At 68.1% G+C, this 57524-nt stretch carries 46 protein-coding genes, 1 tRNA gene and 6 pseudogenes (2 of these 53 cut by a window edge); 14 read left to right on the top strand and 39 right to left on the bottom strand.

Features of this window, described 5'->3' with window-relative positions; all coding sequences use genetic code 11:
• The 10 genes from prfA to ACZ4VF_RS35445 form a co-directional block, all read right to left on the bottom strand.
• Positions 1-696: the 5' portion of a peptide chain release factor 1 gene (prfA, locus tag ACZ4VF_RS35490; protein ID WP_392816816.1), read on the bottom strand. 372 nt of this gene lie to the left of the window's left edge; the window shows 696 of its 1068 coding nt (coding positions 1-696); the start codon lies at positions 694-696; its stop codon lies beyond the left edge, outside the window.
• Positions 697-801: 105 nt separating this feature from the next.
• The gene (rpmE, locus tag ACZ4VF_RS35485) at positions 802-1023 is read right to left on the bottom strand and encodes a 50S ribosomal protein L31 (protein ID WP_015657814.1); all 222 of its coding nucleotides are present in this window, start codon (positions 1021-1023) and stop codon (positions 802-804) included.
• Positions 1024-1245: 222 nt separating this feature from the next.
• On the bottom strand, positions 1246-2373 hold the full coding sequence (locus ACZ4VF_RS35480) for an LCP family protein (RefSeq protein WP_467931189.1): 1128 nt from the start codon (positions 2371-2373) through the stop codon (positions 1246-1248).
• A gap of 425 nt (positions 2374-2798) precedes the next feature.
• On the bottom strand, positions 2799-4799 hold the full coding sequence (gene rho, locus ACZ4VF_RS35475) for a transcription termination factor Rho (RefSeq protein ID WP_467931187.1): 2001 nt from the start codon (positions 4797-4799) through the stop codon (positions 2799-2801).
• Positions 4800-5202: 403 nt separating this feature from the next.
• Positions 5203-6132: a homoserine kinase gene (gene thrB / locus ACZ4VF_RS35470; protein WP_467931186.1), complete on the bottom strand. Its 930-nt coding sequence runs from the start codon at positions 6130-6132 to the stop codon at positions 5203-5205.
• 237 nt (positions 6133-6369) lie between these two features.
• Positions 6370-7428 (bottom strand): threonine synthase, encoded by a 1059-nt coding sequence (gene thrC / locus ACZ4VF_RS35465; protein ID WP_467931185.1) that lies wholly within the window; start codon positions 7426-7428, stop codon positions 6370-6372.
• 6 nt (positions 7429-7434) lie between these two features.
• A complete protein-coding gene (locus tag ACZ4VF_RS35460; RefSeq protein WP_467931207.1) occupies positions 7435-8724 on the bottom strand; it encodes a homoserine dehydrogenase in 1290 nt (429 codons plus the stop codon).
• A gap of 171 nt (positions 8725-8895) precedes the next feature.
• Positions 8896-10287: a diaminopimelate decarboxylase gene (gene lysA / locus ACZ4VF_RS35455; protein WP_467931183.1), complete on the bottom strand. Its 1392-nt coding sequence runs from the start codon at positions 10285-10287 to the stop codon at positions 8896-8898.
• 53 nt (positions 10288-10340) lie between these two features.
• Positions 10341-11318, bottom strand: a complete 978-nt coding sequence (nrtL, locus tag ACZ4VF_RS35450; RefSeq protein ID WP_467931182.1) for an ArgS-related anticodon-binding protein NrtL — start codon at positions 11316-11318, stop codon at positions 10341-10343.
• A gap of 578 nt (positions 11319-11896) precedes the next feature.
• Entirely contained in the window at positions 11897-12451 is a 555-nt protein-coding gene (locus tag ACZ4VF_RS35445) for a response regulator (protein ID WP_467931206.1), read from the bottom strand.
• A gap of 187 nt (positions 12452-12638) precedes the next feature.
• On the opposite strand from ACZ4VF_RS35445, the gene ACZ4VF_RS35440 reads away from it, so the two are divergent.
• Positions 12639-12710: transfer RNA gene (locus ACZ4VF_RS35440), tRNA-Arg, on the top strand.
• Positions 12711-12970: 260 nt separating this feature from the next.
• On the opposite strand, the pseudogene ACZ4VF_RS35435 reads toward ACZ4VF_RS35440, so the two are convergent.
• The 3 pseudogenes from ACZ4VF_RS35435 to ACZ4VF_RS35425 form a co-directional block, all read right to left on the bottom strand.
• A pseudogene (locus ACZ4VF_RS35435) lies at positions 12971-14356 on the bottom strand (tyrosine-type recombinase/integrase).
• Positions 14351-14894: pseudogene (locus ACZ4VF_RS35430) on the bottom strand (DUF2637 domain-containing protein); the annotation flags it as partial. The pseudogenes ACZ4VF_RS35435 and ACZ4VF_RS35430, both read right to left, overlap by 6 nt.
• Before the next feature lie 87 nt (positions 14895-14981).
• Positions 14982-15757, bottom strand: a pseudogene (locus ACZ4VF_RS35425) (FtsK/SpoIIIE domain-containing protein); the annotation flags it as partial.
• Between the two features lies 1 nt (position 15758).
• Between ACZ4VF_RS35425 and ACZ4VF_RS35420 the strand changes: the two are divergent.
• Positions 15759-15983 (top strand): annotated as a pseudogene (locus ACZ4VF_RS35420) (hypothetical protein); the annotation flags it as partial.
• 243 nt (positions 15984-16226) lie between these two features.
• On the opposite strand, the pseudogene ACZ4VF_RS35415 reads toward ACZ4VF_RS35420, so the two are convergent.
• From ACZ4VF_RS35415 to dndB, 11 genes and pseudogenes are all read right to left on the bottom strand, one after another.
• Positions 16227-16365: pseudogene (locus ACZ4VF_RS35415) on the bottom strand (IS5/IS1182 family transposase); the annotation flags it as partial.
• A gap of 167 nt (positions 16366-16532) precedes the next feature.
• The gene (locus ACZ4VF_RS35410; RefSeq protein WP_467931180.1) at positions 16533-18383 is read right to left on the bottom strand and encodes a DUF262 domain-containing protein; all 1851 of its coding nucleotides are present in this window, start codon (positions 18381-18383) and stop codon (positions 16533-16535) included.
• A 256-nt stretch (positions 18384-18639) separates the two neighbouring features.
• Entirely contained in the window at positions 18640-19107 is a 468-nt protein-coding gene (locus tag ACZ4VF_RS35405) for a DNA phosphorothioation-associated protein 4 (RefSeq protein WP_467931179.1), read from the bottom strand.
• A complete protein-coding gene (locus ACZ4VF_RS35400; protein ID WP_467931178.1) occupies positions 19107-21161 on the bottom strand; it encodes an AAA family ATPase in 2055 nt (684 codons plus the stop codon). Before ACZ4VF_RS35400 ends, ACZ4VF_RS35405 begins: the two co-directional genes overlap by 1 nt.
• Positions 21158-21322, bottom strand: coding sequence for a hypothetical protein (locus ACZ4VF_RS35395; protein WP_010984359.1), 165 nt, complete (start codon positions 21320-21322; stop codon positions 21158-21160). Before ACZ4VF_RS35395 ends, ACZ4VF_RS35400 begins: the two co-directional genes overlap by 4 nt.
• 27 nt (positions 21323-21349) lie before the next feature.
• A complete protein-coding gene (locus tag ACZ4VF_RS35390; protein ID WP_467931204.1) occupies positions 21350-23296 on the bottom strand; it encodes a DNA phosphorothioation system restriction enzyme in 1947 nt (648 codons plus the stop codon).
• Positions 23297-23493: 197 nt separating this feature from the next.
• Positions 23494-25371: an Lsr2 family DNA-binding protein gene (locus ACZ4VF_RS35385; RefSeq protein ID WP_467931177.1), complete on the bottom strand. Its 1878-nt coding sequence runs from the start codon at positions 25369-25371 to the stop codon at positions 23494-23496.
• 1448 nt (positions 25372-26819) lie between these two features.
• Complete coding sequence (gene dndE, locus ACZ4VF_RS35380; RefSeq protein ID WP_467931175.1) at positions 26820-27200, bottom strand: DNA sulfur modification protein DndE; 381 nt, start codon at positions 27198-27200, stop codon at positions 26820-26822.
• On the bottom strand, positions 27190-29217 hold the full coding sequence (gene dndD, locus ACZ4VF_RS35375; protein ID WP_467931174.1) for a DNA sulfur modification protein DndD: 2028 nt from the start codon (positions 29215-29217) through the stop codon (positions 27190-27192). The genes dndE and dndD overlap by 11 nt, the downstream gene beginning before the upstream one ends.
• Positions 29204-30784, bottom strand: a complete 1581-nt coding sequence (gene dndC, locus ACZ4VF_RS35370; RefSeq protein WP_467931173.1) for a DNA phosphorothioation system sulfurtransferase DndC — start codon at positions 30782-30784, stop codon at positions 29204-29206. The genes dndD and dndC overlap by 14 nt, the downstream gene beginning before the upstream one ends.
• Complete coding sequence (dndB, locus tag ACZ4VF_RS35365) at positions 30781-31920, bottom strand: DNA sulfur modification protein DndB (protein WP_467931171.1); 1140 nt, start codon at positions 31918-31920, stop codon at positions 30781-30783. The genes dndC and dndB overlap by 4 nt, the downstream gene beginning before the upstream one ends.
• 245 nt (positions 31921-32165) lie before the next feature.
• On the opposite strand from dndB, the gene dndA reads away from it, so the two are divergent.
• The gene (gene dndA, locus ACZ4VF_RS35360) at positions 32166-33320 is read left to right on the top strand and encodes a cysteine desulfurase DndA (RefSeq protein ID WP_467931170.1); all 1155 of its coding nucleotides are present in this window, start codon (positions 32166-32168) and stop codon (positions 33318-33320) included.
• 34 nt (positions 33321-33354) lie between these two features.
• On the opposite strand, the pseudogene ACZ4VF_RS35355 reads toward dndA, so the two are convergent.
• The 4 genes and pseudogenes from ACZ4VF_RS35355 to ACZ4VF_RS35340 form a co-directional block, all read right to left on the bottom strand.
• A pseudogene (locus tag ACZ4VF_RS35355) lies at positions 33355-34613 on the bottom strand (IS701 family transposase).
• A gap of 159 nt (positions 34614-34772) precedes the next feature.
• Positions 34773-35162 carry a hypothetical protein gene (locus ACZ4VF_RS35350; RefSeq protein ID WP_467931169.1) on the bottom strand — a complete coding sequence of 130 codons (390 nt, stop codon included), beginning with the start codon at positions 35160-35162 and terminating at the stop codon, positions 34773-34775.
• Positions 35163-35588: 426 nt separating this feature from the next.
• On the bottom strand, positions 35589-37025 hold the full coding sequence (locus tag ACZ4VF_RS35345) for a DNA phosphorothioation-associated putative methyltransferase (RefSeq protein WP_467931168.1): 1437 nt from the start codon (positions 37023-37025) through the stop codon (positions 35589-35591).
• The gene (locus ACZ4VF_RS35340; protein WP_467931166.1) at positions 36974-37531 is read right to left on the bottom strand and encodes a DUF6308 family protein; all 558 of its coding nucleotides are present in this window, start codon (positions 37529-37531) and stop codon (positions 36974-36976) included. Before ACZ4VF_RS35340 ends, ACZ4VF_RS35345 begins: the two co-directional genes overlap by 52 nt.
• A gap of 740 nt (positions 37532-38271) precedes the next feature.
• On the opposite strand from ACZ4VF_RS35340, the gene ACZ4VF_RS35335 reads away from it, so the two are divergent.
• On the top strand, positions 38272-38742 hold the full coding sequence (locus ACZ4VF_RS35335; RefSeq protein WP_467931165.1) for a GNAT family N-acetyltransferase: 471 nt from the start codon (positions 38272-38274) through the stop codon (positions 38740-38742).
• 108 nt (positions 38743-38850) lie between these two features.
• Here ACZ4VF_RS35335 and ACZ4VF_RS35330 read toward each other — a convergent pair whose 3' ends face one another.
• The 3 genes from ACZ4VF_RS35330 to ku form a co-directional block, all read right to left on the bottom strand.
• Positions 38851-39552, bottom strand: a complete 702-nt coding sequence (locus ACZ4VF_RS35330) for a type 1 glutamine amidotransferase domain-containing protein (RefSeq protein WP_467931164.1) — start codon at positions 39550-39552, stop codon at positions 38851-38853.
• 481 nt (positions 39553-40033) lie between these two features.
• Positions 40034-40501 carry an SPW repeat protein gene (locus tag ACZ4VF_RS35325; RefSeq protein ID WP_467931203.1) on the bottom strand — a complete coding sequence of 156 codons (468 nt, stop codon included), beginning with the start codon at positions 40499-40501 and terminating at the stop codon, positions 40034-40036.
• Between the two features lie 163 nt (positions 40502-40664).
• Positions 40665-41660 carry a non-homologous end joining protein Ku gene (gene ku / locus ACZ4VF_RS35320; protein ID WP_467931162.1) on the bottom strand — a complete coding sequence of 332 codons (996 nt, stop codon included), beginning with the start codon at positions 41658-41660 and terminating at the stop codon, positions 40665-40667.
• 53 nt (positions 41661-41713) lie between these two features.
• Between ku and ligD the strand changes: the two genes are divergently transcribed.
• Positions 41714-42601, top strand: a complete 888-nt coding sequence (gene ligD, locus ACZ4VF_RS35315) for a non-homologous end-joining DNA ligase (protein WP_467931161.1) — start codon at positions 41714-41716, stop codon at positions 42599-42601.
• A 1-nt stretch (position 42602) separates the two neighbouring features.
• On the opposite strand, the gene ACZ4VF_RS35310 is transcribed toward ligD, so the two are convergent.
• Positions 42603-43406 (bottom strand): nuclease-related domain-containing protein, encoded by an 804-nt coding sequence (locus tag ACZ4VF_RS35310; RefSeq protein WP_467931160.1) that lies wholly within the window; start codon positions 43404-43406, stop codon positions 42603-42605.
• A gap of 100 nt (positions 43407-43506) precedes the next feature.
• Between ACZ4VF_RS35310 and ACZ4VF_RS35305 the strand changes: the two genes are divergently transcribed.
• The 5 genes from ACZ4VF_RS35305 (at position 43507) to ACZ4VF_RS35285 (ending at position 49015) form a co-directional block, all read left to right on the top strand.
• Complete coding sequence (locus ACZ4VF_RS35305; protein ID WP_467931159.1) at positions 43507-44022, top strand: protein-tyrosine phosphatase family protein; 516 nt, start codon at positions 43507-43509, stop codon at positions 44020-44022.
• Positions 44023-44103: 81 nt separating this feature from the next.
• A complete protein-coding gene (locus tag ACZ4VF_RS35300; RefSeq protein ID WP_467931157.1) occupies positions 44104-44871 on the top strand; it encodes a hypothetical protein in 768 nt (255 codons plus the stop codon).
• Positions 44868-46124: an ATP-binding protein gene (locus tag ACZ4VF_RS35295; RefSeq protein WP_467931156.1), complete on the top strand. Its 1257-nt coding sequence runs from the start codon at positions 44868-44870 to the stop codon at positions 46122-46124. Before ACZ4VF_RS35300 ends, ACZ4VF_RS35295 begins: the two co-directional genes overlap by 4 nt.
• Before the next feature lie 39 nt (positions 46125-46163).
• Entirely contained in the window at positions 46164-47522 is a 1359-nt protein-coding gene (locus ACZ4VF_RS35290) for an FtsW/RodA/SpoVE family cell cycle protein (protein WP_467931155.1), read from the top strand.
• A gap of 35 nt (positions 47523-47557) precedes the next feature.
• Entirely contained in the window at positions 47558-49015 is a 1458-nt protein-coding gene (locus ACZ4VF_RS35285; RefSeq protein WP_467931202.1) for a penicillin-binding transpeptidase domain-containing protein, read from the top strand.
• Positions 49016-49029: 14 nt separating this feature from the next.
• On the opposite strand, the gene ACZ4VF_RS35280 is transcribed toward ACZ4VF_RS35285, so the two are convergent.
• Entirely contained in the window at positions 49030-49857 is an 828-nt protein-coding gene (locus tag ACZ4VF_RS35280) for a hypothetical protein (RefSeq protein WP_467931201.1), read from the bottom strand.
• A gap of 59 nt (positions 49858-49916) precedes the next feature.
• The gene (locus ACZ4VF_RS35275) at positions 49917-51026 is read right to left on the bottom strand and encodes a ferritin-like domain-containing protein (protein WP_467931153.1); all 1110 of its coding nucleotides are present in this window, start codon (positions 51024-51026) and stop codon (positions 49917-49919) included.
• 123 nt (positions 51027-51149) lie between these two features.
• Between ACZ4VF_RS35275 and ACZ4VF_RS35270 the strand changes: the two genes are divergently transcribed.
• The 4 genes from ACZ4VF_RS35270 (at position 51150) to ACZ4VF_RS35255 (ending at position 54259) form a co-directional block, all read left to right on the top strand.
• Entirely contained in the window at positions 51150-52088 is a 939-nt protein-coding gene (locus tag ACZ4VF_RS35270; RefSeq protein WP_467931151.1) for an AurF N-oxygenase family protein, read from the top strand.
• 104 nt (positions 52089-52192) lie between these two features.
• The gene (locus tag ACZ4VF_RS35265) at positions 52193-52849 is read left to right on the top strand and encodes a TetR/AcrR family transcriptional regulator (RefSeq protein ID WP_467931150.1); all 657 of its coding nucleotides are present in this window, start codon (positions 52193-52195) and stop codon (positions 52847-52849) included.
• Positions 52836-53123, top strand: a complete 288-nt coding sequence (locus ACZ4VF_RS35260; protein WP_467931149.1) for a hypothetical protein — start codon at positions 52836-52838, stop codon at positions 53121-53123. Before ACZ4VF_RS35265 ends, ACZ4VF_RS35260 begins: the two co-directional genes overlap by 14 nt.
• A gap of 95 nt (positions 53124-53218) precedes the next feature.
• Positions 53219-54259: a C40 family peptidase gene (locus tag ACZ4VF_RS35255; protein WP_467931147.1), complete on the top strand. Its 1041-nt coding sequence runs from the start codon at positions 53219-53221 to the stop codon at positions 54257-54259.
• On the opposite strand, the gene ACZ4VF_RS35250 is transcribed toward ACZ4VF_RS35255, so the two are convergent.
• The 5 genes from ACZ4VF_RS35250 to ACZ4VF_RS35230 all read right to left on the bottom strand — a co-directional run.
• Entirely contained in the window at positions 54256-54774 is a 519-nt protein-coding gene (locus ACZ4VF_RS35250) for a hypothetical protein (RefSeq protein ID WP_467931146.1), read from the bottom strand. The two genes, ACZ4VF_RS35255 and ACZ4VF_RS35250, sit on opposite strands and share 4 nt — an antisense overlap.
• Before the next feature lie 87 nt (positions 54775-54861).
• Positions 54862-56115, bottom strand: a complete 1254-nt coding sequence (locus ACZ4VF_RS35245) for a styrene monooxygenase/indole monooxygenase family protein (protein WP_467931145.1) — start codon at positions 56113-56115, stop codon at positions 54862-54864.
• Between the two features lie 41 nt (positions 56116-56156).
• Positions 56157-56813, bottom strand: coding sequence for a GTP-binding protein (locus ACZ4VF_RS35240; protein ID WP_467931143.1), 657 nt, complete (start codon positions 56811-56813; stop codon positions 56157-56159).
• The gene (locus ACZ4VF_RS35235; protein ID WP_467931142.1) at positions 56794-57219 is read right to left on the bottom strand and encodes a DUF742 domain-containing protein; all 426 of its coding nucleotides are present in this window, start codon (positions 57217-57219) and stop codon (positions 56794-56796) included. The genes ACZ4VF_RS35240 and ACZ4VF_RS35235 overlap by 20 nt, the downstream gene beginning before the upstream one ends.
• On the bottom strand, positions 57216-57524 hold the 3' portion of the coding sequence (locus ACZ4VF_RS35230; RefSeq protein WP_467931141.1) for a roadblock/LC7 domain-containing protein. Its footprint extends 189 nt past the window's final position; only the last 309 of its 498 coding nucleotides appear in the window; its start codon lies off the right edge, out of view; it ends in the stop codon at positions 57216-57218. Before ACZ4VF_RS35230 ends, ACZ4VF_RS35235 begins: the two co-directional genes overlap by 4 nt.

Genomic DNA, 57524 nt, shown 5'->3' with positions numbered 1-57524 from the left:
GCCCGGGCCGGAGGACCGGTAGACGTCGATGCGGAGGTCGTTGGGGTTGATCTCCACGTCCACCTCCTCGGCCTCGGGGGTGACGAGGACACCGGCCGCGGAGGTGTGGATACGGCCCTGCGACTCGGTGGCCGGGACGCGCTGCACCCGGTGCACCCCGCCCTCGTACTTCAGCCGGGCCCAGACGCCCTGGCCGGGCTCGGTCTGCCCGCGGGTCTTCACCGCGACCTGGACGTCCTTGTAGCCGCCCAGCTCGGACTCGGTGGCGTCGATGATCTCGGTCTTCCAGCCGACGCGCTCGGCGTAGCGCAGGTACATGCGCAGCAGGTCGCCGGCGAACAGCGCCGACTCGTCGCCGCCCGCGCCCGCCTTGATCTCCAGGATGACGTCCTTGTCGTCACTCGGGTCGCGCGGGACCAGCAGGAGGCGGAGCTTCTCCGTCAGCTCCTCGCGCTGCTTCTCCAGGTCCTTGACCTCGGCGGCGAAGTCCGGGTCGTCGGCGGCGAACTCGCGCGCGGTCTCGATGTCGTCGCCGGTCTGCTTCCAGGAGCGGTACGTGGCGACGATCGGGGTCAGCTCGGCGTAGCGCTTGTTGAGCTTGCGCGCGTTCGCCTGGTCGGCGTGGACCGACGGGTCGGCGAGCTTCTTCTCCAGGTCGGCGTGCTCGGCGACGAGTTCCTCGACGGCCTCGAACATCTTTCGGCTCCTGTACTGCGGTGTGGGGAAGGACGGGCGACCAAAAACGCCGGTCCCGGGCACACCCGTGGCGGGCGCGACCGTGGACCGGCGCATTGGGGCTCGCTACTTCTTGGAGCCGGCAGCCTTGCCGAAGCGGGCCTCGAAGCGGGCCACACGGCCACCGGTGTCGAGGATCTTCTGCTTGCCCGTGTAGAACGGGTGGCACTCGGAGCAGACCTCGGCCCGGATGGTGCCGGACTCGATGGTGCTACGGGTGGTGAACGACGCGCCACAGGTGCAGCTGACCTGCGTCTCGACGTACTCGGGGTGGATGTCGCGCTTCAAGGTGTCTCCTAGGTTCCGGGAGGGCGCCGGGTCGCCGCCGCGGGGTGCGGGAGCGTGAACCGGAGCCGACGTACCAGTCTGCCAGGACTGGCGCCATCCTCCCAAACCGGGGGTGCGATTGTTCTATTCCCGGGGTGCGGGGGCACGCGGCCCGGTGTGCGGGGGCGTGCGGCCCGGTCAGGGTGCGGCGGCGGCCCCCAGGCAGGTCGGCCGGTTAGCCGGTCAGCCGGTCACGACGCCCTTGGCCTCGCCCGTGGCCGTGCCCTTCGTGGCCGACTCCGGGATCGGCCTGTCGTTCTTCAGAGCGTCCCAGACCTGCTGGGCCTTGGTCTTCTCCAGCAGGACGCGGTTGGGGTTGGCCGGGTCGTACTGGACGGGCATCGTGACCATCTTCATGTGGGACGAGCTGATGCCCTTGAGGCCGCCGGCGAAGTCGATCAGGGAGTTGACCGAGCCGAGGTCGGAGTCGGTGGTGACGGCCTTGGTGGCGGTGTCGGCGAGGTCGTACAGCTTCTTCGGGTTCGTGAAGACGCCGACGTGCTTGACCTGGTCGATCAGTGCCTTGACGAAGGCCTGCTGGAGCTGGATGCGGCCGAGGTCGGAGCCGTCGCCCACGCCGTGCCGGGTGCGGACCAGGCCGAGGGCCTGCTCGCCGTCGAGCGTGTGGGTGCCGGCCTTCAGGTCCAGGTGGCTCTGCGGGTCCTTGATGCTCCTGGTCGTCGTGACCTCGACGCCGCCGAGGTCGACGATGAGCCGCTGGAAGCCCTCGAAGTCGACCTCCAGGTAGTGGTCCATGCGGATGCCGGTGATCGACTCGACGGTCTTCACCGCGCAGGCCGCGCCGCCGGTGGAGTACGCCTCGTTGAACATCACGCCGGACGCCGGGGGATGCACGGTGCCCTTGGTGTCGGTGCACCCGGGGCGGTCCACCAGGGTGTCCCGGGGGACGGAGACCACGCTGGCCCGCTTGTGGCCCTTGTACACGTGCACGATCATCGCGGTGTCGGAGCGGGCGCTGCCGTCGTCCGCGCCGCCGCCGAGCTTCTTGTTCTTGCCGGAGCGGGTGTCCGAGCCGAGGACCAGGATGTTCTGGGAGCCGTTGTCGATCTTCGTCGGCCGGTCGCTGCCGAGGGCCTGGTTGATGTCGACGCTGTGCAGGTTGCCGTTGAGCTTGAAGTACAGGTACCCGGCGCCGGCTCCGCCGAGGACGACCACGCCCACGGCCGTCCAGGCCGTCGCACGCAGCGCCTTGCGGCCGGTGCTGGGGGCCTTGCGTCGGCGGCCCTTGCCCCGGCGGCGCGGGGCCGTGCCCGGCTCGGGTATGGCGGGCTGAGTGCTCTCGGCGGCCACATCGCTCCTAGGTCTCGGCGGTCGGGTACCCCCTGTGGTCAGGGTCGGGCGGTCGTCACCCTCCATCGTCGCTCCGCCTGGTCAGACGGAGGAACTCGGAAAAGGGTTGCACGACGCTCTGTGCCCACCGCGTACGGCGACGGGCACGGTGCGTGGCCGGCCGGTTCGCGCGAACCGCTCTCACCTGCGGTTTCGCGCCCCCGGCCGGTACGTCCGGAAAGCGGTGCCCACGCGGACGCCTGTGGCAAAGATCTCGCTTGCGGCCTTTGTGACCCGCTCGTACCTGTGACCTTTTCGGCACGTCCGTGCCTCCGGCCGCGCGCCGCGCGGGCCGCAGGCACCGGCGCGCCGTGGAAGCCGGAAGGCCGCCCCCCGTCCGCGGGGGACGGGGGGCGGCCTTCCGGTGCCTGGGGCCGGGACGGACGTCAGTCGCCGTTGCCGGGCGTCGGCGTCGTCTTCTGGATCTGCATCAGGAACTCGACGTTCGACTTGGTCTGCTTCATCTTGTCGAGAAGCAGCTCGATCGCCTGCTGCTGGTCCAGCGCGTGCAGGACGCGGCGGAGCTTCCAGACGACGGCCAGCTCCTCGTTGCCGAGCAGGATCTCTTCCTTACGGGTGCCGGACGCGTCCACGTCCACCGCCGGGAAGATGCGCTTGTCGGCGAGCTTGCGGTCGAGCTTGAGCTCCATGTTGCCGGTGCCCTTGAACTCCTCGAAGATCACCTCGTCCATGCGGGACCCGGTGTCCACCAGGGCGGTGGCGAGGATGGTCAGCGAGCCGCCGTCCTCGATGTTCCGCGCCGCACCGAAGAACCGCTTCGGCGGGTAGAGGGCCGTGGAGTCGACACCACCGGACAGGATGCGGCCGGAGGCGGGGGCGGCCAGGTTGTAGGCGCGGCCCAGACGCGTGATCGAGTCGAGCAGCACGACCACGTCGTGGCCCAGCTCGACCAGTCGCTTGGCCCGCTCGATGGCCAGCTCGGCGACGGTCGTGTGGTCCTCGGCCGGACGGTCGAAGGTCGAGGAGATGACCTCGCCCTTGACCGACCGCTGCATGTCGGTGACCTCTTCCGGACGCTCGTCGACGAGGACGACCATCAGGTGGCACTCGGGGTTGTTGTGCGTGATCGCGTTGGCGATCGCCTGCATGATCATGGTCTTGCCGGTCTTCGGCGGGGCCACGATCAGACCACGCTGCCCCTTACCGATCGGCGACACCAGGTCGATGATGCGGGTGGTGAGCACGCCCGGGTCCGTCTCCAGGCGGAGGCGGTCCTGCGGGTAGAGCGGGGTGAGCTTGTTGAACTCCGGGCGGCCACGGCCGTGTTCGGGCGCCATGCCGTTGACGGAGTCGAGGCGGACCAGCGCGTTGAACTTCTCGCGGCGCTCGCCCTCCTTCGGCTGGCGGACCGCACCGGTGACGTGGTCACCCTTGCGCAGGCCGTTCTTGCGGACCTGGGCGAGGGAGACGTACACGTCGTTCGGGCCGGGCAGGTAGCCGGAGGTCCGGATGAAGGCGTAGTTGTCGAGGATGTCCAGGATGCCCGCGACCGGGATCAGGACGTCGTCCTCGGCGACCTGCGGCTCGGCGATCTCGTCACGGCCACGGCGGCCACGGCGGTCGCGGTAGCGCCCGCGACGGCCGCGACGGCCGCCCTCGAAGTCGTCGTCGTCCTGCGGGCCGGTGTTGCGGTCCTGACGGCCGCCGCCCTGCTGCTGGCCCTGCTGCTGCCGGTCCTGCCGGTCCTGGCGGCCGCCGCCCTGGCCCTGCTGGTCGTCGCCCTTGTTGCGGCGGTCGCGGTCCCGGCCGCGCTCGCGGCGGTCCCGGCGGCCACGGCCCTCGCCGTCACCGGCGTCGCCCTTGGCCTCGCCCTGCTGCTGCGGCTGCTGCTGTGCGGACGTCTCGGCCTTGGGCTCGGCCTTGGCCTCGGCGGCGACGGTCTCGGCGCTGCCCGCGGCCGGGCTGCCCGCCTCGGCGGTGGCGCGGCGACGACGGCGCTCGGTCGGGGCGTCGTCGGAGGCGGGCTGGCCGGGAATCTCGATCTGCTGCTGGGCCACGGCCTTCTCGGCGGGGGCCTCGGCCGCCTTCGGCGCCTTCTTCTCGGCGTCGTCGCCGGTGCGGGCCTTGGAGGTGGCCCGGCGCTTCGGCTTGGTCTCGGTGGCGGTGTCGGCCTTGGCGGCGGGGGCTCCCCCGGCGGCCTGCGCCTCCTTGATGACCTCGATCAGCTGGCTCTTGCGCATGCGCGCGGTGCCCCTGATCCCGAGGCCCGAGGCGACCTGCTGCAGCTCGGCCAGCACCATGCCCTCGAGGCCGGTACCGCGGCGCCGCCGGGAGCCGGCACCGGTGGCAGGCGCGGAGGCGTCCGTGGAGGGCGCGGCAGCGGTCTCCTCGACACGTGCGCCCATCAGATCGGTGGTGTCGCTCACGAAGGGTCCTTCCCTGGAGCGGACGTCGGCCTGTCTGGCTCGGCGACCGGTTGTGCTGTCCGACTACGGTCCTGTCTTCTGTGAACCGTGCCGGGGCGGTGGTCCGCCAAAGCGGCGGAAGAAATGTGCGGTGATGGCGCTTCCGCGAGTCGTGGCACCCAGTGTCACGTGGTGTGGTAGCACCGATTCCGAAGCGTGCCCGGCGGCCTCAGTACTCGCATACGACGTACTGCCCAGGTACGACGCACGGAACACGGAGTGGCGCGGGAGGCTCCCGGAAGAATGTCTGTCCCGGACGGGGACACGAGGCACCTCGCCATGGTGGGGTCGGGTGCAGACTTGAGATTAACACTACCGGATCCAACAAACATTCCCCCTCTCCAAATCCGGCAACCGTGTGGAGTCAATCAACGGTGGGGGTCGCGAGCGGCAGCACGCTCGCTCCCAGGAGGTCCAGGTCCAGCCGGTTGGCGGCCCAGCCCTCACCCGCGAGGTGGGAGACCTTGTCGGCGCTCTCGGCGTCGGCGAGGGCCATGACGGTCGGCCCGGCGCCCGAGATCACGGCCGGGATGCCGTCGGCCCGCAGCCGCTCCACCAGCGCGGCGCTGTCCGGCATGGCCGGGGCGCGGTACTCCTGGTGCAGACGGTCCTCGGTGGCGGGCAGCAGCAGCTCGGGACGCCTGGTCAGGGCCTCGACGAGCAGGGCGGCGCGGCCGGCGTTGGCGGCGGCGTCGACGTGCGGCACGGTGCGCGGGAGCAGGCCGCGCGCGGTCTCGGTCAGGACCGGCTTTCCGGGTACGAAAACCACCGGAACGATGGAATCGTGCGGCTCCATCCTGATGGCCCGGGCGGTGCCGGCCTCCATCCAGGACAGGGTGAAACCACCGAGCAGACACGCGGCCACGTTGTCCGGGTGGCCCTCGATCTCGGTGGCCAGCTCCAGCAGGGCGGCGTCGTCCAGGCGGGCCTCGCCGCCTATGGTCACCGCGCGGGCGGCGACGATGCCGGCGCAGATGGCGGCCGAGGAGGAGCCGAGGCCCCGGCCGTGCGGGATGCGGTTGGCGCAGACGATCTCCAGGCCGCGGGGCTGACCGCCCAGCAGGTCGAAGGCCGTGCGCAGGGAGCGGACGAGGAGGTGGCTCTCGTCCCGCGGCAGGGTCTCGCCGCCCTCGCCCGCGATGTCGATGTGCAGCCCGGAGTCGGCCACCCGGACGACCACGTCGTCGTAGAGCCCCAGCGCGAGGCCCAGGGCGTCGAAGCCCGGACCGAGGTTGGCGCTGGTGGCGGGAACGCGCACCCGGACGGCGGCGGCTCGGAACGCTGGACCGGCCATCGCTCGTTGACTCTCCTTGAGCTGCGTGACTGTCGAAGACACTCGATACGTACGAAAGACCCTCAGGCCGCGCAGAGGGCGCGGTGCCGCCCGTGTGCGAGGGCATATGCAGCGGGCGGGTTTCGATACAGCCTATCGAAGGAAGGTTCTGTGGCGACATAGGGCGCACAGGAGGCGCACGATGCGTGTCGCAAGCCCCCTGTGCTCCCTGTCAGGGAGAACCCCGGTGCCGGACGCTCAGGCGAGGCCCAGCCGCTCGGCCGCGGTGGCCGCGTCGACCGGGACGGTGACCGGCTGCGGGGCGCCGGCGACGGCCCAGTCCGGGTCCTTCAGGCCGTTGCCGGTGACGGTGCACACGATGCGCTGGCCCCGGTCGACCTTGCCCTGCTCGACGGCCTTGAGCAGACCGGCCACGGAGGCGGCGGAGGCGGGCTCCACGAAGACGCCCTCCTGCGCGGCCAACAGGCGGTAGGCGCGCAGGATCTCACGGTCCGTCACCTCGTCGATGGCACCGCCGGACTCGTCGCGGGCCTGGAGGGCGTACTGCCAGGAGGCCGGGTTGCCGATGCGGATGGCGGTGGCGATGGTGGAGGGGTCCTTGACGACCTCGCCGCGCACGATCGGAGCACTGCCGGACGCCTGGAAGCCCCACATGCGAGGGGTCCTGCCGGCGACGCCGTCGGCGGCGTACTCCTTGTAGCCCTTCCAGTAGGCCGTGATGTTGCCCGCGTTGCCGACCGGGAGGACGTGGATGTCGGGCGCGTCGCCGAGCATGTCCACGATCTCGAAGGCGGCCGTCTTCTGCCCCTCGATCCGCACCGGGTTGACCGAATTCACCAGTGCGACGGGGTAGTTCTCGCTCAGGCCCCGCGCCAGGGTGAGGCAGTCGTCGAAGTTGCCGTCGACCTGGAGGATCTTCGCGCCGTGCACGAGGGCCTGGCCCATCTTGCCGAGGGCGATCTTGCCCTGCGGCACGAGGACGGCCGACACCATGCCCGCGCGCACCGCGTACGCGGCGGCGGAGGCGGAGGTGTTGCCGGTGGAGGCGCAGATGACGGCCTTCGCGCCCTCCTCCTTGGCCTTGCTGATGGCCATGGTCATACCGCGGTCCTTGAAGGACCCGGTCGGGTTGGCGCCCTCCACCTTCAGGTGGACCTCGCAGCCCGTGCGCTCGGAGAGCACCTGCGCGGGCACGAGGGGCGTGCCGCCCTCGCGGAGCGTCACGACCGGCGTGGTGTCGGATACCGGCAGCCTGTCCCGGTACTCCTCGATGATTCCGCGCCACTGGTGGGTCATTGCTGGTTACTCTCCTTCAACCCGCATGATGCTGGCGACACCCCGCACGGTGTCGAGCTTGCGCAGTGCCTCGACGGTCCCGGAGAGGGAGGCGTCGGAGGCCCGGTGGGTGACGACGACGAGGGAGGCCTCGCCGTCCTTGCCCTGCTGCCGAACGGTGTCGATCGACACGCCGTGTTCGGCGAAGACGGTGGCGACCTGGGCGAGCACGCCCGGTTTGTCGGCAACGTCGAGGCTGATGTGGTACCGGGTGACGACCTCGCCCATCGGGGAGACGGTCAGGTCGGCGTACGCCGACTCGCCGGGCCCGGTGGCACCGCCCCGCCGGTTGCGGCAGACGGCGACGAGGTCACCGAGGACGGCGGAGGCGGTGGGCGAACCGCCGGCGCCGGGGCCGTAGAACATCAACTGCCCGGCGGCGTCGCTCTCCACGAAGACGGCGTTGTACGCGCCGCGCACGGAGGCGAGCGGGTGGGTGAGCGGGATCATCGCGGGGTGCACGCGCGCGGTGACCGACGTGCCGTCCTTCGACCGCTCGCAGATGGCGAGCAGCTTGATGGTGCAGCCCATCTCCTTGGCGGAGGCGAAGTCGGCGGCGGTGACCTCGGTCATGCCCTCGCGGTAGACGTCGTCGAGGCGCACGCGCGTGTGGAAGGCGATCCCGGCGAGGATGGCGGCCTTGGCGGCGGCGTCGAAGCCCTCGACGTCGGCGGTCGGGTCGGCCTCGGCGTACCCCAGGGCGGTGGCTTCGTCCAGGGCCTCCTGGTACCCGGCGCCGGTGGAGTCCATCTTGTCGAGGATGAAGTTGGTGGTGCCGTTGACGATGCCGAGCACCCGGTTGACCTTGTCGCCGGCGAGCGACTCGCGCAGCGGCCGGATCAGCGGGATGGCACCGGCGACGGCGGCCTCGTAGTAGAGGTCCTTGCCGTTGCGCTCCGCCGCGGCGTGCAGGGCGGCCCCGTCCTCGGCGAGCAGGGCCTTGTTGGCGGAGACGACGGAGGCGCCGTGCTCGAAGGCGGTGGTGATGAGCGTCCGGGCCGGCTCGATCCCCCCGATGACCTCGACCACGACGTCGATGTCCCCCCGTTTGACGAGGGCGGTGGCGTCGGTGGTGACCAGGCTCGGGTCGATGCCCTCGCGCACCTTGCCGGGGCGCCGCACGGCGACCCCGGCCAGCTCGACCGGGGCGCCGATCCGGGCCGCGAGGTCGTCGGCGTGCGTCGTCATGATGCGCGCCACCTCTGAGCCGACAACCCCACAGCCCAGCAGCGCCACCTTCAGCGGACGCGTACGCATCATCCGACCTCGTTTCCTCATACCGTCTACGGTTGGACCAGTCTCACTCACCGGACGGGAGTTTCTACCCTACGTCCGGATTGTGAGACATCAATTTCATTTCCACGGGGGCGGACGCCGCAGATCTTCCACTGCGCTCATCCCGCCACCCGGAGTTCCGGCAGGTGGGGATCACCCCACGTCGAGACGCAGAAGATCCTCCTCCGTCTCACGCCGGACGATCACCCGGGCCTCGCCGTCGCGTACGGCGACGACGGGCGGCCGGAGCACATGGTTGTAGTTGCTGGCCATCGACCGGCAGTAGGCACCCGTGGCCGGTACGGCGACGAGGTCGCCCGGTGCCAGGTCCGCGGGCAGGAAGGCGTCCTTGACCACGATGTCCCCGCTCTCGCAGTGCTTGCCGACGACCCGCGCGAGCATGGGCGCGGCGTCGGAGGTCCGGGACACCAGGGCGACGCTGTACTCGGCGTCGTACAGCGCGGTGCGGATGTTGTCCGACATGCCGCCGTCGACGGAGACGTAGGTGCGCAGTCCGTCGAGCGGCTTGACGGTGCCGACCTCGTACAGCGTGAAGGCCGTCGGCCCGACGACGGCGCGTCCGGGCTCGACGGAGATCCGGGGCGTCCGCAGCCGGGCGGCCTCGCACTCGCGGGTGACGATCTCGGTGAGCGCCTTGGCGATCTCGTGCGGCTCACGGGGGTCGTCGTCGCTGGTGTAGGCGATACCGAGCCCGCCTCCGAGGTCGATCTCGGGCAGCTCGACCCCGTGCTCGTCACGGATGTCCTTCAGCAGCCCCACGACCCGGTGGGCGGCCACCTCGAAACCGGACATGTCGAAGATCTGCGACCCGATGTGGGAGTGGATCCCGATCAGTTCCAGCCCGTCGAGCTGCAGGGCCCGCCGCACGGCCTCGGCGGCCTGCCCGCCGGCGAGCGGGATCCCGAACTTCTGGTCCTCGTGGGCGGTGGCGATGAACTCGTGGGTGTGCGCCTCCACGCCCACGGTCACCCGGATCTGGACCCGCTGCCGCTTCCCGAGCGACTGCGCCGCATGGGCCACACGCACGATCTCCTGGAAGGAGTCGAGGACGATGCGCCCGACACCGGCCTCGACGGCCCGGGTGATCTCCTCGGCGGACTTGTTGTTGCCGTGGAAGGCGATGCGGTCGGCGGGCATCCCGGCGGACAGCGCGGTGGCCAGTTCACCACCGGAGCAGACGTCCAGGTTCAGCCCCTCCTCGTGCAGCCATCGCACGACGGCCCGGGAGAGGAAGGCCTTGCCGGCGTAGAAGACATCGGCGTCCGGACCGAACGCGGTGCGCCAGGCCCGCGCTCGGGCCCGGAAGTCGGTCTCGTCGAGGATGTAGGCGGGGGTGCCGTACTCCTCGGCGAGCCGGCCGACGGGGATCCCGCCGACCGTGACCGCACCGTCCTCGCCGCGCGTGACGGTCTGCGCCCACACCTTCGGGTCCAGGGCGTTGAGGTCGGCGGGCGGGGCGGAGTAGTGCCCCTCGGGCAGGACGTCGGCGTGGCGGGGTCCGGCGGGATGGGCGGAACGGCTCATGACGTGGCTCTCAGACTCTCTGTCTCTCTCCGGGGGCGCGTCTGCACGGGCGCTCAGAGATGTTCGGGTGCGTCGATGCCGAGCAGGGACAGGCCACCGGCCAGCACCGTCCCGGCGGCTTCGGCAAGCGCCAGCCGGGCCCGGTGGGCGGCCGAGGGTTTCTCCTCACCGACGGGAAGCACGGAGGGCAGCAGGGGCAGCACGGCATCGGCGACGGTGACGAGATGCCGGGCGAGCCGGTCCGGGGCACGGTGGATGGCGGCCCCGGCGAGGATACGGGGGTGCTCGGCGAGCGGGGTGTACAGGGAGGTCTTCGTGTCCCCCAGCGGCCCCGGCTCGGCGGCGAACCCCAGCCGGCCGGCGTTACGGCCGAGGGAACGGACGCGGGCGTGCGCGTACCGCACCCGGAACAGCGGATTGCCCTCCCGCTGGACCAGGTGATCGGCGGTGATCCTGGGCCGGTCGTGCGGGGCGGGGTGGAGCAGGGCCCACCGGGCGGCATCGGCCCCGAGCGGCGCGGGATCCTCGGGCGCGGGCACGGGCCGCAGGGTGGCGGGCTCACCATGCTCGACGGTGGCGCGCCCGCCCTGGGCCGCCACGAGGCGTACGACGGCGTCGGCGACCACCTCGGCCCGCACCTCGTACGGCACCCGGAGCACGACGACCTGCCCGGCGAGCGCGTCCCCGTGCCCGTACCGGGCGCCCTTCTCCCCTATCTCCCGCACGAGCCCCGCGACGGGATCGACCCGGCCCTCGAGACTGATGTTGAGGAACCCCGCCCCCGTGACGACGACGTCACGGATCCCCTCGGCACCGACGAGACGGCCCCGCAGGATCTCGGCGACCCGCAGCGCAGGCTGCCCGGCCGGCCGGGCCAGCTGCAGGGCGACGGTGGTGGCGAAGTCCCCGCACCCCCCGGGCCCCGGCTCCCTCACCACGACCCGCTCGGGCACGGCCACACTCAGCTCCCCGTCGTCGACAGCACGACGCACCGCGCGCAGCACGGTGCGGGACAACTCGACGGGGGTCACGGGACAAGCGTAGGGGAGGTGGGGGGTGGGGGTGCCAGTCGGTTGGGGGGTGGGGGTGGGTGGGGGGTGGGGGTGGGGTGTCTGTGGGGGCGTGGGGGGTGGTGTGTCCGTGTCCGTGGGGGGCGGTGGGGGTTGGTGGGTCCCGGGTGGGGGGTGGGGTGGTGTCCGGGGGGCGGCCTGGGTGCGGTTGGGGTGGGGACCGGGGTGCGGCTGGGTGGCGATCGCGGTGCGGCCTGGGTGCGGCTGGGGTGGCGACCGGCGTGCGGCCTGGTGCGGTTGCGATGGCGACCGGGGTGCGGCCGGGGGTCGGTGACCCACCAGGGGCCCCGGGGGGTGGTGCTCGGGGGCTGCAGCTGGGGGGTGGCGACCGGGGCCCGGTACCCACGGCGGGCTCGGCCCAGAGTTGGTGACCCACCAGGAGGCCGGCGGGGGTGGGGTGCCCGGGGCGCGACTGGGGGGATGGCGACCGGGGGTCGGTGACCCATCAGCGGGCTCGGCCGGGGGCGGGATGCAGCGGGCCGACGTGGGACTGGTGGCCACCGGGGCGTCGGCCCGGGATGGCCGAGGTGGAGGCCGGCTCACCCGCCGAAATGCATGCCGCCGGGAACGCCGTCGTCGTAGGGGCTGCCGGAGCCGGCGGACTCAACGTCCCCGTCCCCGTCGCCGTCTCCGCTCCGGTCTCCCCTGCTCCGGTCTTCTCCGCCCGGGTCGCCCTCTCCTCGATCCCCGCCACCGAGATCTCCTCCGGGCGCGGCTCCCCCATGACCCTCGGGCCCGGTCCGCCGCTCGACGAGGTGCTTCACCAGGCGTACCAGCTCGGCGGGTTCGAAGGGCTTGGCGAGGAAGGCGTCCACCCCGACATCGAGGCCGGTCTCGACCTCGTACTGCGTGCACGCGCTGATGATCGCGAGGGGCAGGTGGCGCGTACGGGGATCGGCCCGGAGCCGGGCGGCGGTGCGGAGCCCGTCCAGCCGAGGCATGACGACGTCGAGCGTGACGACGTCGGGCCGCACCTGGTGCACCACGTCCAGACACTCGGCACCATCGGCCGCGGTCACGACCTCTAGCCCTTCCAGTTCGAGGTTGACCCTGATCAGCTGCCGGATGACCTTGTTGTCGTCCACAACAAGCACCCGGCCGGGAGCGCCTGGCACACGTCGAGAGTAGGTCCGGACCGGCCACCGCGTCCGGGTTTTCCCCACTTCCACCCCCTACAGGGGACCCGCCCGCCCACGCCCGGGGAAACGGGTTCCTGATCACCCCCGCGGACCTGCTAGTGTTCTACACGTCGCCGCGAGCGAGAAGCTCCGCAGCCGACACGCCCCCGTAGCTCAGGGGATAGAGCAACGGCCTCCGGAGCCGTGTGCGCAGGTTCGAATCCTGCCGGGGGCACACTGTGTAAGTGTGTCAAAGACCCCGCCATCAGCGAGTTAGCTGAGTGCGGGGTCTTCGCGTATGTGCAGGCGGATGCCGCCGGAAGCAGGCGTTTACCAATGATCACGTTGTAATAGCGTGTTGATCTTGAGAGTCGGAGCGGCAGGTCAGAGGCCGTTTCGCGGTCCTTGAGAGTAGCCCTGTGGACCAACCGTGGACAGGCCGAAGCCCCGGACGTTTGCAGCCCGGGGCTTCCGTCAGTCGGTCATGTTCGGCTGTCAGTCCGTAGGGTCATTCCCTTCCCGCAGCCCTTGCATGATCCGGTCGTTCATCTCCTCCTCTTGGCCTTCGATGCACTTGGCGTAGATCTTCAGCAGGACGTCGACCGAGTGGCCCGCGCGAGCGGCGACCTCCGGCGCCGGCACTCCGGAATTCAGCCACTGGGAGACGCCGGCGTGCCGGAGGTCGTACGGGCGGAAGGCCAGGACAGAGTCCACCTGATCGGGCACGAGCGCGAGTTCCCGAGCCTGCTTCCACGCCCGGGAGTACGACGAGGCAGCGATCACATGCCCCGCTCGCTGGAGAACAGCCGACCGTCCTCCGCAGTGCCGAACTCTTCCAAGTGCTCGCGGAGCAGCCGCACCAGTGGAGGCGGAATCGGCACGACCCTCACCTCACCGTGGGCCCGCTGCTTCAGTCCGCGCCGGTCGTGCGCTTCCCCGGAGTCCGTCCACGCCTTGCCGGCCGTGGGTCGGGTCTCCGCCAGCTCGATACGGCCCCAGCCCGACGCCGGAAGTGTGCAGTCTGACCGGCGACGACCGAGGACCTCCCCAGGTCGCATGGCCGCGTAGTACAGACACCCGAAGAACGCCCGCAGCCGCCGGCCGCTCGCCCGGTCGTAGCCGCCCACATACGTGAGCGCAGTCAGCAGGTCCCGCGCCTGCCGAGGGTTGACCACCACCCGGCGGTTAACCTCCTGTAGCGCCCGCTTGCCCCGCTTACGCCGAACCCGACTCAACGGATTGGACGGCAGGTACTCCAGTTCCACGGCGTACTCAAGCGCGTTGAAGACCACGGCACGCCGCCGCCGGTACGTCTGCGTCACCGCAGGCTTGCCATCCAGCCGCCGGCCCAGCGCATCGATCAGGTCATGCGCCCGGGTGATCTCTTGCAGTTCCGCCACCGGCAGCGACGCCTTCTCGATCCACTTCACCGCCATAACGATCTCCTCCGGACGCTCGCGCTCCCTGCGAGGTACAGGCAGAACGTAGGGCCGCAGCGCCCGCCGCAGCACCTCGGGAGCGGGCCGCCCCCGCCCCGGCTTCACCAGGACGGGAACGACCGTAGCCAGCGCATCGGTCATGCTGTCCCGTTGCTTGGCCGACGCCTCCGTCCACCGCGCATCGACGTACTTCACCGCCAGGTCCACAAAGGACGGCGCCGCCTTGCCACCGCGCAGCGAGTCGGGCAGACCGGTCACGGTGTCGAACGGCTCGCCCCTCGTCGAACGCCCGCACCAGCTTGGCCCGGAAGCGGTCGGCCAGCGTCTTGGTCTTGTACGACTCGCTAAACGGCTCCCCGTCGACCGTCCAGCGCACGAGGTGAGTCGGCTTCTTGGTGATCTTGTTGACCGACAGCTTCCAGACGGAAGCCTTGTAGTCGATGGGGGTTCCGGTACGGGCCCGGTGCTCATCGGCGACCTTGCGGGCGTGTTCGACGAGAGCGGCCGGGACGCTCGGGCGGTGGCGCGACGGTGAGCGGTTGCGCGGGCGGCTCGGGTGCGGGTTCGGGCACGTCCTCCCGGTCCTCGATCTCCTCGACGTCGGCGGTGGTAGTCGTCGGCGCGGAGTGAGCGAGGACGGTTCCACCGAGGAAGGCGACCGCGGGCCAGCCCGCAACGAGGATGCGCAGCCAGGCCGGCACCTGTTGCATGTCGAGCAGTCCGGCCGTGGCGACGTTCGCGCCTAGGGAGGCGGCGAGCGCGATGACGAACCAGCACCACCCGGCCGCTTTCGCGTCACTCGTCCGCAGCCAACGCCAGGCGGCGACCAGGAGCAGGTCAACCGAAATGGGATAGGCCCACGCTTTCCAACCGTCCTGCCCGGCAGCCGAGGCGATGTCTTGCAGGTGGGCGAAGGACAGCGCTGCGGCGATGACCGCCTGGGCGAGCACCGCGTCCACGCGGGCCCGTTGGGCGCGCACGATGCGGTTCCTTCTGGGCTCAGGCATGGGAGGGGTAGGGACGTGGCGTGGGGCGGTCACGCCGAGCGAAGGGGGCAGGTGGAAGGGTCAGTCGCTCACCGGGAGCGGCCGCACGACCGGAGCCGCTTTCTCGACCGGTCGCACGGGCACGTCGGGCCGGAACGGCTTCAGGGACGGCACGTCGGGCATCAGGCGGGCAGAGTCCCGGCAGATCTCGGCGGCATCGCCGAGGGAGAGGTATGGCGTGCGGATGCGGGACCAGCCGCCCGAAGTGTCGCCCGCCACGGCCAGGCCGGGGCGCTCGGGGGCGATGGCGCAGGCAGCCATGAACGCCTCAGCGACGATGTCGCCGAGCGGCCCTCTTGGCCGACGCCTCATCGTTTACGCAGTGGCAGACACGGCCGGTCAGCTGGGCCCGGAGCATCGTTGCGCCCTTGCCCAGTTCGGCGCCGAAGCGCTGCCCGCACACTTCCAGGTAGATGCCGGCCGCGCGGCCGAGCTGGGCGAGTCGGATGAGCTGGGTGACCATCTCGTCTCGCCGTGCCTCCTCCTTCTTCCTGGCGACGAGGAACAGTTCCGCTACCTCGTCGACGAACAGCACGATTGGCACGGGTGGCCAGGGCGGAGAGCCGTGGAGCAAAGGGCGCGAGTTCGACACCTCGTTTACAGTCGATGCCGACCAGGGCGACCGGTTGCCGGGCGAGCCCGGCGATCAGGTGACGCAGATACATGGACTTGCCCGACAGCGTGGCCCCAAGGGTCAGTTGGTGCGGGATGGTCCGGTAGTCGCGCACGAAGGGCGTGGCATCTTCCCGCAGCGCCACCGGCACCTTCAGAAACCCACCCTCTGACTTGCGCGGCATGCTCGACGCAGAGGCCTCCGACGAGGCATGGACCTGGCTGTACGAGGGCCGCATCAAGACCAGACGAGCCCTCTTGCGCGCCGAACCCTGCACGGTGACCATCACCCAGGCCAGCACCCGCGTGACATGGACCACCCGACCGGTGCTCTTCCTGCGGCTCGCGCACCGTCAAGGCACCGAACTACCAGGCTGCGCATACGACTTCAAAGCCCGCGCCACAGACTGAGTTCCAAATTTCTCTACGGGTTCAAGGCGGCTCGCTCCGCTCACCGCGCGTGGCCCGGCCCCCGGCTGGGGCGGTCGGCTCCACGGCTTTAGGCAGCCACTTCGGCGCGAGCCTCGAAGATCATGGCCCCAACGTCGTGCTTTACCGAGCAGGTCCACAGACTGCCCGACGCGCCGGAAGCTTAGGGGGCCATCATCACTCGCGCCAAAGCAGCTCCAGCCCAAAGCCGCTCCACCGACCTTGAGCGGTACCGACGGATATCCCGAAGCCGACTGCGCGTGCAAGGGTGTCGTGTCGGCGCAGGTGCACCAGCGCGACCAGCGCATGCTGGTCCGGCGGAAATCTTGCCTAGGCAGCCACCGCCACGGGCGACGATAAGCATCGTGACCCACTCGACCAAGGCGTGCGGGCGGCCCCTCGCTCACAGTATCAAGGTCACCCGCTCAGCGGCGCACTGAAAATACTCACTGCTCCGCCACCGTATCCCCTATCTGTGCCTCCACAGCACTACTGCCGGCTAGGCACAGATAGAAGAGAATGGAGTCCCGGTCAGAGAAGTCGGAAGACTTTGCACGCGTCCGCCTGTAGGTCATGCAGGCGCTCTTTGTATTCAGTTTCTGTCCACTGTGAAAACTTGATCAGACTGCGAGTCAAGCCCACCTGACTCTGCGCGTAGTGCTGCTTGCACTTCACTGAGAATGATTTGTTTCCCGCATCGGAGTTTTCACGGGGCCCAAAGAATGTCAGGTTCCCCAGTCGGTTCAGGAGCTCGCGCATCTCGGGCTGTTCATCGCCCGGGAGCGGGTTTTGAGGGTAGATGTGCTCGATCGTCACCTGTTGAAGATCGAAGACGGACATCATGTTCGGCTTAGGCTGACCTAGGGCGCCCTTTTCTAGCCATTCACGGTGATCTTCAAGGGTGGTGAGGAATTCACGCAGGTTAGCTTTTTGTGCGCTTCCTCGATCGTATCGCAGATGATTGTCCAGGCTGACTTTAAAATGCTCGTCGGACGCCGACTTGTCGAGAAGCCCTTGCAACTTGATACGAAGGTCGTTCCATCGCACCTCTTTGCCAGCCGCAGCCGCTTCTCGAACCCGCTTCGCTTCGGCGTAATAGATTGCTTGAGCGGGACTCGCGTGCCCACTGCACACATTCTTGTAGCGGAAGGCGAAAATTTCAAGCATGAAAACAAGCTCTGCGAATCTCTTCTCTGTCGCACACTGCGATGCGGCTAGCAACAGGGGAAGGGCCAATTCATGCTTCAATGTCCGCACCAGGCGGGCAAGTCGATCTTTCTGCCATGCAGAGGCTTCCGGCGTAAAACCGGGGACAACGGCAGTTTCAAAAGGCCACTCGCCCTCGGCGATCTTGAGATAAGTATCCTTCTCTCTGAGGAAGGATGAGATCTGCTGAGATACGCGGGAGGGGACGGTAGGGGGTTTTTGGGGAAAGTAAGCGTCACAGAGCTTCTGAAAGAGTGGAGTACCAGCGCGCGTACCCGTCGTCGACGGATAATAAGCCTTCAGGAAGGAACTGACCTTTGCGGCGGGAGTCTTCAGCAATTCATCCCACGTCGCTGCCGCCACTCGCTGCTCATGCGGATGCTGCTCAAGCTGCTCAAGCGTGTAACTGCGCAGTAGATCGGCGTCCTCCAAAGAGCGCCCCCGATCGTTGAGGACGCTAAAAAGCTGATACGCTCTTTCTCGGTCCAGGCAGACGATCTGAATGACATGCGACTGAACAGTCAGGGCATGACGGAGACGGTCCAGTGCTTCTACCTTTTCCATCCAAGAAGGAGCAGCCTCAACGATGGGCTTAATCAGCTTGCCCTGGAGAGCTTTTTGCGCAGCAATCAGAAGCTCATGGCTCTCCCGAGAGGCGGTGACATCCCGGCCCTTAAGCAGATCTTGGAAAATTTTGTTGTCAGCCGTGGAAAGCTTCAGCCGAGGACGTTCCTCAACTCGCCCTTCAGTGACGTTGAAGTGCTTCCAGTAGATGAAGCGACTGCGCATGTCCTCAGAGAGAATGCTTGCAGAGTTGGCAGCTCGGTCATCACCTGCGCGCCGAGCCTTCTCTGAAACGTCCTCTGCTGCAGCAGCAATTTCTGACAATGTCAAAACAAAGGTAGTTAGGCGCTGCTGGCCATCGACGATCTGGTAGGTGTGGGGCCTAGATTGGGAGTGATCCGTGTGCTCGATACACACAAAACCGCCGAAGAAGTGGCCGCGCTGGCTGCTGGTGTCTGCCAGGAGCTCTTTAACGTCCGTGATGAAAGCTGACGTCTGCTCATCCCAGGCGTATGCCCGCTGATACACGGGGACCCAGAAAGGGTGATGCTCCTCCAGGAGCGCTCCCATGCCCACGCTGCGGGGGGAGACAGATGCAGCACCGAACGTCATGGAGCCTCTTTCAGGTGATGAGGGACTCGACACCTCTCATGTGACCCCGGTGTCCGGGAAGTTGGGTCGCGCCCCCTACGCGTCTATGACTGGAAGTCAGATTAGTAGAGAGACAGGGCAGGTGGCCAGAGAGATGCTCAAGCATCTGCGCGGACGCGCGGGGACATCACTGACACCGTGAGACAGAGGGCGGCTCCGCTAGCAGTACGCGCCTGGCACAGCAGCGTCCTCGCTGTGTCAGGCGCCGATGTGGTTGCTACCAGTCCAGATCTGCGGCTTGCATTAGTGCGGAGACGTCGTTCTGCCGCTCGTCGGGTTCGGTGAGAGCATCCATGACTAGAGTGCTGATGATGGAAACGTAGTCGTGCCCACCGGTGGCGTTGATCTCGCCTTGTATATAGTTCAGTCCGCCGTTGGCGTACTCCTCAAAGATTTTGACCCGGTCGGGCTGGCGCTCGTCGGCGAGGATCTTCGGATCGTCGGGCTCCTCGGCCACTGCGATCATGTCGATGAGTACATCACCGTACTGGCGGCCTTCGATCAGCGCCAGGCGAATGGGCTCGCCAGCTTTATCGAAGGGCTCTCGCTTGCCCTTGTTGCGGCCCAGCACGGCCGCGAACATGAGCACGTCCACCATCGCGTTGAAAGGGCCCTCTTTGCCGGCCAGTGCCGAGATAAGGTCCTCGTGGGCGGCTGGCCTGCGGAAACGATCTTCGTATGCCATCAGAAGGCCACCTCTTCCAAAATGGTGTGCTCGAAATCGCCGTGCGTGACGTAAGCGACGGCCCGGTTGTTGATCTCGATCGTCTCTTGCGCGGCGCCCGTGTTGGGGGTGACCGTGCGCAGCACGTACATGCGAGTGGCCGCTCCTTGAAGGTTGTCCATCACCTTGCCACTCGCCTGAGAGTTGGAAAGCAGGGTAACGATCTGCGAGGTGAGCTTCGGCAGTGCTTGGGAGATTTCTTCTTGATAGGTGAAGTCCAGGCTACCGAAGGGGGCATCCATGACGACGGGGTAGATGCCTCCTTCGCCGATGATGTCTTCGCTGTCTTTGGCCTTGCGCTGGTGGATCTGCTTGGCGATCTCCGAGACTGCGCCGACGAAGGACAAGCCCAGGACCTGGTTTTCGCCCGTGCTGCGGATAGCGATGCCGGCGGGTGACTTCAGCAACAGTTCAAAGGAGTCTGTCAGTTCGGGCTCGTAGGACTTGATGAAGATCCTTGAGAAGACCTCCTTGAGCTTCGCATCGAGCTGTTCGCGGACCTCTTCGGTCTTCAGTTCCAGTGCCTCGCGGAAGGTGTCCAGCACCTCGTTGACGAGATTGACCTGTCGCTGTACCTTTCGGGATGCTTCGTCCGCTGCCTGCGCGGACCTGAAGAGTCTCTTCATCTTGTCGATCTCGGCTTCGAACTCGACCCGGCGCTCTTCCAGCCGGCGGTGCTCGGCCAGTCCGTCGATGCGTTTTTCGTCGTACTCCTTGCGTCGCTGCTCGAGGCGCTGTACGTCTTCGATGTTGACGCCCTGCAGCTGGCGGTCGATCTCGCTCTTCTCTTCCTCCAGGCTCTTGATCTCGTCCTGGCAGTTCTGGATCTCGAATGTGGCCTGTCGCAGGTCGTCTAGGAGCTTTTGGCGTGCCTCGCCGAGGTGTTTCATCTGCCCACTGACATACATCCAGCGGGCTTCCACATCGGCAAGACCGGCGTTGTAGCGGCGCTTGTCCAGCTCTTGATATGCCGCGCTCCCCTGGGGAACGGGCGTTCCGCACATGCACTTACCTTCGTCGAGGAGACCCTCGATGAAGTCCCGTTGGATGCCGGCGGGAAGTTGGCGGCGCTCGCGCATGGCTTCTGCCAACCCGATCACCGTTTCGTCGATGTGCGACGTGAAGGCGAGAAAGCCCCCCTTGGAGAGGATCTCACGCTTCCGTGCGTGCCGGTCCTGTAGCTGCCCCCCCATCTCGTTGATTTTCCATTCGAGCTTCTTGCGAGCGTTTTGCAGAGGCTTGGACTCCGAGTGGCTACGCAGTGCTCGTTCCATCTCCCGGACTTCCCTCTCGTAGCTGCTAATGTCGCGGGAGACTTTCTGCGCACGCCGGGTGGCGTCGTCACGCTGCTGTTCGAGGCTTTCCTGTTGATCGCGCAGCTGCTGGAGGCGACTGTCGCCGCCCTTGTCGATCTCTTTTGCGAGGCGTCGTGCGGCTGCGGGAAGGTGCTCGGTGATCGCCCGCTCCATTGGTTCAAGATCCATCAAGGTCTTGATGGCGCGTTTGACCTCGTCGTTGTTCTCCTCGCCGGTGAACATTTTTTCCATGCGCTCACCGTTGAAGAAGAAGAAGCGACGGAGGCCTTCGGGAAGGATCTTTTCGATGCGATCCTGGCCGTTGGCTACGGGCTTGCTCTCGCCGTTTTTGATCTCGTTGAGGGTGAGCTTGGCTGCGACGGCTATCTGCTCGTCAGTGTTCTTGACGGTGGCTACCTCACGCAGCGCAGTGAAGATCACCCCTGCGTGTTCGAATTTCAGCTCCACCGACGCGCTGACGGGCGTGCCGTGCGGGGTCTCCGCCCATTTGTGGTCATGGATGACGCGGTGCTGCTGCTCGACGTCGGCGGAGAACTTGCCGTACAACGCCCAGGCGAAGGCATTGAGGAGGGTCGTCTTGCCTGCACCGTTGTTGCCGAAGATCAGTACTGCCGGCTTGGAGTCGTCGACGGCGAGATCCAGCGTCTGGCGGCCATAAAACGCACGAAAGTTGTCCAGTGTCAGCCTCAGCAGCTTCACTTGATCAGTCCCTTCACGGCCGCCACGATCTCGTTGACCACGGTGGTTGAACTTCTGATGTGCAAGTTCTCACGCTCCAACTCGATGACGCGCCTGGCAAGTTTGACGCCCTCGGGCGACAGCTGACTCAGCACGTCCTGCGCAGTCTTCTTCTCGCTCACTTCTACTCCGTTTGGTGATGCCGTGAATCAGGTGTCGAGCAGGCCATATCGCAGGCGTAGTGGACGAAGGAGGTCGAGGGTCTCGGCTTCGTTGTCCGCCAGTTGTGCGAACTCCGTCACGCGGGCCAGCTCGCGGGCCACCATGCTGCGTTCGGTGCGGTCCTGCAGATCGGGCATATTAGGCGGGGGGACCACGATGAAGTCGACGATGTCCGCCGTGGTCTTGCCCGGTGCCTGTCGCAGCACTCGGCCGCGGCGTTGAATGAACTGCCGGGGGTTGGAGGAGCTGGCCAGCAGGTATGCGGTACGGGCGGCGGGCACGTCGACGCCTTCGTCCAGGCAGCGCATAGAGGCGATCACTTGCAGCTTGCGGTCGGCGAAGCGCTGCAGGACCTGCTGACGTTCGGGGCGTTTGGTCTCGGCGGTGTAGCGAGCGGCGGGCATATGCAGTTGGTTGCCGACGAGGTCGAGTACTTGATCAATCTGCGCTGGTTCCGGCGCGGCGCCGTCTTCGTACGACAGGGGATGCTGTCCTTCTGCGCAGTACAGCAGCTGATACCACTCCTCGCTGCGTTGGCTGATCTCCCTTCGCAGCTCTGGGAGTTTCGCGCGGGCGTGGCCGAGGAGGTTGGCTCGTTTGCGCAGCAGGTGGCCCAGGGGGCTGTTCTCGTCGGCTTGCTCGGAGAACTGTTGCATCGCGAACAGCCTGCCGATCTTTTCGGTGATCTCTATGTAGAGGTCAGTCTCGTCGGCATCCAGTTCCACGATCACGGGCTTATAGGTGTAGCGGCACAGTGCTCCTGCTTTGATGGCGTCACCGAGGCCGAGCTCGAAGACCACCGGGCCGAAGTAGTCGGTGAGTGCGGTGGTGCCTTCGTCATCGAACCAGCGTTCCGGGGTGGCCGACAGTCCGAGGCGAAACTGTGCGTTGTCGGGCAGCTTGGAGCGGATGTGCCGGGCCCCGAGGTTATGTGCCTCGTCGGCGATGAGGAGGAGCTGGCCGCGGTAGCGCTGGAGGATGCTTTGGAAGGCGGTCTCGCCGAAGGTCTTGTTCGTGGTGATGATGACGCCGCCGCGGGTGGTGTGCAGCGCCAGCGCATCCAACATTTGGGAGGCATGGGGGAACCATGAGGCGGTCGACTCGTAGGCGCGTAGGGGGTGCACGCCGAACCACTCGATGTCTTTCCCCCACTGGTCGACCAGGTGCTGGTAGGGAGCGATCACGACGGTGAGCAGTGGTTCGTCGGCCTTGTGGAGCATCTTGGTCACTTGCGCGGCGGCGGACAGGGCGGTGAGGGTCTTGCCGGTGCCGGTTGCCATGCGCAGGATGCCGCGGCCCTGCTGGGCAAACCACTGGGTGACGGCCCTCTTCTGGTAGTCGCGCACTTGCAGCTGCGGAGGGAAGGTCAGCATGCCGGTGCGGTCTTCGCGGATGACAGTGATCGGTGCGCCGGACGGGGGGATCGCTGTGTCGTCGTTGGGGTCAGGTGCAGCGCAGCTGCTGCGCTCGATGATCTGCTTGGCGGCGTCGGTGAAGGGCATCACACGAAGCAGGGGGGTCTTGTCATGCCACAGGTCATCGAAGTCTTTGCTGATACGCAAAGCCCGTTCGCGGTCTCGCTCATCCCAGCTACGGAACACCTCGATGGATTCGAAGTTCCCCACCAGGCCCGACAGCGTCTCATTCGCGCTGCCCTTGAACGCGACGAGGTCGTGGTTATCGCGGAAGACGCCGATCTTTTCGTGATACATGCCGACCCGGCTGCCGGCCGTGACGTAGGCGAGCTTCATGTCCAGTCGCCCCGCGGCGATGAGCGCGCCGAGCTTGCCTAGTCCGCGCACCGCCCTGACGTCTTCCGTCGCACGCTCCAGGTCGCGTAGGGCAGCCTTCTCCATGACGGCGCGGAGCTCGTAGCCCGCTTCGATCTCGGCGATGTCTTCGGCGAGGAGATAGGGCGAGGCCACGATGCGCATCGTCCCGGCGCGCCGAGTGAATTCTTCTATGCCCTCGCCGATGACGGCCAGGACAGAGGCCGTGAAATACCCGACAGCACGATCGTAGGCGGTTGATGCCCGCAGAGCCGGTACGTAGAACTCATCGACAACGTTGCCGCGGTCGCTACGGTACTCTCCCCCAAGACCGGCACCCCGGAGAGCTTCAAGAGCCTGCACTAGAAGTCCAATCCGAGATCCCGGGCGAGCTGAACACCCGCAGTGTTATCGGCGGGCTCGTCGGCCTGATGCGTGTCGCCTTGGCCCCTCCCGCCCTCAAGGTCGATGAGGCGTTGCACTCGTCCCCCGCGAGCAGTGAAAGGTGCAGAGGAGATCACCTGTCGCAGCGTGGATTCTTTGATGGAAAAAGCTTGCGTCAACACCTTCACGAGCTCGGCACTTTCTATACTGCCGCCCGCCTTATCGACTTCCTCTTCCACCAGTTCACGCACGCTGGTGTAAGGGCGCAATTGCCATTCCGTCAGCGCCCAGGCGTCAATATCGCTGCGCATGAAACGCAGGTCAGCGGCAAGTTGCACTTTCAAGGACCGCTCATTTACGGTGTCGCCCATGCGTGAGGCGAGTTCGCCGATTGAAAGCGGATGATCCGCTTCCTGGAGTACCTCCCGAGCGCGCTGCTTAAGTGTTTTTCGGACAGGGGCACCCGCGCTAGCCTGTGTAACTTCCTCCCTGTCTACAATCCAGCCACTTTCCCCCAGGGTGGCGTTCAGGATGCGGTGGACGATGTTCTGTGCCTGCGGCGGTAGTTCTTCCCCGAGCCGCAAGAGAGAACCGAATGTTATGCCCTGCTCATCGGGGTTCATTAGAGCAGCAAGCGTCGCGAACTCCTCGGCAAGCGCGCTGTACGGCGAGCGGGAGGGATCATCACGGGTGAGAGACAGTGGTGGCGCTTCTCGCGGGGCGGCAGCATGCGACGTATCATCGAGTGCCGCAGCATAGGCTTCTTGAACAACTCGCGAAATACGTCCGCGCTCTCCTATGGCAAATCCGTTGCTGCGTGCCCATGCGCGAATAGCGATGGCATTTGCCTGGTCTAGTGTGCCACCAGCTGAAGAAGGCGACTCCGAATCCATGTCGTGATCGTGCATGCCCGACTGTGGCGCACCGTCGAGATTCTTCGCAGGCGGGCGATTGATTGGCGTGGGCTGGGCATCCTGTCGCGAAAGATCACCGAGCTTGGGGGCGGACATGCCACTGAAGTGCAGCTGACCCGATCGGGAAGGAATTCCGCAAAAATCGAGCCAGGAATCAATGTATGCTGCAACCCATCCCTGTTGACTCAATAGCCGCCGAGCAACGGGAAGCGCCATAACCTCATCCTCTTCAAAACTAAGGATGCTCAGAGTTTTTTGCACTTGCTCGCGCACAGAGGGACGGCATATCCATTGTTCCTGCACTTCGGCGTGAAGCAGGGAGGACAGCAGCGACACAAAATTCACATCACTACCCGGCAAAAAGCCGCCTAGCCACGGACGACGGTGTTGGAGCTGCGCCAAAGGTGTCGGCGCGTGGGTGACACGGTCGAAATCCGCCACGGCTGCCCGCAAAGCAGGGGATGTGGCCATGGCAGCGTTGAGGCGATGGGGTAGCTCGTCGCAGAGTTCCTGCAAACGTTCCAAAGGCATGCGGTGCTGCATCGCCAGCGTGGACAATTCCTTGCGTTTTGGCGCACATCGATGCAAAAGCAGGATGCTTTGCTCTTCACTGTCCAGCTCACTGAACCACTGTGTTACCGCTCCAGCGTGCAAGGTCTTGTCCGGCAGGGCGACCGCACGCATTACAGCACTCAGGAAGGTGGCCACCTCATCCCGTGTCAGGGGAAGGTGCAAACTGAGATGATGCGGTGTCATGCCCCGCAAATCATCTAGCTCAAGAATTCCGAACTCCGCAAATGCTGCAATAGCACCGTTTTTTATATCGAGGTCTTCGATGACAGTGGTGGCGTGCAAAGCCGGAAAGAGTATTGCGCAATCTTCGTCCACTAGGCTTCCGCTCGACAGCAGAATGCCGCTGAGCAGGTCAAAGACTTCTTCCATGGAAGCCCGTCTCATGGCCGTCCGCGCCGGACTTTCCTTACCCCACCACTGAGCAGGTCCCCCGAGTCGTTGGAGGTCGATAAGGTCTGGGGCGTTGAGATATTCGACCCACGGGAATACATCAATCCACGTGTCAACATGCTCATACGACTCCATTGAGGATGCTGACACTTTATGCTCCCACCATGGTTACTTCACTACCATATCGGGTGTGTATTTCATCCGTACGGAAGGTCAGCGGACCGAGAAGCCGGCCTTCATTGATGTCCCAGCGGTATGCCTCGCAGCTTCGCATCCGGCAAACCCCCCACCCCCGATAGTTCGTTACATCGCCGAGTCCCTCAACGGGGCGAGGGCCGGCCCCCGTCGACCCGAGTATGCGGGGTGGGTTGTCGCCTGCTTCGGGGCAACACCTCCCCATAATGTGCCGGCCGCGTTCGAAGCTGGGGGTGGGTAGCGGGGTTGCTGCAGCACAGGCGGAGGTCAGACCACACCCGCGAGGCAGCCCACAATTCGAGGGCGCAGTACTGGCCGGCCAGTGCCGCCCCTATAGGGCCGCCGTCATCACCAGCCACAGAGTGTGCGGTAGTCGGCGCGCACGTTCCCTCGGCGGCCTGAACCGATCGTGTGCGGTGCGGAAGGTCCTGCAGCATGGAGAATTGAGTCCTGCCCTTTCGCGCGTGCCAATCACCGAAGGCGACGCATCGTCACGGTGCGACGAGCCAGTGCGGGCGATGCCACGCTCTGCCTCGTACTTTGCGTCTCGGCAAGCGGAACGTGGCGGTGGGGGCGTCCACTTTCCGTCCGGCATCGTAGCGGAACGTGCAGGTAGGCGTCTTCTCTTCGATGCATCACGATTCAACCACTATCCCCCTCGAAGGCTGAATCAGGACCTGCTGCACACCGGGCGCTTGGTGGTGTGCACGGTGCCGCGGCTGGATCGCCCTCAATGACATACATTTCCAAAACACGACATACCGTCATGTTCTGCGTGAAGGTTGCCGCCGTCTTGTCGCACGGATGGCTTCTGCGGGCCAACTGATGGCACGGAACGGAACGTCCTGTGCGCACACCCCCTCGTTGCCTGCAGGGAGCCGACGTCGCGCTCGGGGGCCGGAAAGGAGCTAAGCGCCCGGTATTGACGTGGAAGCTTGGCCGCCTGCGTGAGCTGCCGGCTGGAGCATGCTGACGGTGAAGCAGAGCGGTCTCGGTGGCGTCGCAGCCGTGTCCATGACTCGTGCAAGGCTTCCCCCGCGGTGACTGGGCAGGGCGAGGGATGGCGCGGAGGCTGCGGGGAACGTGCGGTGCTTCGTACATGAAATTGTCCGGGCACACGCGGGCTCGCATGCCCGACAGGGGGGAAGGGTGTGTCTTGTCTTAGCGGACGGGTGGGGGCGTGCCAGGGCAGGCGAATGTGTGCCCTCGGCAGTCGCTCGGAGAAAGGAACGTCAGGAGGGCACGACGGAGCCGATCATTCCTTCGATAGTGGCCATCGCCTTGTCCGCGCCCAGATATCCGATGCCGCGGTGCAGGTGCACGGTCAGCATGCGAGCGACGTTCTCATCGGAGACTTCCTGCCCAATCGCCGCACAGCGCTGCTTGAGCAGGGCCAGATAGACATCACCGTGCTGGCCGGCGAAGGTCTTCCAGGTCATCTCCACGTTGGAGTCGGTAACGATGTCCTTGACCAGCGGAGTCGAGGGGTCTTTGAGGGACAGCAGCAACGCCCAGCGGCACAGCACGTTCCACTGGGTGATGCCGGTGGTGCGCTTGAGGTAGATCAGCCGGTCCTTGGCTGGCTGGGACAGGCGGATGTTGTCAACCGGCATGCTGTGCTCCTTCATTCCACCAGTAGCCTTCGACGACAGACGTGGTGAACTCGGTGTCGTCGTGGACGAGGGTGTAGGTCTGGGCGACAGACTTCTTCAAGCGGCCCAGCAGGTACTCGTCAATCTCCTCGTCGGTGGACAGCAGGAGGACCTGGTCGCTGGCATTTGGGAAGTAGCGGTCGACGAGGTGCTCGCGGTGACGGCTGTCGAGGCGGCCCAGGGGGGTGTCGATAACGCTGGGCAGGCGGTTTCCAGCGACCCGCATCAGGCCCCAAAGCAGAGACACGGCCAGGAGCTGGCGCTCGCCGGCGCTCAGGCGCGCGGGATCGATGGGCTCGCCGTCGCCATCAGCGAGGGTGAGGGTGAATTTGTCGGTGTCGATGCGCAGGTCGTGCACGAGTCCTTGCTTGCGCATGAGCACCTTGAAGCTCTGCAGGACGGCCACTTCGAGTCGGCTGATGTGCCGCTTGAGGAGGGCGGAGCCGAATCGCTCGAGGGTGTCGCGCGCCTTTTCGGAGTATTTGATGACCCGCTCGGCTTCCTCCGCTTTGACCTTGGTACGAACGAACTCCTTGTGGGCCCGTTCGAGCAGGGTGGTGACGTGCTCGCGCCGCCGCTTGAGGTCCTCCAGCTTGGCCGCGGCGCGGTCGCAAGCGGCTTGGCTGCGGGCCACTTCCACGATCTGCTCGTCCCGGGCGACTTGGAGGGCTTCGACCTTGTCCTGGGCGGGGACGCCGGCGAGCTGCCGGTCAAGCTGGTCGAGTTGTTCTGTCAGTTCCGCGGCGCTGTGCAGTAGTTGCTGTGAGCGCTCTCGGTCCCGCTGCAGGAGTCCGTCTAGGACGGTGAGCTGGGCCAGTGCGTCGTGGGGCAGGCGTAGGTCCACCGGCAGCTGCGTCTTGCTGGCGCGCTCGGCGCGGTCGGCGTCTAGTTGCTTGCGCACATCGGTGCGGACGGTATCGGGCACAAGATCCAGCAGCCATTGGTCGCGTGCTTCGAGTACCTGCAGGGCCTGTGCCGACTGCTGGGCTTCCTGCTCCTTTTCGGCTTGCCGGCGCACGTCGTCTAGGAGCGGTTGGGCCATGAGCAGAGGCAGCGGACCCGCTGCGAGCTGGATCAGCTCGCAGCGCACCTGGGCCAGCCGGGCGGCGGTCTGCTTTTTGTCGTTCTCCAGCTCGATGCGCCTAGTGAATAGATCGCCGCCCTCGTCGGCGAACGCCTTTTCCAGACTGTCCAGCTTGCGCTGCGCCTTACCGAGCTCGGTGCGGGAGTGGGCGAGCTCCTGATAGGCGGTGTCGTACTGGGAGACCACCGTCTCGCGTTCGGCTTCCTGGGCACGAATGTTGTCCAGCAGATGCTGTTCTTCGCTGGAAAGCTTCTGGCGCCGCTGCAAGGCCAGCAGGTCGTTGCGCAGCTGCTGGACGGTGCTCACGCCCAGGAGGGAGTGTACGGCGGACTCGATGACGGAGGCGGCCCGTTCGGGGTCGGCCAGTGATTCGATCTTCTCACCGTCGAAGAAGGCCAGGGAGGCGATCTCCAGAGGGAGGAGGGATTCGACGTGGTCAGCCCAGCCCTCGCTCAACAACCGATTGAACTTGCCCTCGGGCGTGACGTCGCGCTGCGTCTTTGCGCGTGCGCCGTAGGTGTCGTCGACGTAGACGTTGAGGAATTCTTTGAGGGTTTTACCGCTGATGTGCCAGCTACGGACGACGCGGTAGTAGTGCTCGTGCCCGCCGGTCATGACGGTGAACTCGAGAGTGATGGCGGAGCCGCGGGCGGGGTCGGCCTTGCGGTTGATGCTTTCGCGCAAGTAGGCGTCGTACGCCTTGGTGCCGCGGCCGCTGCAGCGGGCGCGGTTGCCGTAGAGCGCCAGCTGGATGGCGTCGAGCAGGGTCGTCTTGCCGCACCCGTTCAACCCGCCGATCAGGATGATCGGCTTGTTCTTCTTGGGGGTGAGGTCGAGAGACTGCTTGCCGCGGTAGGCCCCGAATTCTTCGAGGGTGATCTTACGCAGGAGCATCGAGTTCGTTTTCGTCGTCGAAGGTCAGGTTTTCGGCGATGTCGTCACGCCACTTTTTCTTGCGCGTAGCGAATTCCACGGCGTCTTCGTGGTTTTCGTAGTAGCCCTTTTGCACGGCTTGCTCGAGGGCCTGGAAGAGGCCGGACCTGCGTGTCATGGTGCGGTACTTACGCTCGACGGCGAGGAGTTCGCGGACCATGTTGTAGTGCAGGTCGTCGCCGTCGCAGACTTGCTTGAGGACATCCATCTCGTCGGAGCCCATGACAAGCTGCTCATCCAGCGGTCCGCCCGGGAACGGCACGCCGGTGGCTTCCTGATAGATCTGCGGCAGGCTGTCTTCGACCTCATGCTTGTCGAACACCCAGATCCGGCGGATTTCATGAAGTTCGTCGAGCGTGATGAGTTCGATGTTCTGCACGTGCTCGGGGGCGTGGGCGCGGATCCATGTTTGCGCTTGAAGCAGCTCCTTGAGCCACTCTTCGCGGTAGGACTGCAGATAGGGGCCGTGGATGGCACCGTCGTTGAACAGCATCACCTTGCCGTTCATCCGGCGGAAGTCACGGGCTGGCTTGTCCGGGCGCGGGAAGGGTGCCTTGCGGCCGGGCGGGAGGTCGGGGTCGCCCTCCTGGTAGTGGCCGAAGGGTGCATCGAGCTTGTTGCGCAGGTCCAGCAAGGGGAGCATCCACTCCTTTTCCTCGTCGTTCTGGATCATGGCGGACATGGACTTGTCCTGCTCGACGAGGGTGCAGGTCCAGCAGCCGAAGCGGCTGGAGCCGCAGGAGGGGGTGGTGGAGTCGACCACGAGGGGGCATTCGCCGTCCCCGGAGGCGCCCTGGTACATGGTGAGCAAGTCCTGATTGTTGTAGCCCCAGGGGTTGGGCTTCTGCATCAGGAACTCCCAAACGTCGTCGTTGGTCCAGTCCTCAACGGGGCTGTAGACGAGGGAGTTGGGCAGGTTGGCATTTGGTGAGAGGCGGTCGCGTACGCGACGCTTCTCGTGCTTTTCCATGGCACGGGCGCGGGCTTGGCTTTCTGCCTTGCGAATGCCCAGCACCATGATCGCTTCGCCGTGGGCAGCGACCACGCTGCGGATGAAGTTGTTCGACGGCTTGATCTTCAGTCGTTCGGTGCACCAGCGGAACTTCGGGCGCGGGGCCGGGTAACCGCGGCCGATCAGGTTCACCCAGAAGGTGTCCTTTATCTCCGGCGTGAGGCGGTGCGGTTCGATCGGCAGACTCTGTGCCTGTGCCGCGTCCTGCATGGTCCCCAGGGAGGCGGAGACCCAGGCGGCGACAACAGGGTTCTCCACGAGGGTGTCGGTGGAGATGACATGCACGGTCTTGGTGCGCTGTTCGGCGGGGAGGTCTGCGAGGGCCATCCACACCAGCTGCAGGACGGCGGTTGAATCCTTGCCTCCGCTGTAGCCGATGACCCAGGGCACCTGGTCGGCGGTGTAGAGCTCGCGGATCTCCTCGGTGAGCTCAGCGACGACCTCGTCCAGCGAACGCCCGTTAAAGGGCTTACGGCGTACGGGGGTGAGCCCGAGGTTGAGGGGGATGGTAATCATGCCTCGCCTCGCAGGTATGCGTCTTCCACGCGCTGTTCTTCCGGGCTCAGCTCCAGGCCCAGATGCTTACGCAGGTAATTAACGGTAAGTGTCACGTTTTGGTGGCTTTTGGAGACCCGGCCGCCGACAATGGCGCGTCCCTCCCAGTCGGCGTTGCCTCGGCTCCAGTCCACGTGCTTCAACGGAAGCAGACGCTTCTTCCATGCGGTAACCTTGATGGACTCCCGCAGTAGCGAGTTGCCGATACGGCCCAGCGCATGCAGGGCGATCCCGTGACTGTGAATGAAGTCCCGGCGCATCTCCTGAGCGGACAGCTGCTTGTCACGCACCATCGCCCACTCGGGCAGCGCCGCGTCTACGGCCTCCCAGAACGCCTGCGCCAATCCAGTCGCCTCGTCCTGCTTCAGCTCGAGGCCCTGGAGCAGGGACTGGTTGCCGAAGTACAAGGCGCTGAGGGTGAACAGCTTGCGGGAGCGGGCAGACAGGGTGCTCTTTTCCATCTCCACAAAGCCCTTGAAGATGGCCGAGCGTTCAGTGAGAGTCCGGGTGATCTGCGCGTTGACGTCCCGGTGGTCGTACAGAACGCCGATCGAACGCGCAGGACGGACGGCATGCCGGTTGAGGTCTGCGAACATCTGCTGAGAGCGCGCGAGTCCACTGTCATGGAAGAAGACCACGGCGATGGTCTCATCCCCCAGGTCCGGGTTTTCCTTCAACGCCAGCTCGATGGCGGCGCGGCGATGCTGCCCGTCATTGATGAGGAAGCGTGCGTCCATCGGGATACGCAGCTGCCCGGTACGGTGCGCGGCCCCTTCGGCTCCCTGGCTATCGAAGACCATGTCTCCGTCCACGGAGGCGGTCAGGGCGCTGAAGACGTAGTCCTCGGGGTTGTCCAGGATGTAGCGGGCGAGCGCCGGCAGGCGTCCCTTGTTCAGGACGCGCTGGGCTCTCAGTTCAGCGGAAAGATCATCTTCGTCGAAGAGGAAGATCTTCGGGATGAGCCGCAGCGGACACATCGACGCATAGAACTCCCGCCCCGCCTGCACCCCGCGGATCGCAGGGAAGGTGTACTCAAACCCATTAGACGCTCGCGAGACAGCCCGCCCCGCAGCTTTGCTCGCCACTTCAGTCTGCACCCGTGCACTCTAGCGTGCGCGTACGTGTCCTGAGAAACGTACGCCCCTTTCGTCTCGACGTACTCAGGTGAACAAGATGACGTACCCCCTCCCCGCCGATGCGCCTGCAGCCGACGGAGCGACTCAGGAGCATGCACCGCATGGGCCATGTTGACGTACTGGGGTGGTCGCTTCGTGCACTGCGGTCTTAGCGTGTACGTTAATCGCTTGACGTACGACTGTTGTGGAAGCGTGCAAAGAGGCGGGTGAGCGCCGTGGTGGCGTATCTGGACGTGGCGGCGACGACGCGGGTGGACCCCAGGGTCGCTGATGTCGTCCTGCACTGGATGACCGAAGACTTCGGCAACGCCGGCAGCCGCACTCACGAGTACGGCGTCCGCGCCAAGAAGGCGGTCCAGCAAGCCCGTTCTTTCATCGCAGGCACCGTGGGGGCCAAGACCGAGGAAGTAATCTTCACCAGCGGAGCCACGGAGTCGAACAACATCGCCCTGCTCGGCCTCGCCCCGTTCGGCGAGCGCACCGGCCGGAAGCACATCATCACGTCCGCCATCGAGCACAAGGCCGTCCTCGAACCCCTGTTGCACCTCGCGGAGAACCGCGGCTTCGCCGTGGACTTTCTTGAGCCAGGCCCGTCCGGCCGTATCACCGTCGAGCAGGTGGTGGAGCACCTGCGCCCCGACACGCTCGCGGTGTCTCTGATGCACGTCAACAACGAGACCGGAGTCATCCAACCGGTAGCCGAGCTAGCCGAACGCCTGCGAGCCACGCCGACCTACCTGCACGTGGACGCCGCCCAGGGATACGGCAAGATCGCCGATGATCTGACCGCGCCGATTGACCTGATCAGCATCAGCGGCCACAAGATCGGCGCGCCGAAGGGGGTCGGAGCGCTCATTACACGACGTCGCGGCTGGGACAAGGTGCCGCTGGAACCAATCATGTTCGGCGGCGGTCAGGAGAGGAAGCTGCGCCCCGGAACCCTCCCAGTCCCCCTGATCATGGGCCTTTATGAGGCCGCGAAGATCTTCTACGAGAGCCGGGATAACTGGGAGCGCGAAGCGCGAGCGATGCGCAAGCAGATCTTGCAAGCACTCGGCAAGACGCGCTTCCGCCTCAACGGAGATCAGGCACACACCGTGCCGCACATCCTCAACGTCTCCTTCGACCAGCTCAACGCTGAAGCACTGATTGTTCGGCTCAAGGACCAGGTTGCCATTGCAACAGGGTCGGCGTGCACTAGCGCCTCCTACACCCCTAGCCACGTGCTCCAGGCCATGGGCCTTCCCGATGATGTGGCGGCCAATGGGCTGCGGTTTTCCTGGTTCCCTCCGCAGGCGAGGGACTTCGACCCGCTGCCTATTGCCGAGACCATCGCCCGCATGCAGCCCGAGGAAGACTGACCATCCCTAATACTCCAGCCGTAGATCGTGATCTTCATGGCTGAAGTTCGGCTTGGCGTCGGTAGTGGCTGCGACGGGCTCGGGTTTGGTGGCGTCGTCGCCAAGTGGACCAGCGCCATCGCTGGACTGGGTCTTGGACTGGTCGAGCAAGCTGAGCGGTGAACAGGCGCTGAATCTCGTTGCAGGTGAGCGGCATCAGCCCGTCAGGGCTTGTGCCGTCGTCACTCGGGGGTTGGTCGCGGCGTTGGAGGGCGACAGTAACGGCAAGGAAGGCGTGTGCGAGCAGGGCAAGGGTCACCCAGCAATGCCAGGAATCCCAGCAGCGGACCTGGTGCTCGTCCAGCCCGGCCAGGGTCTTCGAGCTCTGGGAAGTCTCCTCCACCGTCCAACGGCTTCCCGCGACCTCGACCAGCGTGGACAGCGGCACTGGGCGGGGCGAATAGCAGCGGTAGTAGGCGAGTTCACCCGTACGCCGGTTGCGGCGGATCAGCAGGTATTGCTGGCCTGCCAGGCCGGGAGTGATGAGGGCGATCTGCGCCCAGTCGTACCAACGGTGGCCCTTCGCACCGCGTCCGGCGGACAGCTTCTGCCAGGCCCGCTTGGGGATCTTCTTGGCCAGGTGGTCGGCGCGCTGAGGGCCTGCCGGAGTGGGGACGCGGTGCGTGCCGGAGACCGCCAGCACGTAGCCGAGCTGGCGCTTCTCCAGGGCGGCACGGAGTTTCGGGTTGTCGCCATAGACCTCGTCGCCGGCCGCCCACGCGGCTGGAACTCTGCGTCCAGGGCGCGCTCGATCATCTGCTGGGCGAGCTGCGGCTTCGTCGCGAAGAGCAACTCCTCAGGGACGGCGGCCTGCCGGCAGCGTTCCGGGTCGCTCGTCCAGGACTTGGGCAGGTAGAGCGCGCGGTCGACAGCAGCATGTCCGTGCCTGGAGGTGTAGGCCAGGTAGACGGCGACCTGCGCGTTCTCGATCCGCCCGGCGGTGCCGGTGTATTGGCGCTGGGCTCCGACGGTGCGGTTGCCCTTCTTCAGGTCGCCGGTCTCGTCGACCACCAGCACGGCCTGTTCGTCGGCCAGGTGCCCCAGTACGAACGCGCGCAGGTCGTCGCGAACGAGCTCGGCGTCCCATTTGGCCCGGCCGAGCAGATGCTGCAGGCCGTCCGGGGTGGTGTCCCCGGCGTGCTCGGCGATGGTCCAGCAGTTCTTCCGGGGCAGGTCCGCCATCAGTCCGAGCAGCAACTGCTTTGCCCGACGCCGGGGTTCGACCCGGCTGAATCGTCCCGCAATCCGCGCCATCAGGTCCTCGAACACCGTCTGCCATCGGGCCGGTACTACGCTGTCCCTCGCGGCCACCGCAAGATGGTTAGTCTTCACACACTGGTGATCAACGGTGGCCGCACCCATGCTCGCGCGGCCTCCACCAGCGAGATCGCGAGACCACTATGGGTCTTGGATCTACGAGTCGAACCAGCGGTACCAGATGGGCGTGCCTACGCCTGCATCCCAGCTCTGGTGCGCGGCACGGCGCTGATCGGATGTCGTCAGCGACTCCTCGTGGGCGAGCCAGTCGAGGTACCACTCCGCGAATGTCGCGGCTCGGCGGTCATCGTTGAGCAGCGGGTTCAGGCGATCGCACGTTGCGCGCCCGTCGAACCACATGGTCCCTCGCATGGGCCCGCTGACCACGAGAAGTGTGTAGAAGCCGCAGCCATCGTCGTGGAGAAAGACGGCCCCGGTGACCCGAGCGGCTTCGAGCGCATACGCGGCCTCCTGCCAGGCGTTGTGATCAACTTGGTAGGCCGCATCGGACAGGTAGTCCTCCCGCTTCGGCTCTGGTGGTCCCACGCGTCCTCGCTTGCCGCCAGCGCGGTGTCATGGTCGGGAAAGGGGACATGCAGCTTCTCGTGGTCCCCGTACTGAGCGTCTTCCCAATCCCAGCGCGCCCCGTTGAACTGCAGCTTCCGCACCCGGCCGCCCGCACTGACATGCAGCAGGTACTGGCGGTAGTCCTCGGGGAACTCCACGCCGAACTGTTCCTCGCCCGGCGCACCTGTGTCTCGCTCAGGACTTCCGGAGCTCCTGTGGGCCGAGACACGAGCTCTGCCGCGCGTAGAGAGCGACGGTCCGATCCCGCACCTCATCCCAGTTCACTGCCTGCATGACCGGCAAGATAGCCGGTCGACCGACAGTCGCGTCGGCCTGGCCCCGGCGCTGGCGCTGGCGGCCACCGTAACAGCCCGGTGACGAAGATCACGATCTGCGGCTGGAGTACTAAGCCTCGGCCCGACGCACCAGGCGGTGCCCGCGCAGCTGCCGGCCACACCTGACGAGCTCGGCCTCCCAGCCGTTCTCGGTTCCGATCAGGTGCGGCTGTTCATACAACCCCGCCCGCATCTCAGACTCAGTCAACCGACGGTATCGCGGCACGTCCGGATCATCCGGTGCCAGAAACTCGTGCTTGCGGTGCAGCAAGGGGCGATTGGCCGAGCTTTCGTAGGAGAGATGGGATGCCTGAAGCGTCTGCAAGTCCACCATGTAGGAGGACCGAATCCGCGGATGCGGGTCTTTGTCAAACTCGGGGTAGTCCAGCCACGACACCGCTCGTCCCTGGTGCTTGAGCTTTGCCACTGTCCACTGCTCCGGGCGACCTGCAGCAATCGAAGCGCAGTGCTCGTACAAGCGCAAAACCGTCGGGATCCGCTCCAGCGTGCGTCGATGCACATACAGCGCCGTCGGTGTCACCTTGCCTGCAACGGAGGCGTTCATGGCACTGCGTACATAGCCGTCGTCGCGGAGCTTGAACAACAGCCGGTCAGCCCGCTGGCACGCCTCCTTGTAGGAGCTGAAGAACGTGCGTACGTCCTGCTGCAGCCCCACTGGCAGGCTGCCAAACGGTCCACGGCCGTTGAAGAGCTCCACCGCCAGGTAGAGCAACGTGTTCAGCGTCGATCGCTTAGCCCCCGCACTGGCCCGCTCAGGATCAGCACCATCCCGCACCAGGCGCTTGACCTCGCCGGGCCGCAGGTGAGCCAACAGCTCCGCAACGGTCCGCGGCATCTCCTCAATCCGCGGCGGACGTCCCCTACGCTCGAAGAAGTCCACCACCGCACTCACCGCCGAGGCAGTGTCCTCGGAAGCAAGCCACTCGGCATCTGGGATCACACGCTGCGCCAGATAGCTCAGCCGGGCGCCCTCGTCCCGGAACGCGTAGACGACCCCTGGCGCAGCCGCCACCACCCGAGCGCCGGTCACCTGCTCCACGTACTCCCGCAGCTCACTCGCGGCATATAGATGCTGGAACGTCTGTCGGCTCGTGAGCAGGCCGTCACCGAACTCCTGACCGTGGACCTTTGACTTCTCCCATGTCAGCCGGGCTGAAACAACCAGCAGCGTCGAGGTCAGCTCCCACGCTTGTTCCAAGGTCTGCCGACGTTCCGCCGGATCCTCGATCACGTTGAGTACGTAGGTCAGCAACACCACGTCGCTGGCAACCAGTTGCGTGTCGGAGCGATAATACGGATCCCACCCAGCCACCTGGCAGTCCAGTTGCTGCAAAGCTCTGACATCGTCACCACGACCACAGCCGTAGTCGAGGATCGTCCGCTCAGGTACCAACTGGCGGTCCGCCAGCGCTTGACGAGCGGGCACCGACAGCGTCATCCGCCCAATCGCCGTCCGGCGACGCTCACTACCCCAGATTTGCTGCATAACAGACACCTGCGTCCAGGTAACGACACCATCAGCAGGGTAGAAGACGCGCGCCCGGAACGCTCACGCAACGACGAACATGCCCCCCCAAGTGTCGGCAAGGCACCGTCACGCGGCGCATCCGCTGGCCGGGTCCTCCAGATAATGATGTCTGCCGCTCGAAGAAGGCTGAGAGGCCTCTCGTCAGGCGTACGAATGGGGACGATGAGATCTTGGATCCAATCCCGATGACGGCTTACGTCTGCTTGCAGGAGCGGCCACAAGCGTCGAGGGGTGTCCTTGTAGGCTCTCGGAGCTAGCTTTTGGCCGAGGTAGAACTGGTAGATGCTGCTGTCAAAAATCGGCACTAGGTTCGGCCGCTTTCGGTGAAGGATCTTGGTGACGGCAACGGCCTTGAAGTCGGGCAGCCCCGTACCGCCGGATTCACCTGTCGCGACCAGTGCTCGATCGACCAGAGACCAGGGTCCCGTCCAAGAAGTCCGCTGTCTTACACGCCTTATCCGCAAGCACCGCTTCCATCGCCTGCAGGACTTCAGCCCCCGGGCCGTCAGGGTGGAACAACGGTACGACCTGCTTATAGCCCATACGAACGCTCAGTAGGGCTGGCGCCAAGCAGTCCAACGGACTCAGTCGTTCCGGATCGCCCTGCCAGTCATACGTGCGGAAGGCTCTGGGCCCCCGGGGATCTGTCTAGGTCTGCAGGTGCTTCTCCGCGCAACCGCGCAGTGCTCCAATGGTCCTCACGTAGCCCCCGCAGCCTCGACGATTCGCACGGCAGCACCGCCGCTCTGATCAGAGCAATGTTCATCCGCATGCTACGAGCTGTGGACCATGTGTGGACGCATACTCGTCTAATTGCCGTCTATAGGGCTGTGACCTGCGGCGATGCCTGGAAGGCTATCCCCCTCCGGAGCCGTGCGCGCAGGTTCGAATCCTGCCCGGGGCACCCGACATGAGGTGCCCAAAGACCCCGTCACCAGCGGAAACGCTGAGGCCGGGGTCTTCGCCTATGTGCAGGCGTATGCGACCCGGAGCGGGCGTATGCCGGGGTCTGCGGACGAGGCGTGGACAGGAACTGAGCGCGTCCGCCCAGCTCACGGCGGCTGTTGCGGAGCGGCTGCAGCCCGGCGTGCCGGTCCCGCGCTGGATCCGCGGCGCCGAATACGCTGCGCCTGACTGCCACAGGAGAACGGCTCTTCACGTCGGTCCGGATGGCACAGCCGCCGCATGCAGGAAGGGGTGTGGCATGAGGACTCCAGGCGTACACCTGCGCGAGATCACCGACGACAACCGGGATGCCGTTCGTGCCCTCCGCGTCCGACGCGATCAGAAGCAGTTCGTCGCCTCCGTGTCCAAGTCGCTCAAGGAGGCGGCCAGGAAACCGGAGACCAATCCCTGGTACCGCGCCGTGTACGTCGGTGACGAGCCAGTCGGCTTCGTGATGCTCTCGTGGAAGCCGCCGGGCGGTCCCTACGAAGGACGGCACTTCATCTGGCGCCTCCTCATCGACAAGCGGCACCAGCGGCGGGGGATCGGCCGAGAGACTCTCACGCAGATTGCCGCCCTGGTTCGTGCGGACGGCGCCACCGAACTGTTGACCAGCTACGATCCCGGCGATGGCGAACCGTGGCCGTTCTACCAGAAGTTCGGGTTCGAACCCACCGGGGAGATCGACGACGGCGAGATCGTTCTGCGGCTCGTGTTCCCCGGTCAGTAGGCTCATCGGCCAGCGGCCGATGCCCTGGGGCCGGGACACCCGCCTGCCGGGTTCGGCCGTCTGCGGCAGGCTGCTTCCGGGCCGGCTCGGCTCTGGGGGGTGCTTCGCTCAGGCCGTGCTCAACTGTTTCAGAACCGCCTCTGCCACTCCCCTGGCGCTCCCAGGGTTCTGGCCCGTGATCAGCCGCCCGTCCTCGACCACGTAGGACTCGAAGGGCTTGTCGGCCGTGCTGTAGTCGGCCCCGAGTTCCTTCAGCCTCTCCTGCAGGTTGTAGGGGACGGCGTCTGCTCGGTTCGCCAGTTCCTCTTCGGGCCAGGAGAAACCCGTGACCCTCTTCCCCTTCACGAGAGGGTCGCCGTTGCTCAGGACGACGTTGAGCAGACCGGTCCCGCCGTGGCAGACCGTGGACACGACGCGTCCCGACTCGTAGAACCGCGCCATCAGTTCTTCCAGCTCGGGGGTCTGCGGAAAGTCGAACATCACTCCGTGACCACCCGTGAGGTAGATCGCGTCGTAGTCGTCGAGACGCACGTTGGAGATCTTCCGGGTGTCTTCCAGGAGATCCATGAACGCTCGGTCCCGGTACCGCTTTTCGGTGCCGAGTTCCGCCAGGACCTCATGGGAAAGGCTCTCCGGATCCAGCGGGATCCTGCCACCCTGAGGACTGGCGATGTCCATGGTGTAACCGCTCTCTGCCGCCACGTCCCAGAAGTGGGTCAGCTCCCCCAGCCACAGCCCCGTGCGCATGCCGACTTTCTCGTACTCACCGACGTTGGTGACGATCACCAGGATCTTCTTCGTCGCTGCCATGATCTCTTCCCGCTCCAGTCGTTTTTTCGCCTACCGAACGACGCCTCGGCTTGGAGAATCCGTGCCATTCGACCTCCGTCCGTTCCGCGGTCAGAGCGGGTTTGCTCGCCGAGCCCCGCCTCCTCGTCGACCGAGGTGCGGACGTCAGGGAGATCCCGAAAACCACCGTAGACCGGTCGATTTGGCACGGCAAAGGCACGTCACAGCAAGGGGGGAGGGGCCCTGGACTGCCCAGAGGAATGGTGCCAATGGCCGGCTCGTTCTCTCGTACTCGCGCGACAACTGCTCGATCTTGCGGTTCGGATCCTGCCGGGGGCGCCTTGTGCCAGGCGTCCGAAGACCCCGCCGTCGGCGATCGTGCCGAGGTCGGGGTCTTCGTGTTCGAGCGGGCGTGTGCCGCTCGGAGCGGGGTCGGGTGGCGGGAGCCGTGAGCGGCTGCGGACGGGGGGCGGGGACGGCGCGTCCCCTTCCGCGCGTTCGGTCAGGTCCGGCCTCCGGTGTACGGCGCGGACATGCGGCCGGAGGATCCGCGGCCCCGGTCCGTCGGGCGGCCGATCGAGGCGGCCATCAGGGCCACCAGCAGGCCTATGACGCCGACGATGACATTGTTGACGATGGTCTTCGTCGTGGAGACGTCACCGGCCACGACCCACGGGGCGATGATCGTCCACAGGCTCAGCGCGCAGGCCGCCCACGCCATGCTGTGCACACGCTCGTAGGGCCGGCCGAAGCCACCGCTCATGAGGAGGGCGTAGGCGATACCGACGATCAGGTTGTTGACCGCCAGGGTGGAGAAGCCGTTGAAGCCCGTGATCCAGGGCGAGGCCGCGAGGTACAGGCCGGTGAGGAGCGCCATGGTCTCCATGGCCTGCGCCTTCGGGGTGCTCGCGCTGCGCTCGGCCATCTCATGGCGTTCGCGCATGTCGATGATGTCGGGATGGGTTGCCATGTCGGGCCGAGGAGAGGTCGCCATGCCAATCACCTCCGGGTATGTCGCTTTTGTGCATTTCGCCCAGCGGGTACCCAAAAGGCGCACAGTAACCGCAGCGGCTTGAGGTGGGTACCGAACGGTCATGGGCAGCGGTCCGACGGCACCCCCACAGCCGGTGCCCTCACGCCGACCGCTTGCGGGACGGCGTCTTCTTCGCCGCCGCCTTCTTCGTCGCCGTCGTCTTCTTCGCCGCCCCCTCCCCCGCCTTGGACGTCGACTTGCGCGCGGGGGCCGCCTTCTTCGCCGCGGTCGTCTTCTTCGCCGTGGACGTCGACTTCTTGCCGCCGCTCTCCTTGGGGGCGGCCCGCAGGGTCGTGACCTCGGCCTCCGCGGCGCCGCCCGCGCGGGACTCGCGGGCCGCGCGGACGCTGCTCTCCAGGGCCGCCATGAGGTCGAGGACCTTGCCGCCGGCGGCGGGCGCCGGGGCCTCGGGCGGGGTCTCGCCGGAGGCCTTCGCGGCGATCACCTCCTCCAGCGCCTCCCGGTACTCGTCGTGCAGGTCGGCCAGGTCGACCTCGCCGAGCGTGTCCATCAGGGCGTCGGCGAGGTCGAGCTCCTTGTCGCGGATGGTGACGGCGGTGTCCGGGGCGACGCCCTCGGGCGTGCGGACCTCGTCGGGCCAGAGCAGGCCGTGCATGGCGATGGCGTCTCCGACGACCCGGAGCATGCCGAGCCGCTCCCGGCCGCGCAGCGCGTACTTGGCGATGGCGACCTTGTTGCTGCGCTTCAGGGCCTCGCGCAGGAGGGTGTACGGCTTGGCGGCGGGGGCGCCGCTGGCCGCGAGGTAGTACGCCGCGCCCATCTGGAGGGGATCGATCCGGTCGGCCGGGACGAAGGCGACGATCTCGATCGTGCGGGCGGTCGGGATGGGCAGGTGGGACAGGTCGTCGTCGGTGATCGGGATGATCGAGCCGTCGGCGTCCTCGTACGCCTTGCCGATCTCGGCCTGGCTGACCTCCCGGTCCTCCAGCTCGCACACCTTGCGGTAGCGGATGCGGCCGTTGTCCTCGGTGTGGATCTGACGGAAGGCGATGGCGTGGCTCTCCGTCGCGTTCACCAGCTTGATCGGGATGCTGACGAGCCCGAAGGAGATGGCGCCGTTCCAAATCGATCGCACGTGCCGCATCCTTCCTTTGGAGATCTGCCCGGCATGTCTGGGATTGTCATCCTATGACGCCTATCACAGAGGTGGAGGGGCGCCGGGTCGCGCTCAGCAACCTGGAGAAGGTGCTGTATCCGGAGACCGGCTTCACCAAAGGGGAGCTGCTGCACTACTACGCGACCGCCGCCACGGCCCTGCTGCCGCATCTGCGCGACCGGGCGGTGTCCTTCCTGCGCTATCCGGACGGGCCGGAGGGGCAGCTGTTCTTCACCAAGAACGTGCCGCCGGGTACGCCCGACTGGGTCACCACCGCCGAGGTCCCCCGGTCGTCGGCCGACAGCCCGGCCCGCATGGTCGTGGTGCAGGACCTGTCGAGCCTGGTGTGGGCGGCGAACCTGGTCACCGAGTTCCACACGCACCAGTGGCTGGTGCGGTCCCCGCAGGAGGCGGACCGGCTGGTCTTCGACCTCGACCCGGGCGCGCCCGCGACCGTGGTGCACTGCTGCGAGGTCGCCCTGTGGCTGCGTGAGCGGCTCGCGGCGGACGGGATCGAGGCGTACCCGAAGACGGCCGGGTCGAAGGGGCTGCACCTGCTGGCGGCGGTGCGCGGGGGTTCCTCCGAACGGACGTCGGAGTACGCGAAGGCGCTGGCGGTGGAGGCGGAACGGGAGATGCCCCGGCTGGTGGTGCACCGGATGACCAAGAGCCTCAGGCCCGGGAAGGTGTTCGTCGACTGGAGCCAGAACGCGGCCCGCAAGACCACGGCCGCCCCCTACACCGTGCGCGCCCGCCGGCTCCCCCTGGTGTCGGCGCCGGTGACGTGGGAGGAGGTCGCCGCCTGCCGGAACCCCTCGCAGCTGGAGTTCCGGCCGGAGGACCTCGCCCCGCGGCTCCAGGACCTCGGCGACCTGATGGCCCCCCTGACGGATCCGGCTCGGGCCGCACCCCTGCCCTGAGCTACAGCCTCCCCCAGGTGTTCCGGTCCCGGGCCATCCCGTGCAGGGCCTCCACGTCCGCCGGTTTGAGCACCCCGCCCAGCCGGCCCAGGCCCGCCAGCTCGCCGTCCGTCAGGATCCGCACCCGGCGCGGCTCGGCCGTCACGGTCACCTCGCCCGGGTCGACCAGGACCAGCAGCGGGCGGACCTCGGCGGTCAGGGCGTGGGCGGCGCGGTCGGCGTCGGCGCGCAGCCGGCGCAGCAGCGGCTCGGCCTCGCGGCGGCCCAGGGTGACCATCGGGTCCGCGACTAGGACCCGGGCCCTGCGGGCGTAGAGGGCGTGGACGGTGAACAGGCCGCCGGGGCCGATGAGCAGGTGGTGGATGCGGTCGCCGCCGGGCAGGGGCAGGGAGTGCAGGGTGTGCCAGCCGGCCCCCTCCAGGCCGTCCAGGGCCTCGCCGACGGTCTGCTCGGCGGCGAGGGCGCGCCGGCGCGGGTCGGGGCGCAGCCGGTGGGCGGGGCCGGGGTCGCGGTCGAGGGCGACGAGCAGGGCCTCGCCGGGGCGGTTGGGGGCCAGGTCGTCGTCCGGGTGCAGGGTGAGCCGGGCGAGTTCCGCGGGGGTGGGGACCGGGGGCGGGCCCACGGTGACCGGGCCGGTCAGGAAGGGCTTCAGGGCGTCGAGCACCTCGTCCCCGGCGTCCTCGCCGAGCAGGTTGACCCGGCCGGTCTCGCGGTCGTACCAGGCGACGTCGGTCCCGTCCTCCCGGCAGACGTACAGCCGCTCCCGGCCGTGCCGGAAGGCCGGCACCACGCGCAGTCCGCTCATGCGCCATCACCCCTCGACCATGGGAACAGGCGGGGTGCTCCGGGGGCAAGACCGGTTACCGTGGAGGTCCGGCCCTGCGAGGGGAGTGGGGGAGGCACCGTTGCGGACCCGCGGAACGCAGCCCGACGTGCCGGCTCCGGAGAGCCCGTGGAACGAGATCGTGCCCGGACTGTGGATGGGCGGGCACGAGTTCCGGGGCCGCTCCGGACGGCTGGAGTTCGCGGTCGTACGAGACGAGTTCGATCTGGTGCAGTCGCTGCTGCGGCTGCCGGGGTACGGACCGGATCCGGAGGTGGAGCACCATGTGTGGCCGATACCGGACGGACCGCTGGACGGGACGCAGCTCGCCGGCGTGATCCGGCTGGCGCGGGCGGTGAACGAGGCGCTGGACGCCGGCCGCCGGGTGCTCGTGCGCTGCTACCACGGGTACAACCGCTCGGGGCTGGTCATCGCGCACGCCCTGGTCCAGCGGGGAGACTCGGCCGACCAGGCGATCCAGCTGATCCGGGCCCGGCGCTCGGCGTGGGCGCTGCACAACGAGCTGTTCGTGGAGTACCTGCGGGCGGGCCTGGCGACCGTGCGGCTGCTGGAGGAGCTGGCCGAGCCGGCGGAGTAGCCTCTCCCCCGCATCGCGCCGCGCTCGCGTCACAGCAGGGGTATGAAGCACCACAAAGCGCACTTCCGTCAGAATGAAGAGATGCCAGTCCGCCCAGTCCGTCGCGCCGTGCGCCCAGCCCGTCGTGCCGTGCGCGCCGCCGTCGCCGTGACCGCCGCCGCCCTGCTCTCGGCGACGGCGGCGGCCTGCGGGGACTCCGGCGCCCTGCAGGGTGCCGGATCGACGCCGACCGCGGCCAGCCCGGTCAGGCTCTGGCCCGATCTGCGGCCGGCGTCCAGCCCGGCCTACCCCTACGACGTGGCGACCCGCAAGGTCGTCAAGGGCATCACGGTGCACGGCGACGACATCCGCGCGGTCGACCCGGTCGACGTCGTCGAGGCGGAGCTGGCGGCACGCCCCGCCGACTACGGGTCCAAGGGGGCGTACCACGCGACCGTGGAACGGATGAGGGAGTGCCGGCCGGGCGGGAACCGGGCCCGGTGCCCGCTGCTCAAGCCGTACTACCGGGACCTCACCGGGGACGGCCGGGCGGATCTGACGCTGGGCTTCCGGCTGTACCCGACCAACCAGACGGCGGTACGGGTCTACACGGTCGAGGGGCACCGGCTCGTGCAGGTGCTGGCCGACAACGACGCGATCGTCGGGGTGGAGCTGGCCGGCCGGGCGCTGATCGAGCGCTCGCCGGCCGACATCTCCGGTTACGAGTACCGCACCACCTGGGTGTGGGACCCGGGCCAGCGGGCTATGGTGTTCTCCCGCGACGAGTACCTGCACGTCGGCGACGGCCGGCACGCCAAGACCCCGTCCCCGTCGCCCTCCCCGGCGGACAGCGCGGAGAGCCCGCGATGAGGCCCACGCTGCCCCACTGGGCGGGGACGCTCGCCGTCAAGGCCGCCGCGTTCATCACGGTGATGTGCTGTGCTCTGGCGGCGCTGCTCGGCGTGCTCGTGCACGTCTCGGTGACCAACCAGACCGTCGGCCAGGCCCGCGAGCTGGCACTGTCCCGGCTCGCCGACGCCACCCGGGCGTACGAGGCCGGGGACACGCTGCAGCCAGGCGCCGGGGTGGACCCGCGGGGGCTGCCCGCGCCGCTGCGGTCGATGGCGGTGTCCGGGGAGCGCGGCACGATGGTCGCCGCCCACCGCGGGCGCCCGGCGATGTGGGCGGCGGGTCCGGTGGCCGGGCACCGGGCGCTGGCCGTGGAGGTCGACTACTCGCAGCAGGCCCGCACCATCGACGGTCTCGACCAGTCGATCCTGTGGTCGTCGGTGCTGGCGATCGGTGCGACCGTGCTGGTCGGCGTGTTCGCGGTGACCCGGGTGACCCGGCGGCTGCACGGCACCGCGCGGGTGGCCCGGCGGATCAGCGCCGGCGATCTGGACGCCCGGGTCGACGACCCCCGCACGAAGGACACGAGCCGGCCGCAGGACGAGGTCGCCGCGGTCGCCGCCGCGCTGGACTCGATGGCGTCCTCGCTCCAGGGCAAGCTGCTGAGCGAGCAGCGGTTCACCGCGGACGTCGCGCACGAGCTGCGCACCCCGCTGACCGGGCTGCACGCGGCGGCGGAACTGCTGCCTCCGGGGCGGCCGACGGAGCTGGTGCGGGACCGGGTGGCGGCGCTGCGCACGCTCACCGAGGACCTGCTGGAGATCTCCCGGCTGGACACCGGGCGGGAGCGGCCGCAGGTCGGCACCGAGGCGCTGGGCGCGCTCGCCGAGCGGGTGGTCAGGGCGTCGGGCACCGGCACCGAGGTGCGGATCCTGCGGGACGTCCGGGTGGAGACGGACCGGCGGCGGCTGGAGCGGGTGCTGGGGAACCTGGTGGCCAACGCGCACAAGCACGGGCGCCCTCCGGTGGTGCTGACCGTGGACGGGCCCGTGGTGACCGTCCGGGACCACGGGCCCGGGTATCCGGAGTACCTGGTGGCCCACGGCCCGCAGCGGTTCCGCACGGAGGGCGGGGCCAAGGGACACGGGCTGGGGCTGACCATCGCGGTGGGGCAGGCGGAGGTGCTGGGCGCCGCGCTGTCGTTCGCCAACGCGGTGGACGGCGGCGCGGTGGCGACGCTGACGTTGCCCGCAGGGGCGCGCCCGGCCCACTAACACCACGCACAAGACTCCCTATTTCGGTAGGTTCCGGGCATGACGAAGGCCGGAACCACCCTGGCGGCCCCCGCTCCCGCGCGCGCCCCGCGCCTTCCCCGGCGCCGGGGCGTCGAACTGTCCCTGCTCGTGCTGGCCGTCCTGCTGTCCGTGTACGGCTACTGCGCGGTGGGGCTGGCGCGGACCGGCACCGTGCCGCCCGGCGCCGTCGGGTACGGTGCCGGGCTCGGCGTGCTGGCCCTGTTCGCCCACATCGTGGTCCGGATCCGGGCGCCGTACGCCGATCCGCTGCCGCTGCCCATCGGTGTGCTGCTCAACGGGCTGGGGCTGGTGCTGATCTACCGTCTGGACCTGGAGACCCCGCGCGACCAGGCGGCCCCCACCCAGCTGGTGTGGTCGACGCTAGGGGTGGGCCTGTTCATCGGCGTGGTGCTGGTGCTGCGCGACCACCGGGTGCTGCAGCGGTACGCGTACGTCTGCGTGGTCGCCGCCCTCGCCCTGCTGGCGGCGCCGATCCTGTTCCCGGCGGTGAACGGGGCCCGGATCTGGATCCGGATCGCCGGGTTCTCCATCCAGCCCGGCGAGTTCGCGAAGGTGCTGCTCGCGGTGTTCTTCGCCGCGTACCTGGCCGCCAACCGCAGCGCGCTCGCCTACACCGGCCGCCGGCTGTGGCGGCTGCAGTTCCCGACCGGGCGGGTGCTCGGGCCGATCCTGACGATCTGGCTGCTGAGCGTGGGCGTCCTGGTGCTGGAGCGGGACCTGGGGACCTCGCTGCTGTTCTTCGGGCTGTTCGTGGTGCTGCTGTACGTCGCCACCGGGCGCACCGGCTGGATCGCGGTCGGCCTGGTGCTGGCGGTGCTCGGCGCCGTCGCCGTGGGGCAGCTGGAACCCCATGTGGGCGGGCGGATCGAGGACTGGCTGCACCCGTTCGCCTCGATCGAGGCCGGACAGGGCGCCAACCAGCTCTCCCAGTCGCTGTTCGCCTTCGCCGCCGGCGGGATCCTCGGCACCGGGCTGGGCCTCGGCCACTCCATCCTGATCGGCTTCGCCGTCAAGTCCGACTTCATCCTGGCGACCGCCGGGGAGGAGCTGGGCCTCGCCGGCCTCGCCGGGATCGTGCTGCTGTACGCGCTGCTGGTGGAGCGCGGCTACCGGGCGGGCCTGGCGCTGCGCGAACCGTTCGGCCGGCTCCTCGCGGTCGGGCTGGCCTCGATCGTGGCGCTGCAGGTGTTCGTGATCGCGGGCGGGGTCACCGGGCTGATCCCGCTGACCGGCATGGCGATGCCGTTCCTCGCCCAGGGCGGCTCCTCGGTGGTCACCAACTGGGCGATCGTGGCGCTGCTGGTCCGGCTGAGCGACTCGGCACGCAGCCAGTACGACGGCCGGGAGACACCGTGACCGAGTACGGCGGCCTCCCCGACGGCGGGCGCCCGATGACGAAGTGCATCCGGCACGCCTGCGTCTTCTGTGCCCTGCTGCTGGCGGCCCTGCTGGCCAACGCCACCCGGGTGCAGGTCGTGCAGTCCCGGGAGTACGACGGCAATCCGGCCAACCGCCGTGCCACGATCGCCCGTTACCAGCAGCCGCGCGGGAACATCCTGGTGGGCGGGGCACCGGTCACCGGGTCGGTGGACACCGGGGAGCAGCTGCGCTACGAACGCACCTACCTCGACGGCCCGTTGTACGCGCCGGTCACCGGCTTCGCCTCGCAGACGTACGGCACCACGTTCCTGGAGCACGCCGAGGACGGGGTGCTCTCCGGAACAGATCCGCTGCTCACGCCGCTGCCGGTGTGGAACGACGTCACGCGCGCGCCGAACCGCGGCGGGGACGTCGTCACGACCCTCGACCGGCGGGCCCAGGAGGCGGCGTACCGGGGGCTGGCGGGGCGCAAGGGGGCGGTGGCCGCGGTCGAGCCGGCCACGGGCCGTGTGCTGGCGCTGGTGACCAGCCCCTCCTACGACCCGGCGGAGCTGTCCGGCAACAGCGAGTCGGTGACGGCGGCCTGGGACAGGCTGGGCCACGACCCGGAGAAGCCGATGCTGAACCGGGCGGTACGGCAGACCTATCCGCCGGGGTCGACGTTCAAGGTGGTCACCGCGGCGGCGGCGCTGGACGCGGGCGTGGTGACCGACCTGGACGAGCGCACCGACTCCCCCGACCCCTACCGGCTTCCCGGCACCACGACCCGGCTGACCAACGAGGGCGAGGGCTGCCGGAACGCCTCGGTGCGGGACGCCTTCGAGTGGTCCTGCAACACGGTCTTCGCCAAGCTGGGCGTGGACGTGGGGGTGCGGGACATGGCGACCACGGCCCAGGCGTTCGGGTTCAACGACACCGACCTGCGCATCCCCTTCGCCGTGGCGCCGAGCACCTTCGACCCGAAGGTGGACCGGGCGCAGCTGGCGCTGTCCTCGATCGGGCAGTACAACACGCGGGCCACCCCGCTGCAGATGGCGATGGTCGCGGCGGCGGTCGCGGACGGGGGCCGGCTGCGTCCGCCGTACCTGGTGGAGCGGACCACCCGGCACGGCGGCGAGACGGTCTCCGGCAGCGGGGCCCGGCCGGGGCGGCAGGTGATGCGGCCGGACACCGCGGCCCGGCTGATGGAGCTGATGGCCGGTGTGGTGCAGGAGGGCACCGGCACCAACGCGGCCATCCCCGGCGCGCTGGTCGGCGGCAAGACCGGCACCGCCCAGCACGGGGTCGGCAACGCCGGTGTGCCGTACGCCTGGTTCGTCTCCTGGGCGCAGGCCGAAGGCGCGCCGGAGCCGCAGGTGGCGGTCGCGGTGGTGGTGGAGGACGCCTCCGCCGACCGGGGTGAGATCAGCGGCGGCGGGGACGCGGCGCCGATCGCGCGGGAGGTGATGCGGGCGGTGCTGCGGCGGTGAGCCGGTCCGGCCGGTCAGCCGACGGGCCGGAGCATCTCGGAGCGGATCTTGAGGGTCTTCCGTGCCGCGGCCTCCAGGTCCACGCCGCCGGGGTCCTTCTGCCCGAGGCTGACCTCGCCGACGATGGCCGCCGTGTTGCCGTCCGCCCACGAGCAGACCGGGTAGACGAGAGTCGTCCCGGCCTGCTTCTGGGTGAGCACCTGGCAGCTGACGGTGGTGTCCGCGCCGGACGGGGTGATGTCCTGCGCGCGCTCCTCGGCCGTCACGCTGTCGGCCTCCGCGGCGCCCTTGAGCATGTTGTCCCGGACCTCGGACTGGTTCTTGAACCGGCCGTACATGCCGGAGACGAGCAGCATGCCCTCGGTGTTGCCGCCGTCCGGGCTGTAGCGGCCGACCGCGGCGTGGATGTCCTTCGCGTCCCAGGCGCCGTCGGCCTCGTCCTCGATCTTCTTCCCCTCGGTGCCGGAGAGGTCCTGGGCGAGCGTGTACTTCCCGTCCAGCAGCGTGTGCGGCAGGGTCAGCTTGTTCCTGGCCGCCGGGAAGCCGCTCTCGGCCACCGTGCCGACCACCAGGAGCAGCGCGATCCCGGCCGCGACGACACCTCCGACGATGCCGAGCACCAGCCCGACCCGCCGCTTCTTCGGCGGCGGGCCCATGGGCGGCACGCCCCAGCCGGGGTACGGCTGTTGGGCCGGGTACGGCTGCTGCTGGGGGTAGGGCTGCTGCTGGGGCGGGTACGGCGAGCCGTACGGACCCGGGGCCTGCTGGCCGTACGGGGGCTGCTGCGGCGGGTACGGCGACTGCTGGCCGTACGGGCCCGGGTTCTGCTGCGGCGGAGGCATGGACACGCCAGCACGCTACTGCACCCGGGTGACACGGCCGGCACCGCACCCCGTGCCGGTCAGCCCTCCGCCGCGCCGGACTCGATCGCCGCCTCCACCTCGGCCACCCGCTCCCGCTCCTCGGCGGCGAAGCGTTCGGCGTCCAGCCGCTCGGCCAGCTCCTCGTCCTGGGCCATCAGCAGGTCCAGGTTGGAGTCGCCCAGCTCGAACACGCCCATGTCCGCGTAGGCCTGCTGGAGCCGCCTGCCCCACAGGCCGATGTCCTTGACGCACGGCACGATGCGGCTGAACAGCAGCTTCCGGAAGAGCCCGAGGAACTCGGACCGCTCGCTCAGCGCCTCTGCCTCGGCCTTCGGGATGCCGAAGTTCTCCAGCACCTCCACCCCGCGCAGCCGGTCGCGCATCAGGTAGCAGCCCTCGATGACGAACTCCTCGCGCTCGCGCAGTTCGGCGTCGGTGAGCTGCCGGTAGTAGTCGCGCAGCGCCATCCGCCCGAAGGCGACGTGCCGGGCCTCGTCCTGCATGACGTAGGTGAGGATCTGCCGGGGCAGCGGCTTGTCGGTGGTGTCCCGGATCATGCCGAACGCGGCCAGCGCCAGCCCCTCGATGAGCACCTGCATGCCCAGGTAGGGCATGTCCCAGCGGCTGTCGCGCAGGGTGTCGCCGAGCAGCGACTGGAGGTTGTCGTTGATCGGGTAGACGAGGCCTATCTTCTCGTGCAGGAACCGGCCGTAGATCTCGGCGTGCCGGGCCTCGTCCATGGTCTGGGTCGCGGAGTAGAACTTGGCGTCGAGGTCGGGCGCCGACTCCACGATCCGCGCGGCGCAGATCATCGCGCCCTGCTCGCCGTGCAGGAACTGGCTGAACTGCCAGGAGGCGTAGTGCCGGCGCAGTTCGCCCTTGTCCTTCTCGGAGAGCTTGGCCCAGTGCGGGGTGCCGTACAGGGACATCGCCTCCTCCGGGGTGCCGAGGGCGTCGTACGGGTCGACCTCCAGGTCCCAGTCGATCCGGGTCCGCCCGTCCCACTGCTTGTCCTTGCCCTTCTGGTACAGGGCGAGCAGGCGGTCGCGCCCGTCGTCGTACTCCCAGCTGAAGCGGGCCGCGCCGGCGGCGGGCACCTGCCAGGAGGAGGCTGCGGGGTCGTTGGCGTAGAGGTCGTGCGTCGGCATACCCGGCAGGCTCACACGCGGACGCCCGGTCAACAAGTCATGCGCGAGGGATTGACGGGCTTGCTGACAAGCAGTCTTATAAGAGGCAGGACGACTACCCCCGGGTAACGAGGTGAGGGAGCCATGACGACCCTGACGGAAGCGGACGCGCTGGAGGGCTTGCGCGACGCGCTCGGCCTGCTCAAGGACCGGGAACAGGTGGCCGAACGGCTGCTCGTCTCTTCCGCCAAGCACTCCTTCGACCCGGACGAGGAGCTGGACTGGGACGCGCCCTTCGAGGAGGGCAAGTGGTTCTGGCCGCCGGAGCTGGTGTCCCTCTACGACACCCCGATGTGGAAGCGGATGAGCGAGGAGCAGCGCATCCTGCTCTCCCAGCACGAAGCCGCCGCGCTGGCCTCGCTCGGCATCTGGTTCGAGATCATCCTGATGCAGCTGCTCGTCCGGCACATCTACGACAAGGCGGCGACGAGCGCGCACGTGCGGTACGCGCTCACCGAGATCGAGGACGAGTGCCGGCACTCGAAGATGTTCGCCCGGCTCATCTCCCGCGGGGGCACGCCCTGGTACCCGGTGAGCCGCGCCCACCAGAACCTCGGCCGGCTCTTCAAGACCATCTCCACGACCCCCGGCTCCTTCACCGCCACGCTGCTCGGCGAGGAGGTCCTGGACTGGATGCAGCGGCTGACGTTCCCCGACGAGCGGGTGCAGCCGCTGGTCCGCGGGGTCACCCGCATCCACGTGGTCGAGGAGGCCCGGCACGTCCGGTACGCCCGCGAGGAGCTGCGCCGCCAGATGGTGACCGCCCCGAAGTGGTCCCAGGAGTTCACCCGCGTCACCTCCGGCGAGTTCGCCCGCGTCTTCTCGGTGGCCTTCGTCAACCCCGACGTCTACACCAACGTGGGCCTGGACAAGCGGGAGGCCATGGCCCAGGTGAAGGCCAGCGCACACCGGCGCGAGGTCATGCAGACGGGCGCGAAGCGGCTGACGGACTTCCTGGACGACATCGGTGTGCTCCGGGGGGCCGGACGGCGGCTGTGGAGGTCCTCGGGCCTGCTGGCGTAGGCCGGCCGGTGCGCCCCGCGGGGGCACGGGGAACGGCGCGGGCGGCCACCGCGTGCCGGCGGACGGCGGACGGCCGGGGCCGCGCGGCGATTAGGCTGCTGGCCATGACCCCGTCGGCCACCCCCGCATACCGCCGCCTGAGCGTCGAGGAACGACGAAGTCAGCTCCTCGACGCCGCCCTGGGCCTCTTCGCGCACCGCGCCCCCGAGGACGTCTCCCTGGACGACGTGGCGGAGGCGGCCGGAGTCTCCCGCCCGCTGGTGTACCGGTACTTCCCGGGCGGCAAGCAGCAGCTGTACGAGGCCGCGCTGCGCTCCGCCGCCGAGGAACTCCGGCAGTGCTTCGACGAGGCCCGCGAGGGCCCCCTGCTGCCCCGCCTGTCCCGCGCCCTGGACCGCTACCTGGCCTTCGTGGACCAGCACGACGCCGGCTTCAGCGCACTGCTCCAGGGCGGCAGCGTGGTGGAGACCTCCCGCACCACCGCCCTCGTGGACGGGGTGCGCCGGTCCGCCGCCGAGCACATCTACGAGCACCTCGGCGTCAGCCGCCCCGGGCCGAGGCTGCGCATGACGGTCCGGATGTGGATCACGGCCGTCGAGGCGGCCTCCCTCATCTGGCTGGACGAGGACAAACAGCCCCCGGCCGGTGAGCTGCGGGACTGGCTGGTGGACCAGTTCGTGGCCGTCCTCACCGTCACCGCGGCCCGCGACCCCCAGACCGCGGCACTCGTCGGCGCGCTCGCCGAGGATGACCGAGACTGACCTCGTGAAAAGTCAGGACACCCCCTTCGAGGGCGGCCCCATGGACGGGCGGGTGCTGCCCGTCCTGCTCGGTCCCACCGGGCACCCCCCGAAGACGTACCGCATCCCCGTCCCGGACCCGGAGGGCGGCCCGCCCACGGTGCTGGTCTACCGGCGTGTGCCCCGGGGGCACAGCAGGAGGCTGGGGCTGGTCCAGGGGTGGAAGTACGCGTACGACCCGGACGACACCTCCGGGGGCGGGCTCCGGTGGCCCTGGTCGCGACCGAACGGGTGAAACCGCCGCGCCGCACCGCGCGGGCCTGCCCCCCACCCCGTACCGACGCGTCCGATTATCACCTTTGCGACTATCCCACCAGCAGAGGTGATGACGTGTCAGGAAGCCTCCTGCGGCTGGCCTGTGCGGCCACGGTGGCGGCCCAGGCCGTTCTCGTACCCGTGCCGGCCGCGGCCACGCCGGACCCCCAGCGGTCCGTGGCCCAGCTGCTGACCGACCTTCAGCGGCTGTACCGGCAGACGGAACAGGCCACCGAGACCTACAACGCCACGACCGAGCAGCTGGAGCGGCAGCGCGCCGAGGTGGCCCGGCTCGACGGCGAACTGGCCCGCGCCCGGCTCGCCCTGCAGGGAAGCAGGACCGACGCCGGGCGCCTGGCCCGGCAGCAGTACCAGAGCAGCGGCGGCCTCGGCCCGTACGTGCGGCTCCTCCTCGCCCCCGACCCGCAGCACGCACTGGACGAGGGGCATGTCATCGGCGAGCTGGCACGCCAGCGGGCCCGTACGGTGACCCGGCTGGCCACCGCCGAGAAGCGCAAGGACGCGCTGGCCCGTGCCGCCCGCAAGGCCCTCGACACCCAGCTCACCCTGGCCGGCCGGCAGCAGCGGCAGCGCGACGGCGTCCGGGCCGGACTCGCCGGAGTGGAACGCCTGCTGGCCGGTCTCAGCCCCGACCAGCTCGCCGCGATCGCCCGTCTGGAACAACAGGGGGTCACCGAGGCCCAGCGCAGGCTCACCACCGCGGGCGCCCTCCCCGCCGACCGCCCGGCCACCGCGCAGGGCGACCGGGCGGTCCGCTACGCCATGGAACAGGTCGGCAAGCCGTACGCGTGGGGGGCGAAGGGACCGGACGCGTTCGACTGCTCGGGCCTCACCTCGCAGGCGTGGGCCCACGCGGGGACACCGATCCCGCGCACCAGCCAGGAGCAGTGGGAACAGCTGGAGAGGATTCCGCTGAACCGGATCCGGCCGGGCGACCTGGTCGTGTACTTCCCCGAGGCGACGCACGTCGCCCTGTACGTCGGGGACGGCAGGGTCGTCCAGGCACCGAGGCCGGGCGGGAAGGTCACGGTCTCCCCGGTCGCCGGCTACCCGATCCTGGGCGCGGTACGTCCCGGTCCGGTGGCACGGGGCTAGCGCGAGCAGAACTTCTTCCCCGCCGCGGCCGCGCCGTCCTCGAACCCGTTGCGGAAGGTGTCGGCGACCGGTACGCGCTTGAGGTCCCGGACGTCGCAGTCGTTCTTCATGGCGGCGTACCCCGCCTTGTAGCCCGCCGCGTACTGCTCCTGGGCGTTCGCGCGCGCCCCCTGCTCGGCCGTGCCGCACCTGACCTGGGGGCCGCCGGCCTGCCGGGCGCCGACGGTGCCGGCGGCATGGCTGATCGTCACGGCGAACGCGCCGTCGGCATCGGTCCGCACGGTGCCCTCGGCTCCGTGCGCGGACTCGATGAACACGGCCTTGTCCGGCCGGAAGTCCTCGCCGACGACCTCCAGGTGCGCCCGGCCGTCGGCCCGCGAGACACCGCAGGTGGGCGACGCCGTCGCGGCGGGCGACGAGACGGCGGGCGTCACCGCGGCCGTCCACACCGACACGGTCAGCGCCGGCACCGTCAGGGGCGTCAGCACCGCCAGGCGTACGCGTCGACCGTCCATGGGAACTCCCGCGTGACTCGCCCCCCTCCGGCCCCTCCCACCAGCGTCCCTCCGCCGGTGGGAGGTGTCAAAAGGGGGACGGCCCCGTCAGGCTCCGGCCACCGACTCCAGGTAGGCGGCCGTCTTCTCCGGCTCGTAGAAGAAGTCCTCGAAGTCGGCCGGGTCGTTGAACGCGTTGGCGAATCGATCCGCCACCGGCTGGAGCTGTCCGGCCGCGCCGATGAGGTTCAGCACGTGCTCCGGCGGCGGCGCCAGCATGGCGTTGGTCCACTTGGTGACGTGCTGGGCGGTGGCCCAGTACCGGTCGAAGGTCCGCCGCATCCACTCCTCGTCGAACGGCTTGTCCCCGTGCTCCAGGATCGAGGCGAGGTACGCGGCCGCGCACTTGGCCGCCGAGTTGGAACCCTGGCCGGTGATCGGGTCGTTGGCGACGACCACGTCGGCCACGCCGAGGACCAGTCCGCCGCCGGGCAGCCGGCCGACGGGGTTGCGGACGGTCGGGGCGTACCGGCCGGCCAGCGTGCCGCCGGCGTCGGTGAGTTCGACCTTGGTGGCCCGCGCGTACTCCCAGGGCGTGAACCGCTCCATGAGTTCCAGGGTCAGGGAGAGGTGCTCCGCGGGGTCCTTGACGCCCTTGAAGACGTCGAGCGGGCCGCCGGGTATGCCCTCCCAGAACAGGATGTCGGCGCGGCCGGAGGTGGTCAGGGTCGGCATGACGAACAGCTCGCCGACGCCCGGGACCAGGTTGCAGCGCACCGCGTCGAACTCCGGGTGCTCCGGGCGCGGGCCGAGACCGTGGACGTACGCCACCGCCAGCGCCCGCTGCGGCTCGCCGTACGGGGAGCGCTCGGGGTCGCGGGCGAACATCGACACCAGCTCGCCCTTGCCGGCGGCGACGAGCACGAGGTCGTAGGTGCGGGAGAAGTAGTCCAGGTCGCCGACGGCCGCGCCGTGGATGACCAGCTGTCCGCCGCGCTGCGCGAACGTCTCCATCCAGCCGGCCATCTTCACCCGCTGGTCGACCGACTGCGCGTACCCGTCCAGCCTGCCGACCCAGTCGATGGCCCGCTGGGTCGGGCCCGGGTCGTGCGAGCCGGGCGCGGCGACGGAGACGCCGAGTCCCTCGATCTTCGGGGCCTGGGACTCCCAGAAGTTCAGCTGCAGGTCGCGCTCGTGCTGGAGGGCCGTGTCGAACATGCACTGCGTCGACATGACCCGGCCGGAGCGGATCTCGTCCGCGGTCCGGTTCGACATCAGGGTGACCTCGTAGCCGTGCGACTGCAGGCCGAGGGCGAGCTGGAGGCCGGACTGGCCGGCCCCGACGACGAGTATCTTCCGCATGCGGGTGGTGCCTCCTACGGGGGCTGGGGACGGTTCGTGGACTACTCGGGGGTTTCGTCCAGCGCGTGGGCCACCAGGGCCAGGAGGGTCTCGATCACCGAGATCCGGCGCCGCGCGTCCATGATCATGACAGGTATGTGCGGAGGAATCGTGAGGGCCTCGCGCACGTCCTCCGGCTCGAACCGCTCGCTGCCGTCGAAGTGGTTGACCGCGACGACGTAGGGCAGTCCGCAGCTCTCGAAGTAGTCCAGGGCCGGGAAGCAGTCCTTCAGGCGGCGGGTGTCGGCCATGACGACGGCGCCGATCGCGCCGCGCACCAGGTCGTCCCACATGAACCAGAACCGCTGCTGGCCCGGCGTGCCGAACAGGTAGAGCACCAGGTCGTCGTCGAGCGTGAGGCGGCCGAAGTCCATGGCCACGGTGGTGGTGAGCTTGCCCGGCGTGGCCGACAGGTCGTCGGTGCCCTCGCTGGCCTCGGTCATCAGCGCCTCGGTCTGCAGGGGCGTGATCTCCGAGACGGAGGTGACCAGGGTGGTCTTGCCGACGCCGAACCCGCCCGCCACCACGATCTTGGTCGCGATGGGGGCGCGGGTTCGGTCCGTCTGCCAGGCCCTCAGGTCCTCGTCCGGCTCGGGGAACCCGGCGACGAGGGGGGTGCCCCCGACGGAGGCGGTGGCGTCAGAGACGGCGGAGTCCACTCAGCACCCTTTCCAGCAGAGCGCGGTCCGGGCGGCCGGTGCCGTGACCGGTTCCGGTGCCGTACACACGGATCTTTCCCTGGTCCGCGAGATCACTCAGGAGAACGCGGACCACGCCGAGCGGCATCTTCAGCAGCGCGGCGATCTCGGCCACCGTGCGCATACGGCGGCACAGTTCGACGATGGCCCGCATCTCCGGCATGACCCGGGCGGACAGCGGCGCACTCGTCAGTTCCCTGCGCTCCTCCGGGGCCTCCAGCGCGGCCACGAACGTCTCCACCAGGAGGACGTGGCCGAAGCGGGTACGGCCGCCGGTGAGCGAGTAGGGGCGGACACGGGCGGGCTTGCGGTCACCGCCGCGGACCGGGAGCTGCGACTTCCCCGGTTTCCCGCCGGTGCCGGTCATCGGGCGCTCCCCGTCGACTCGGCCTCCAGGGACTTGCGCAGTTCGCTGCGGAGTTCGGGCGTCAGGACGTGCCCGGCGCGGCCGACGAAGAGCGCCATGTGGTACGCCACGACGCTCATGTCGCACTCGGCGGAACCGTGCACGCCGAGCAGTGAGCCGTCGCTGATCGACATCACGAACAGGCTGCCCTCCTCCATCGCGACCATGGTGTGCTTGACCCCGCCGTACTCCAGCAGTTTCGCGGCGCCGACGGTGAGGCTGCCGATGCCGGAGACGATGGTGGCGAGGTCCGCGGAGGAGCCCCG

It is taken from the genome of Streptomyces sp. NPDC029151 (assembly GCF_055564315.1).
Note: the sequence above shows the minus strand (reverse complement) of the source record. Positions and strands in the feature narration are given on the sequence as shown.

Excerpts from the sequence above, each read along its gene's own strand:
- thrB (WP_467931186.1), bottom strand. The coding sequence starts at position 6,132 with ATGGCCGGTCCAGCGTTCCGAGCCGCCGCCGTCCGGGTGCGCGTTCCC.
- thrC (WP_467931185.1), bottom strand. The coding sequence starts at position 7,428 with ATGACCCACCAGTGGCGCGGAATCATCGAGGAGTACCGGGACAGGCTG.
- ACZ4VF_RS35460 (WP_467931207.1), bottom strand. The coding sequence starts at position 8,724 with ATGCGTACGCGTCCGCTGAAGGTGGCGCTGCTGGGCTGTGGGGTTGTC.
- lysA (WP_467931183.1), bottom strand. The coding sequence starts at position 10,287 with ATGAGCCGTTCCGCCCATCCCGCCGGACCCCGCCACGCCGACGTCCTG.
- ACZ4VF_RS35410 (WP_467931180.1), bottom strand. The coding sequence starts at position 18,383 with ATGACGTTCGGTGCTGCATCTGTCTCCCCCCGCAGCGTGGGCATGGGA.
- ACZ4VF_RS35405 (WP_467931179.1), bottom strand. The coding sequence starts at position 19,107 with ATGGCATACGAAGATCGTTTCCGCAGGCCAGCCGCCCACGAGGACCTT.
- ACZ4VF_RS35390 (WP_467931204.1), bottom strand. The coding sequence starts at position 23,296 with ATGCGCATCGTGGCCTCGCCCTATCTCCTCGCCGAAGACATCGCCGAG.
- ACZ4VF_RS35385 (WP_467931177.1), bottom strand. The coding sequence starts at position 25,371 with ATGGAAGAAGTCTTTGACCTGCTCAGCGGCATTCTGCTGTCGAGCGGA.
- dndE (WP_467931175.1), bottom strand. The coding sequence starts at position 27,200 with ATGCCGGTTGACAACATCCGCCTGTCCCAGCCAGCCAAGGACCGGCTG.
- dndD (WP_467931174.1), bottom strand. The coding sequence starts at position 29,217 with ATGCTCCTGCGTAAGATCACCCTCGAAGAATTCGGGGCCTACCGCGGC.
- dndC (WP_467931173.1), bottom strand. The coding sequence starts at position 30,784 with ATGATTACCATCCCCCTCAACCTCGGGCTCACCCCCGTACGCCGTAAG.
- ACZ4VF_RS35345 (WP_467931168.1), bottom strand. The coding sequence starts at position 37,025 with ATGCAGCAAATCTGGGGTAGTGAGCGTCGCCGGACGGCGATTGGGCGG.
- ACZ4VF_RS35335 (WP_467931165.1), top strand. The coding sequence starts at position 38,272 with ATGAGGACTCCAGGCGTACACCTGCGCGAGATCACCGACGACAACCGG.
- ACZ4VF_RS35330 (WP_467931164.1), bottom strand. The coding sequence starts at position 39,552 with ATGGCAGCGACGAAGAAGATCCTGGTGATCGTCACCAACGTCGGTGAG.
- ACZ4VF_RS35325 (WP_467931203.1), bottom strand. The coding sequence starts at position 40,501 with ATGGCAACCCATCCCGACATCATCGACATGCGCGAACGCCATGAGATG.
- ligD (WP_467931161.1), top strand. The coding sequence starts at position 41,714 with ATGACGCCTATCACAGAGGTGGAGGGGCGCCGGGTCGCGCTCAGCAAC.
- ACZ4VF_RS35310 (WP_467931160.1), bottom strand. The coding sequence starts at position 43,406 with ATGAGCGGACTGCGCGTGGTGCCGGCCTTCCGGCACGGCCGGGAGCGG.
- ACZ4VF_RS35300 (WP_467931157.1), top strand. The coding sequence starts at position 44,104 with ATGCCAGTCCGCCCAGTCCGTCGCGCCGTGCGCCCAGCCCGTCGTGCC.
- ACZ4VF_RS35295 (WP_467931156.1), top strand. The coding sequence starts at position 44,868 with ATGAGGCCCACGCTGCCCCACTGGGCGGGGACGCTCGCCGTCAAGGCC.
- ACZ4VF_RS35290 (WP_467931155.1), top strand. The coding sequence starts at position 46,164 with ATGACGAAGGCCGGAACCACCCTGGCGGCCCCCGCTCCCGCGCGCGCC.
- ACZ4VF_RS35285 (WP_467931202.1), top strand. The coding sequence starts at position 47,558 with ATGACGAAGTGCATCCGGCACGCCTGCGTCTTCTGTGCCCTGCTGCTG.
- ACZ4VF_RS35280 (WP_467931201.1), bottom strand. The coding sequence starts at position 49,857 with ATGCCTCCGCCGCAGCAGAACCCGGGCCCGTACGGCCAGCAGTCGCCG.
- ACZ4VF_RS35275 (WP_467931153.1), bottom strand. The coding sequence starts at position 51,026 with ATGCCGACGCACGACCTCTACGCCAACGACCCCGCAGCCTCCTCCTGG.
- ACZ4VF_RS35270 (WP_467931151.1), top strand. The coding sequence starts at position 51,150 with ATGACGACCCTGACGGAAGCGGACGCGCTGGAGGGCTTGCGCGACGCG.
- ACZ4VF_RS35265 (WP_467931150.1), top strand. The coding sequence starts at position 52,193 with ATGACCCCGTCGGCCACCCCCGCATACCGCCGCCTGAGCGTCGAGGAA.
- ACZ4VF_RS35260 (WP_467931149.1), top strand. The coding sequence starts at position 52,836 with ATGACCGAGACTGACCTCGTGAAAAGTCAGGACACCCCCTTCGAGGGC.
- ACZ4VF_RS35250 (WP_467931146.1), bottom strand. The coding sequence starts at position 54,774 with ATGGACGGTCGACGCGTACGCCTGGCGGTGCTGACGCCCCTGACGGTG.
- ACZ4VF_RS35245 (WP_467931145.1), bottom strand. The coding sequence starts at position 56,115 with ATGCGGAAGATACTCGTCGTCGGGGCCGGCCAGTCCGGCCTCCAGCTC.
- ACZ4VF_RS35235 (WP_467931142.1), bottom strand. The coding sequence starts at position 57,219 with ATGACCGGCACCGGCGGGAAACCGGGGAAGTCGCAGCTCCCGGTCCGC.